Raw genomic sequence first — 55,311 nt, forward strand, 5'->3', positions numbered from 1 at the left:
CAGGCCCGCCGAGGGCAGGGTGGAGATGATGGTCAAAGGATGCACGAAGCTCTCGTACAACACCCCGAGGATGATGTAGACCGCCACCAGCGCCGCCAGGATCAGGTACGGCTGGCTGGCCAGGGAGCTCTGGAACGCCTGGGCCGCACCCTGGAAGTTGCCGCTGATGGCTGCCGGCATGCCGATCTCGCGCTTGGCCTGGTCGAGCAGGATCACCGCATCGCCCAAGGCCACGCCGGGAGCAAGGTTGAACGACAGGTTGGCCGCCGGGAACATGCCGTCGTGGGCGATCGACAGCGGGCCCACGGTGGGCGCATCGAAGCGCGCCAGGGCGGAAAGCGGGACCATCTGCCCGGTCAGGGGCGAGCGCAGGTAGAAGTAGTCGAGGCTCTCGGCCTTGCCGCGTTGTTGGGTATCGAGCTCCAGGATCACGTTGTACTGGTTGACCTGGGTCTGGAACTCATTGATCTGGCGCTGGCCGAAGGCGTCGTACAACGCCTCGTCGACATCGCTGGCGGTCAGGCCGAAGCGAGCGGCGGCGACCCGGTCGATATCGATGTGGGTAATGCTGCCGCCCAGTTGCAGGTCGTTGGAGATATCGCGGAACGCCGGGTTGCCGCGCAGTTTCTCGGTCAGGCGCTGGGTCCAGGTGGCCAGGGTCGCACCGTCGTTGCTCTTGAGCACGTACTGGTATTGGGCACGGCTGGGGCCCGAGCTGAGGTTGATGTCCTGGCCGGCCCGCAGGTAGAGGGTGATGCCCGGCACCTTCATCAATTGCGGGCGGATGCGATCGATGAAGGCGCTGGCGGAGACGTCCCGCTCGCCGCGTTTTTTCAGCGAGATCCAGAAGCGGCCGTTGGCGATGGTCTGGTTGCTGCCGGACACCCCCACCGAATGGGAGAACGCCTGCACCGCCGGGTCGGCGGCGACGATCTCGGCCAGGGCCTGGTGCTTCTTCACCATGTCCGGATAGGAGATATCCGCCGCGGCCTCGGTGGTGCCGAGGACGAAACCGGTGTCCTGCACCGGGAAGAAGCCCTTGGGAATCAGGATGTAGCCGGCGATGGCCATGCCCAGGGTCAGGGCGAAGATGCCCAGCATCAGCTTCTGGTGCGCCAGGGCCCGGCGCAGGCCGCGCTCGTACAGGGCCAGCAGGCGCTCGCCGAAACCCGGCTTGCCATGGGGCTGATGCACCGGGGCCCGCATGAACAGCGCGGCCAGGGTCGGCGCCAGGGTCAGCGAGACCACCACCGAGATCATGATGGTCGAGGTGGCGGTCAGGGCGAACTCCTTGAACAGCCGGCCTACCACGCCGCCCATGAACAGCAGCGGAATGAACGCCGCCACCAGGGAGAAGCTGATGGACACCACGGTGAAGCCGATTTCCCCGGCGCCCTTGATGGCCGCTTCGCGCATGCCATCGCCGGCCTCCAGGTGCCGGTGGATGTTCTCCACCACCACGATGGCATCGTCCACCACGAACCCCACGGCGATGACGATGGCCACCAGGGTCAGATTGTTCAGGCTGAAGCCCATCACGTACATCAGCGCGCAACTGGCGGTCAGCGACACCCCCAGCACCGCCGAGACGATCAGGGTCGCCGACCACTGGCGCAGGAACAGCGCCATCACCGCCACCACCAGCAGCACCGCGATCAGCAGGGTGATCTCCACTTCATGCAGCGAAGCGCGGATGGTCTGGGTGCGGTCCACCAGCACCTTGACCTGCACCGAGGCCGGCAGCATCGCCTCCAGGCCCGGCAGGGCGGCCTGGATCCGGTCCACGGTCTCGACGATGTTGGCGCCCGGCTGGCGCGAGATCACCAGGTTGACCCCGGGCTGGTCGCCGGACCAGGCCTGGACATAGGCGTCTTCCGGGCCATCCACCACCCGGGCCACGTCCTGCAGGCGCACTGGCGCGCCGTTCTTGTAGGACACGATCAACTGGCCGTACTCCTCGGGATGGAACAGCTGGTCGTTGGTGGACAGGGTGGAGATGCTCGAGGCGCCGTACAGTGCGCCCTTGGCCAGGTTGAGGCTGGTCTGCTGGATTGCCAGGCGGATGTCGGCCAGGGTCAGGCCGATGGCCGCCAGCTTGTCCGCCGAGGCCTGGACCCGGATGGCCGGGCGCTGCTGGCCGGTGATGTTGATCTGGCCGACCCCGTCGATCTGGCTGAGTTGCCGGGCCAGCAGGGTCTCGGCGTAGTCGCTCAGTTCGGTCCCGGGCATCTGCGTGGAGCTGATGCTGAGTATCAGCACCGGGCTGTCCGCCGGGTTGACCTTCTTCCAGGTAGGTAGCGTGGGCATGTCCTTGGGCAGCTTGCCGGCAGCGGTGTTGATCGCCGCCTGCACTTCCTGGGCGGCGGTGTCGATGCTCTTGTCCAGGGTGAATTGCAAGGTCAGCAGGCTGGTACCCAGGGCGCTGCTGGAGGTCATCTGGGTCATGCCGGGGATGGCGCTGAATTGCACTTCCAGGGGCGTGGCCACCGAGGAGGCCATGGTGTCCGGGCTGGCCCCGGGCAAGGCCGCCGAGACCTGGATGGTGGGGAACTCGGCCTCCGGCAGTGGTGCCACCGGCAGGCGCGGGAAGGCGATCAGCCCCAGCAGCACCAGGGCGAAGGTCAACAGGACGGTGGCCACTGGATGGTCGACGCACCAGGCGGAAATCGAGCCATGGCCTTTCATGGCCTGGACTCCTGGGCCTGGGCCACCTGCGGCGGATCGCCCACCACCTGGACCAGCGCGCCGGGCTTGAGCCGCGACTGGCCGTCGCTGACCAGCACATCGCCGGCCTGGACCCCGGAAATGATATTCAGGTTGCTGTCCTGATACAGCACCTGCACCGGCACCGCTTCCACCTTGTCGCCCTTGAGCCGGTACACGAAGCGCTGGTCCAGGCCGCGCTGGACCACGGTCGGCGGTACGGTCAGCGCGCCCTGGTCCAGGGCGGTCTGGATCTTCACCGTCACCAGTTGCCCGGGCCAGAGGGCCTGGCGAGCATTGGCGAACTCGGCCTTGGCGCGCAGGGTGCCGGTATCGCTGTTGATCTGGTTGTCGATCAGGGTCATGTGGCCGTTGCCCAGCAGCGCCCCGGGGTGGTCGCCGTCGGCCCCCAGGTAGGCCTCGACCGCCGCTGGATCCTGGGCCTGCACCAGGCCTTGCAGGGTGGGCAGCATCTGCTGGGGCAGGGAAAACTCCACGGCGATGGGGTCGATCTGGGTCACCGAGAACAGGCCCTGGCTGTCGGTCATGCGCAGGAAGTTGCCTTCATCCACGGTACGAATACCCACTCGCCCAGTAACTGGAGAGCGGATCTGGGTGTAGGAGAGCTGTACCAGGGCGGCATCGATGGCCGCCTGGTTGCCCTGGACCGTGGCGTTGAGTTGGTTGACCAGGGCCAGTTGCTGGTCGTAGGTCTGCTTGGAAACCCCGTCATCCACCGACAGCAGCTTGTAGCGCTTGAGGTTGACCTGGGCCACCTGGAGCTGCGCCTGGTTCTGCGCCAGTTGGGCCCGGGCCTGGTCCAGGGCGGCACGGATCGCCCGGTCGTCGATGGTGGCCAGCAGGTCGCCGGCCTTGACCAGTTGCCCCTCCTTGACCAGCAACCGGGTGAGGATGCCATCCACCTGGGGCCGGATGACCACGCTGTGCAGCGACAGCACCGTGCCGATGCCGCTGGTATAGCGCGGCAGGTCCTGGCGGAGCACTTCCACCACCCGCACCGGAATCGCCGTGGGGGTGGCCGACCTGGCGCTCGTCGGCCGGTACAGGAGCCACGCCCCAATGGCGACGAGGACCACGAGCAGGGCGGCGGTGACGGCGGTTTTCTTGGCGATGGACATGGAGAGAGGCGCCGGGGGGGCAGTGATGTCGGAAGGATGGCCAGGATCTGTGGACAGTTATATTCCGGCGAGCGGGTCAGCAGCGTGACGGCCAGCTGTCAGCGCTGTCAGAAAAGTCCTCGATGGGCGCTGTCGCCACGCTCAAAGTCCTGGGCCCTGCAGGTATACTGCCGCTCCCCGTGGTCCGTTCCTGGTCCCGGGTGTCCTATCTCCCCGGAGTTTCCATGACATCCCCCGTACAGCCCGATATCAATGCGGTTTCGCACACCGAGCCTGTGGCTGAGTCGGTCGCCAGCGACAGCGACGGCAAGGCCGCGATCCCGGCGTTCAAGTTTCCTTTCAAGCCTGCGCAATTCCTGGCGGCCAAAAACGCGAGCCAGCCCAGCTATCGCAACGGTGCCGGCGACTACCACGCCAAGACCCCCGGTGTAGCGCCTCCGGGCACTCGACGCTCCATGGGCAAACGCTGAGATCGCCGACATTCGCGGATAAAGCAGCCATTTACGCTTTTCAAGCACGATGATGGCTAATTGCTTTAAAACTGAGCTGGATCAGTGTTTGTGCTTTCAGTGCGCTTAGAGTCAGCAGCCCTGCTGACTCCACCCAACAATTACGAGCGCGCTATCCATGAAGATCAACCTTCCGGTTACTGGGCGAAACGTGGACTTTGCCCCTGATGCGAACATCCTCTCGACCACCGATCTGACCAGCGCGATCACCTACGCCAACCCTGATTTCATCAATATCAGTGGTTACAGCCGTGAGGAATTGTTGGGCTCTCCCCATAACCTGTTGCGTCATCCGGACATGCCGAAGGCGGCGTTCGCCCATATGTGGGGGACCCTCAAGCGCGGCCGTTCGTGGATGGGCATGGTGAAGAACCGCTGCAAGAATGGCGATCACTATTGGGTCAGCGCCTACGTCACCCCCGTGACCCGCGACGGCCAGGCGGTGGAATACCAATCGGTGCGGACCAAGCCCAGCCCGCAACAGGTGCAGGCCGCCGAGCGAGCCTATGGCCGCCTGAACGACCCGGGGCCGTCCTGGTGGAACCTGCTGCCGGTAATGAGCCTGCGCTTGCGCCTCTGGGCCTGGATCAGCGCCAGTTTCATCGGCACCTTCGGCATCTCGGTGTGGCTGTTGCCCCAGTCATGGATGTACCAGGGCGCGGCGGTGGCCCTGGGATGCTGCCTGGGTTCGTTGGGTGTCGGCTGGCAGTTGCGGCCACTGGGGCGCCTGAACCAACGGGCCCGGCAGATCGGCGACAACCCTTTGAGCCAGGGCATCTATACCGGGCGGATGGACGAGTTCGGGCGTATCGAGTTCGCCCTGCAGATGCTCGAGGCCCAGGTCGGCGCGGTGGTGGGGCGTATCGGCGACGCTTCCCAGCGCCTGGCCGGGCATGCGTCCGAGCTGGTGGAACACTTGCATTGCAGCCACAACAGCACCCTGGAGCAGCAGGCGGAAACCGATCAGGTAGCGGCGGCCATCAACCAGATGGCGGCCAGCGTGGCCGAGGTGGCCACCCATGCCCAGCAGGCTTCGGTGGCGGCCGACCAGGCGGAGAGCGAAACCCGCGAGGGCCACCTGTTGGTGGGGGAAAGCCGCAGCGCGGTGCTGCGCCTGGCCAACGAGCTGGAGCGAGCCACTGAAGTCATCCATCAGTTGGAAAGCCACAGCATCGACATTTCCGGGGTGCTGGAGGTGATCCGCAGCATCGCCGAGCAGACCAACCTGCTGGCCCTGAATGCAGCGATCGAGGCGGCGCGCGCCGGGGAGCAGGGCCGCGGTTTCGCCGTGGTGGCCGACGAGGTGCGCGGGTTGGCCCAGCGGACCCAGGATTCCACCAATGAGATCCAGCGCATGATCAGCACCCTGCAAAACGGTGCGCGCAATGCCGTCGAGGCCATGCAGCACAGCAGCCAGCATGTGGAAAGCAGCGTCGACCAGGCCCAGCGTGCGGCGGTGGCCCTGGACGGCATCAGCCAGCGGGTCAACCAGATCACCGAGATGAGCTTGCAGATCGCCGCGGCAGTGGAAGAGCAGAGCGCGGTGAGCGAGGACATCAACCGCAATATCATCGGCATTCGCAATGCCTGCGAGGCGACCGTCCATGCCGGCCAGCTCAGCCATGTGAACTCCGGCGACGTGGCCGGCCTGGCAGGGGATCTGCGCCAACTGGCCCTGGAGTTCTGGCACAAGCGCGCCTGAGCCGCGTCTCGCTGCCGCCAGGCGCGGGACTCAGGCGGCCCGCAGCGGGATGAAGGCGTAGTCCAGGGGCGTATCGCTTACCACCTGGGCGCCACTGGCCGCGACCTCGGCGGCGACTTGTTCGTTGGACAGGTGGAAGCGCCAGGCTTGTTCCGGCGCTGTGAGCGGGTTGGCCTGGAGCTGGTCGATGGCCTGGGCCAGGGTGCCCATGTCCGGCAGGTAGGCGGTAAAGCCGTCACCCTTGAGCGCCGTGGTGCGGATGCCCAGTCGGGCGCAGATGGCTTGCTTGGCCTGGATGTCATCCCGGTCGGCCTGGCGCGAGCGCTGGACCAGTTCGGCCAGTTGCTCATCCACCAATTGTCCGCCGAGGATCAATTGCGGGCCCTGTTCCCAGGATTCCGGCGGGCACTCCTTGGCCGTGGGAACCAGAGGAATGTGCGGATTGATCTCCATGGGGTAGATGCGGCACACCAACGGCCGGCGCTCATAGATGCGGCACAGCTGGTCTTCGTCAAGATTCCGGCAGGGGCCGACGTTATAGGCGGCGAAGGTGATCGCCACATAGGCATCGGTACTGCCGCTGGGCACCCGGCAGGAACGGCGCTGGGCATGTTCGCGTTGCTGTGTCGGCAAACCCAGGCCATTGCCGAGAAAGGCCTCCACCAGCACGATCACCTGGCCGCCATCGGCCGCCCAGGCCCGGGCTTCGGCGAGAGTCAGGGGTACATGGTGGTCGTGGCAGCACTTGCCACAGCCTACGCAGGAAAACCGAGTGTTCATGGCATGAGCAACCAAAGCGGATCGAAAGGGCGCGTCGTCTTTCTGTTGTTCGACGCTGCGAATGGCCCTGGCGAAGCAAGTTATGCGCCAGTCAACGGCTCTTGAGCGCTGGGCCAATGCTGTCCCACTCGCTGACCACCGCCTTGCGGCTTGGCCGGTGGTACAGGCACAGCTCGATGCCGTTGCGGCCCTGCATGTGCTTCTGTGGATACTGGCCCTGGAGCAACAGGGCGCTATAGCCGACCCGGTCGTCGAACTGGGTGGCGGGGCCCAGCGGTTTGGCGTCTTTCAGGCCGCTGGCCTGGACGCAGGCGCGCTGCATGGCCTGCTCCAGTTCGGCCCAGGCCTGGTCGCTGGAAGCGTGGGCCGGGCCAGAGACGGCGACGAGACAGAGCAGGACCAGGGTCTTGTGGTTCATGGAGCGCGATCTCAAGGCGTGATACCCAGATGGACCCTGGCGACGGCCTGTGGTTCGCTGCTGTCGCAGGCTGCGCTCGGCGACAGGAGGGAAGGGCGAAGGTCTTGCGGGTCTGGTCGCGGCTTCGCAGGCTCAGCAGTGGCTAGAGGCCGTGCGTGTCGGCGCAAGTTTGCCTATGGCTCCAGCTCGCGGCGGACCACTTGCATGCCGGCGCTGTCGTACAGGCGGCGGGCGCGCAGGTTGTCTTCCAGCACCTTGAGGTCGAGCCGCTCTTCCCGGCGTTCGGCGAACGTCACGAACACCTGTTGCAAAAGGGCCCGGCCCAGGCCTCGGCCGCGTGCGTCGGCATGCACCACCAGGTCCTTGAGGTAGGCGCTGGTCCAGCACTGGGCCACGCCTATGACCCGGCCGGCCTCCTGGAGCACCAGGCAGAGTTCAGGATCGTATTCGGCATCGGTCTCGAAAGCCTCGCGCCAGATATCGAGGTCCGGGACGCGGCCGCCGCCGTCCAGGTAACCCAGCTGCATCAAATGATGCACCTCTGGTGCGAGATCCGGGCTGTAGTGGCTCAGGCTGACCCCGGCCGGCCATCGAGGGGCGAGCTGCGGGCCGCTCAGGTCGCGGCGCATCAACAGGCAATAGCGTTCTTCCACGGTTCAGGCTCCGTGGGCGGCGATGGCCTTGGCCGCATCGATCAGGCAGCGAGTCAGCTCCGGCGAGGAGAACTTGGTCAGCACCGCATTGGCCCCGGCCTGGCGCGCCTTCTCGCTGTTCATCGCGCTGTCCAGGGAGGTATGCAGAAGCACATACAGGTGGGCGAAGTCCGGGGTCTCGCGCAGGGTCCGAGTCAGGGCATAGCCGTCCATCTCGGACATTTCGATGTCCGAGACGATCAGGTTGATTTCGTTGGCCGTGCCTTGCAGCTCCAGCAGGCAGTCGATGGCTTCCTTGGCGCTGCGGGCGGTGTGGCATTGCAGGCCGAGGTTGCGCAGGGTGTGCACCGATTGCTGCAGCGCCACCTGGCTGTCGTCCACCACCAGGATGCGCGCGTTGCCCAGGGCATCGGCGTCTTCCATGCTCAATTCGGTGGGGGCCATCTCGATCTGGGCCGGGGCGATGCCATGGATCACCTTCTCGATGTCCAGCACCTGCACCAGGGTCCCGTCCACCTGGGTCACCCCGGTGATGTAGGACTTGATGCCGCCTGAGCCGTAGGGCGGCGGACGGATATCGGTGGTCAGGCAGTGCACGATCTTGCTCACGGCCTGTACGTGCAGGCCCTGCTTGGAGCGGCTGACGTCGGTGACGATCAGGCAGCCGGCGTCCGGATCGGCCAGGGGACGCTCGCCGATGGCCCGGCTGAGATCGATCACCGACAGCGAGTTGCCGCGCAAAGTGGCGATGCCTTTCACATGGGGATGGGATTCAGGCAGCTTGGTCAGGGGCGGGCAGGGAATGATTTCGCTGACCTTGAGCAGGTTGATGGCCATCAGCTTGCCGCTGCGCAAGGTAAACAGCAGAAGCGAAAGCGAATCTGCGCGGGCTTTGTTGGAGGACATAAAAACCTTCTTCTTGAAGAATTGGCGCGTGGATCGAGCCACGGACAACCATGGATAACGGGTTATCGACGTTTTCAGGACGGGCTTTAGCCGGATTGGCCGATCCGGCTCGTCGCAAGCGCCGCCCCGAGTGCGCTCATTTGAGCCCCAGGCGCCTGGCCAGGCGACTCAGGTTGGCCCTGTCCAAGCCTAGCTCACGGGCGGCGGCGGCCCAGTTGTGCTGGTGCCGTTGCAGGCAGGCGTCGATCAACTGGCGCTGGTAGTGCTCGGTGGCCTGGCGCAGGTCCCCGGAAGCCGCCAGTGGCATGGCCGGCGGCGTTGCTTGGGCGGCCACGCCGGGTTTTTCGCCTGCATGGGGCAGGTCCAGGTCCGCGGCGTCGAGGCTGAGGATCTTCGGCCGCTGCCGGTGGTTGCCCAAGGCCTTGAGGGCGCTGCGGCCGATCAGGTGCTCCAGCTCGCGGACGTTGCCCGGCCAGTGGTAGGCCAGCAATGCGGCCTGGGCATCGGCGCTCAGGCGCAGGCTGCCCAGGCCCATGCGCGAACGGTTCTGCTCCAGGAAGTAGCCGCTGAGCAGCAGCACGTCGCGGCCACGGTCGCGCAACGCCGGGACGCGCAGTGGATAAACGCTCAGGCGATGGTAGAAGTCGGCACGATAGCGGCCGTTGCGCACCTCTTGGGCCAGGTCGCGATTGGTCGCGGCGATCAGGCGCACGTCCACCCGATGCTCCTTGTCCGAGCCCAGGCGCTGCAACTGGCCGCTTTGCAGCACGCGCAACAGCTTGGCCTGGACGAGCAACGGCAATTCGCCCACTTCGTCGAGGAACAGGGTGCCGCCGTTGGCCAGCTCGAACTTGCCCTGGCGGTCCTGGGTGGCGCCGGTGAAGGCGCCCCGGACATGGCCGAACAGTTCGCTTTCCACCAGGGTATCCGGCAGGGCCGCGCAGTTGAGGCTGACCAGCGGCTGGTCGGCGCGTAGCGAGGCGGCGTGGATGGCCTGGGCCACCAGTTCCTTGCCGACCCCGGTTTCTCCGGTGATCAGGACCGTCAGGTCGCTGCTGCCCACCAGGGCGATTTCTTCCATCAGGTGCTTGTGGGCCTTGCTCTGGCCGATCATTTCCCGATGCTGGCCGCTGGCCTGGCGATACACCTCGGCGCGCTGGTGCTCGTTCTCCGCTCGCTGGGCCAGGCGTTCGATGCGTTCGGCGGCGCTGACGGTGGCCGCGGCCAGGCTGGCGAAGGCCTGCAGGGCATCCAGCTCGATGGGTTCGAATCGTTGCGGATCCAGCGCGTCGAGGGTCAGCAGGCCCCATGGGCGTTCGTCGACGAACAGTGGGCAGCCCATGCAATCGTGGATCTCCAGGTGTTCGTCGAGCCCTTCCACCAAACCGTCGTAGGGGTCGGGTAGCTGGCTGTCGCTGGCGAAGCGGGTTGGTCCCGGGCTGGCCAGCAACGCGGCGAAACGCGGGTGTTCGCTGACCTTGAAGCGACGGCCCAGGGTGTCGGTGCTCAGGCCATCGACGGCTAGCGGCACCAGCCACTCGCCATCCAGGCGCAACAGCGCGGCGGCGTCGCAAGGCAGGAGCACGCGCAGGGCCTCCAGCAGGCGTCGATAGCGCTCGCCTTCCGGCAATTCCCGGGACAGGTCGGTGACCAGGGGCAGCAGCGTGGTGAGCAGGGCTTTTGCAGTCATAAAGACTCCTTGTAGTCCTTTCGACTATAAATTCATTGGGGTCTTTATGACTACGATGTTTTTAACTTGTTGAATTTAAATGATTTTTATCTTGGCACGAATACTGATTGGACAAGGGAAACCTGCAAGCAGTCATAAGTCCAGGAGTTGTCCCATGCTAAGCGTCCAAGATCGCGCCATCATCAAATCCACCGTGCCCCTGCTGGAAAGCGGTGGTGAGGCCCTGATCACCCACTTCTACCGGATGATGCTCTCGGAGTATCCAGAAGTCCGCCCACTGTTCAACCAGGCCCACCAGGCCAGCGGCGACCAGCCCCGGGCCCTGGCCAATGGCGTGCTGATGTACGCCCGGCACATCGACCAGCTCGACCAGCTGGGAGACCTGGTCGCCAAGATCATCAACAAGCACGTCGCCCTGCAGATCCTGCCGGAGCACTACCCCATCGTCGGCAGTTGCCTGTTGCGGGCCATTGCGCAAGTGCTGGGCAGCGAGATCGCCACCCAGCAGGTCATCGATGCCTGGGCCGCGGCCTACAACCAGCTGGCGAACATCCTGATCGGCGCCGAGGCGGCCATCTACGACGAGAAGGCCCAGGCCCCGGGCGGCTGGCGTGGTGCTCGGGAGTTCAAGTTGGTGCGCAAGGTGCAGGAAAGCGCGGAAATCACTTCCTTGTATTTCGAGCCGGCCGACCAGGGGCCGATCCTCGCCGCCGAACCGGGCCAGTACATCGGCCTGCAACTGTTCATCGATGGCCAGGAAATTCGCCGCAATTACTCGCTGTCGGCCTTGTCCGACCAGGGCCAGTACCGCATCAGCGTCAAGCGCGAGGCCGGTGGCTTGGCCTCCAACTACCTGCATGACCAATGCCCGGTGGGCAGCAGCATCATGCTGTTCCCGCCTGCCGGGGAATTCACCCTGCAGGCCAGCGACAAGCCGCTGGTGCTGATCAGTGGGGGCGTCGGCATTACCCCGACCTTGCCGATGCTGGAGGCAGCGTTGGCTACCGAGCGTCCGGTGCACTTCATTCATTGTGCGCGCAACGGCCAGGTGCATGCCTTCCGCCAGTGGGTCGACGCCCTGGCTGAACGTTATCCACAGCTCAAGCGTTTCTACTGCTATGCCGAGGATGATGGCGTCAGCCCGGCGGCCGACAACCTGGGCCTGTTGACCCAGGACCAGCTGGCGCAGTGGCTGCCCGAGCAGCGGGACCTGGATGCCTACTTCCTCGGGCCCAAGGGTTTCATGGCCGCGATCAAGCGCCACCTGAAGGCCCTGGGCATTCCTGAGCAGCAGAGCCGCTACGAGTTCTTCGGCCCGGCCGCAGCCCTGGAATAACCCTCCCGCCTGCCGGCTCCTGTCCTCCAGGGGCCGCTTGCCGGCGCCCACCATGTGCATTCCAGCCACCATGGGGCGCCGGCAATCTCCAGACCTATTGGCCGACCTTGGAAGGGCGGCTGCCGGGTTAATCCCGACTTAACCTGCCTGTCGTTAATTGCCTGCGATATCGTCCGGGGCGCGATTGCCCGGGCGAGCCGTTCGATTGCGTCGCTCGCCCGGCAGGCCTTGGCTTGCAGTCTGCAAGCCGTGCATTCAAAGGTCATGTTCAGCGTGTAGACTTCCGGGCACTGCGACGGCGAACCGGCCATTTGGCAATTTCACAGCGCGCCGCCGCGATAGAGGCGGGCGGGCCGCTGCAACACACAGAAAAAGGAATAGGGATGAGTGACGACAGACTGCGTTTGGGGCGTGAACGACGCTTCCTGGTACTGCTGGGGGTGATCTGCCTGGCACTGATCGGTGGTGCCTTGTACATGCAGGTGGTGCTGGGCGAGGCGCCTTGTCCGCTGTGCATCCTGCAACGCTACGCCTTGTTGCTGATCGCGCTCTTCGCCTTCATCGGTGCGGCCCTGGGCTCGCGCCGCGGCGTCACCATCATGGAGACCCTGGTGGTCATCTGCGCCATCGCCGGCGCGGGGGTGGCCGGGCACCATGTGTACACCCAGTTCTATCCGGCGGTGAGCTGTGGCATCGATGTACTGCAGCCGATCGTCGACAGCCTGCCGCTGGCGAGCATCTTTCCCCTGGGTTTCCAGGTCGATGGTTTCTGCTCCACGCCGTACCCGCCGATCCTTGGCCTGTCCCTGGCCCAGTGGGCGTTGCTGGCGTTCGTGCTGACAGTGATCCTGGTACCGCTGGGCGTGGTGCGCAATCGCAAGAAAACCTATTGATCGTCTTGCAAAAGCCCCGGTTCCTGTGGAGGAGCCGGGGCTTTTTCATGTCGCGCATGAGGTGCCTGAAAAGTCCGTGATTTGCGGCAAGCCAGGGGGCAACAAAAGTGCGACATGTTGTCACACTGTCGCAGCCGCAGAGAGGCAAGGGAATGGTTTCAAGAGACTGCAATTTCCGCAACTGGTTCAATTCGAGCCTGTCAGTTTGTGTATGCCGGCAATGTCGAGAAAAACCATAGCCTGCTATCTATACAATTCTTCACAGACCCCGTTTTACAAGGGCTGAGCCATACGGATGGCGGCTTGCAGCGACTTTTTCAGGCGCTTGCCGATACTGGCATGAGGGGCTTTTCTGGGGTTTTTGTTGCGAATGAAAATCGATATGATTGCGGTCCTTCGTAACAATCATGTGGGATTGTTGCGGTCAGCGATAAAAATTATTTCGGGATAAGACATGGTTTATAAAACGCGACATATCTACAATCGCCCGCACTGAATTTCCGACGCTGCTCACCCCTGAGCACACGAGGATGGTCGAGGAGTGGATTGAGCGCTCCATGCGACTGCAGGTGTCGGCGCCTTCCTAACTTCCGCACCAAATGGAATTGGTCTGTAACAAGGCCTTTGACCACGAGATCGAATAAGAACCACTGCTAGCCCGGGATGTGTCGTTGAGCGTTTCACCGCAACGGGCAGGCCCTTATTCAATTGAAGAAAAATGCCAACCCTTGGCAGGGTGAAGTGTTGGCGATCAAAACCCAACTGCATTGCGCAAGCTGCTTTAGAGGTCGTGAGATGAGTAAAAACAGGTACCCCAGATTACTAGGCTTATTGCCGCTGCTCAGCATGTTGATGCTGGGGGGCTGCAAATGGACCTTGCTTGATCCCAAGGGTCAGGTCGGTCTGGACGAACGAAACCTGATCATCACTGCAACCATCCTGATGCTGCTGGTGGTGGTGCCGGTCATTCTCATGACCTTCGCTTTCGCCTGGAAGTATCGTGCTTCCAACCAGAACGCGACCTACGCGCCGAAGTGGTCCCACTCCACCAAGATCGAAGTGGCCGTATGGGCCGTGCCGATCATGATCATCCTGGCCCTGGGCTATGTGACCTACAAGTCCACCCACGCCCTGGACCCTTATCGTCCGCTGGAGTCCGACGTCAAGCCGGTGACCATCGAAGTGGTCGCGATGGACTGGAAATGGCTGTTCATCTATCCGGAGCAGGGCATTGCCACGGTCAACAAGATCGTGTTCCCGGCCCATACCCCGGTCAACTTCCGCGTGACCTCCGACACCGTGATGAACTCGTTCTTCATCCCGGGCCTGGGCGGCCAGATCTACGCAATGGCGGGCATGACCACCAAGCTGCACCTGATTGCCAACCAGAACACCGAACTTGAAGGTATCTCCGCCAACTACAGCGGCGCGGGTTTCACCGGCATGAAGTTCAAAGCGATCGCAACCAGCCAGGAAGAGTTCGACGCCTGGGTAAACGAAGCCAAGAAGGCACCTAAACAGCTGGACACAGCTGAATACGCGGCCCTTTCCAAGCCAAGCCAGAACAACCCTGTGGAGCTCTACTCCTCGTACGCGCCAAACCTGTTTCAGACCATCGTCGACAAGTATGAAGGTATGACTCCAGGCAAGCCGCTCAAGCACGAGAAGAAAGAGAAAGAAGTGGCCACTTCGCAGGGAATGGACATGAGCTCGCATTCAGCTGCCGGGGCAGAGGAGTAAACGATGTTTGGTAAATTAAGTCTGGACGCGATACCGTTCCACGAGCCGATTGTCATGGTGACCATTGCCATGATCGCGCTGGGTGGTCTGGCGGTCGTCGCGGGTATCACCTATTTCAAGAAATGGACCTACCTGTGGTCCGAGTGGCTGACTTCGGTCGACCACAAGAAAATCGGCGTGATGTACATCATCGTTGCCATGGTCATGCTGCTGCGTGGCTTTGCCGACGCCATCATGATGCGTTCCCAGCTGGCCCTGGCCACCGAGGGTTCGCCTGGTTACCTGCCACCTGAACACTATGACCAGATCTTCACCGCCCACGGTGTGATCATGATCATCTTCATGGCGATGCCATTCTTCACCGGCCTGATGAACCTCGTCGTGCCGCTGCAGATCGGCGCTCGCGACGTGGCCTATCCATTCCTCAACTCCCTGAGCTTCTGGCTGCTGGTTTCCGGCGTCGTGCTGATCAACCTGTCCCTGGGCGTTGGCGAATTCGCCAAGACCGGCTGGGTTGCCTATCCGCCGCTGTCGGGCCTGCAATACAGTCCTGGCGTGGGTATGGACTACTACATCTGGGCGCTACAGCTTTCAGGTCTAGGGACGACGCTGACGGGGGTCAACTTCCTGGCCACCGTACTGAAGATGCGTACCCCGGGCATGAAGATCATGGACATGCCGATCTTCACCTGGACCTGCACCTGGGCCAACGTGCTGATCGTGGCTTCGTTCCCGATCCTGACCGCTACCCTGGCGCTGCTGACGCTTGACCGCTACATGGATTTCCACATTTTCACCAATGAACTTGGTGGCAATCCGATGATGTACGTGAACCTGTTCTGGGCCTGGGGTCACCCCGAGGTGTACATCCTGATCCTGCCGGCGTTCGGTATCTTCTCCGAAGTCATCTCGACCTTCTCCGGCAAGCGCCTGTTCGGCCACCATTCGATGATCTACGCTTCCGGCGCGATCTCGATCCTGGGCTTCATGGTCTGGCTGCACCACTTCTTCACCATGGGTTCGGGTGCCAGCGTCAACGCCTTCTTCGGCCTGGCGACCATGCTGATCTCCATCCCGACCGGGGTGAAGCTGTTCAACTGGCTGTTCACCATCTACCACGGCCGCTTGCGCATCACCAGCCAGGTTCTGTGGACCCTGGGCTTCATGGTGACCTTCGCCATCGGCGGCATGACCGGTGTACTGCTGGCCATCCCGGGTGCCGACTTCGTTCTGCACAACAGCCTGTTCGTGATCGCGCACTTCCACAACGTGATCATCGGCGGTGCGGTATTCGGTTACATCGCCGGCTTCGGCTTCTACTTCCCGAAAGCCTTCGGCTTCAAGCTGCATGAAGGCTGGGGCAAGGCTGCCTTCTGGTTCTGGATCTCGGGCTTCTTCGTCGCGTTCATGCCGCTCTATGCACTGGGCTTCATGGGCATGACCCGTCGCCTGAACGCCACCACCAACCCAGAGTGGGTGCCGTACCTGTACGTCGCCATGGTGGGTGCAGTCTTGATCGCCGTGGGTATCGCCTGCCAGTTGATCCAGCTGTACGTCAGCGTGCGTGATCGCAAGCAGAACATGTGTGTATCGGGCGACCCGTGGAATGCCCACACCCTGGAATGGTCGACCTCGTCGCCACCTCCGTTCTACAACTTCGCGGTACTGCCGAAAGCCGAAGGTATCGATCCGTTCACCGAAGCCAAGGAAAACGGCACTGCCTACGAGCAGCCTGGCCGCTACCAGCCGATCCACATGCCCAACAACACCGCTACCGGTTTGGTCATGGGGGCTCTGCTGACCGTGTTCGGTTTCGCCATGATCTGGCACATCTGGTGGATGGCCATCGCAAGCCTGGCCGGCACCGTGATCTATTTCGCGATCCACGCTGCCCGTGATGATCAAGGCTACATGGTGCCGGTCGAGACGATCGAGCGCATCGAAGCCGAGCAGCACAAGCGTCTGGTATCGGAGAAGAAGATCCCGGCTACCCGTGTTGAAACCTCGTTGGAACAGGCTTAATCCATGTCGAACTTAGTGACCAATGCTGGACACGCCCATGGTCATGACCATGGGCACGATGACCATCACCACGACTCGGGCGAGATGACCGTATTCGGTTTCTGGCTCTACTTGATGACCGACTGCATTCTGTTTGCGTCGATCTTCGCGGTATACGCGGTACTGGTTAACAACGTAGCGGGTGGCCCGTCGGGCCACGACATCTTCGAACTGCCTTATGTACTGGGCGAAACCGCTCTGCTGCTGTTCAGTTCGATCACCTACGGCTTCGCCATGCTGGCGTTCTTCCGGGGCAACAAGAAGCAGGTTCTGGGCTGGCTGGCCATGACGTTCCTGTTCGGCCTGGGCTTCATCGGCATGGAGATCAACGAGTTCCACCTGCTGATCTCCGAAGGCTACGGCCCTAGCCGTTCCGGCTTCCTGTCCGGGTTCTTCACCCTGGTCGGTACCCACGGTCTGCACGTGACCAGCGGTCTGATCTGGATGGCAATCATGATGTACCAGGTGCAGAAAAAAGGCCTGACGGCGACCAACAAGACCCGTCTGAGCTGCCTGAGCCTGTTCTGGCACTTCCTGGACGTGGTGTGGATCTGCGTATTCACCGTTGTTTACCTGATGGGGACTATGTAAATGGCTAACGCATCACATTCCCACAATGGCCACGACGAAGCCGGCCACGGCAGCGTCAAGTCCTACGCCATTGGCTTCATCCTGTCGGTCATCCTGACCCTGATCCCGTTCGGCCTGGTGATGTACCCATCGCTGCCTAAAGACGTGACCCTGTGGATCGTCCTGGCGTTCGCGGTGATCCAGGTGCTGGTGCACCTGGTGTACTTCCTGCACCTGGACCGTTCCGCGGCACAGCGCAACAACGTGGTGGCGTTCATCTTCGCCGCGTTGGTCATTGTCCTGCTGGTTGGTCTGTCGTTGTGGATCATGTTCAGCATCCACACCGTCATGATGGCGAAGTGAGGTAGACCCGATGTCGCTCAAGCACTTTATCCAAATCACCAAACCGGGGATCATTTTCGGTAACGTGCTTTCGGTGGCAGGCGGGTTCTTCCTGGCCTCGAAGGGGCATGTCGATCTGGCCATTTTCCTGGCCGCCATGATCGGCACCTCGCTGGTGGTAGCGTCCGGTTGCGTGTTCAACAACTGCATCGACCGTGACATCGACCTGAAGATGGAGCGCACCAAGAACCGCGTGCTGGTCCAGGGCCTGATCTCCCTGGAAGTGGCCCTGGTCTATGCCTCCCTCCTCGGTGTCGCCGGCGTCGCCCTGCTGTACTACGTGGCCAACCCGTTGGCCGCATTGTTCGCGGTAATCGGCTTTGTCATCTACGTTGGCCTCTACAGCCTGTACCTCAAGCGCAAGTCGGTTCATGGCACGCTGGTGGGCAGCCTGTCCGGGGCCATGCCGCCGGTGATCGGTTACGTGGCCGTGAGCAACAGCTTCGACATGGCCGCGTTGACCCTGCTGGTGATGTTCAGCCTGTGGCAGATGCCGCATTCCTACGCCATCGCGATCTTCCGCTTCAACGACTACCTGGCCGCATCGATCCCGGTGCTGCCGGTCAAGCGCGGTATTCGCGTGGCCAAGAAGCACATCCTGCTCTACATCCTGGCGTTCCTGGTGGCGACCCTGATGCTGACTTTCAGCGGGTATGCCGGCATGGGCTACATGGCGGTAGCGGCGGCGATGGGCATGTACTGGCTGTACATGGCCTGGACCGGCTACAAGGCGGTGGATGACACCGTATGGGCCCGCAAGCTCTTCGTGTTCTCGATCTTCACCATCACCGCGCTGAGCGTGATGATGTCGGTGGATTTCAAGGCCCCGACCGAGTTGCTGCTGACCTACGCCCACTAAGCCCGGGCCACGAAAAAGCCCCGCCTTCGCAAGAAGCGCGGGGCTTTTTCATTTCATGGCGGTCACATCATTTAAAGCTTTAGGCCCGAAGCTTTTGCCTGGGCGGGTAAAATGCGCCGCTCGTGATGAACCTGAGTGGATGGAATGGAACGCGGTATCGAACTATACGACTCGAAGGAGCGCTACGGCGCCGTCAGTCGCGGATTGCACTGGGCCATGGCATTGGCCTTCGCCTGGATCTACAGCACTGCCGGTGCGCATTACCTGCTGGCTGATTCGGCCCTGGACGAGTTCCTATGGCCGACCCACAAACAGGTGGGCCTGCTGCTGATGGCCCTGTTGCTGGCGAGGGTGCTGTGGAGCCTGTTGAATCGCCGTCGGCGGCCACCGAGCCTCAACCTCGCGGCAACGCTGGGGCATGGGCTGCTATATGTGGGAATGTTCGCCATTCCGTTTCTCGGCCTGCTGCGCCAGTACGGCTCGGGGCGCGCTTTCTCCGCCTTCGGCCTGCCGGTAATGAGTGGCTTCGAAGGGCCGAAGATCCAGTGGATGACCGACCTGGGCAACAACTTCCACAGCCTCCTGGGCTGGATCTTGCTGGTGTTGATCCTTGGCCATGTCGCGGCGTTGATCTTGCACTGTGCCAAGGGCCAGGGGCATATCCTGCGTCGTATGCTGGGCAATGCCTCTGCGGTTTGAGTATTTTAACCTGCAGCAAGAAAACCCCGCCTTCGAGAGAAGTGCGGGGTTTTTTACTGGCCGTCATTGTTGGGCATTCAGGGCACTGTTCAAGCGTTCTTATCTTGCCTGGCTGCTGGTCATGTACTTACTGAGCAATGACCTTGCGCCATAAGCGGGCAAGATATTGAAGAGTGCAAAAAACACCTTGATCGCGATCTGCAAGAGAACCATGTTGAGGATGTCAGCGTTGCGCATCAGCCCATAAAAGACGATGTAGCAGAATAGAAAACTATCGATGATCACTGCAAAGAAGGTACTCAAGAATATTCGCAGGAACAGGAATCTGGAGTTCGTCAGTTCTTTTATTTTGCACAGTAAATAGGAGTTTATATTTTCCGAAACAAGGAATGAGATGGATGACGCCACCAATACGGACGATACCTGGGTGATCACATCATTATAAGGCGAGTCGAATTTCCAGCCGGGCAGACCAGGGAGGAAGGTCGAGCCATAGAGGAGAATGAATACGGTGGAGGTACTGGCGAACGCGAAGAAAATGGCTTTTCTTGCCAGGCGGAGCCCAAAGTTTTCGTTTAGCAGGTCAACGATCAAAAAGGTCAGGGAGTAAAGAAAGGTTCCTGGAGTGATGACGATGCCCAGCGATTCCAGGTAGATCGGCTTGGTTGCGGCGATGCTGGTGAAGATATAGAAGGTAACGAGCAGCAGATTCAGGGTTATATAGATCATCCATGAGGTTTCATGGCGGTCATTCAAGTCATAGGCAGTGAGACTATCTCCTTGGGAGTAGAATTTTCGATAAAGATTCTTGATTTCTATCTTGTTCAGGTTGTCTATTATTTCGCTGTTCAAGACTTCGCTTAGTTTGATTTTGATAACCTTGCCGGTTGCGATGATCATGATTATCGCAAGCTTCTTGTTGTTATCGAATCCCAGGAGCTTGTATTTGCTGTTGTCAATTTCAAAGGCCGACATGGAACCGCTCCTCGATGATATCGCCGACTACGATCATGCGGTCCGAGTCGGAGCGAGCATCATTCGATATCAGAAGCTTTGTTGTCAGTTTGTCGTAGATCAGCTTTTCCTTGTCGTCACTCGATGAACCTTTTTGCACGATCAACAGGTCGCCGGCTTCATTCACGCCTGGAATTTCATTCTCCAGCAACACGGCTATCAGATTAGCGGAAGTGCCGAAGTAGTAGGTCAATGGGTAAAGCGTGACCAGCTCGCCAATTCGCTTTCCCATGCTGGCCATCAGCAGCCTCTCCTTGATGATCGGAACGGCTGCCGGGTTCATGTTTCCTTGAGGGGAGATACTGCTCTCGATGATCTCCTTTTCCTCGAAGTCGACAGTTTCTATCTCTTCATAGGAAACGCCGAAGAAGTCGGAGATTTTCCGGATGGTGGACTGCTGTACGTTGCTGACCTTGCCTTCCAGGATGTTGTAGATGGTCGTTCTGGTCAGGCCGCTGGCGTTGCACAAGGACAGTTGTGTCTCACCACGACTTTTTATCAGGTACTTGATGTTGCTCTTTAAATGCTCTGTTCTTTCTCTTTTGTGCATCAGTTGCTCACCACTTCCTTTTGGTCCTGATCCCTCGAGTCCTGCATAGCGATCGTGCAGTGCCTGGGGACAACTGCCTGACGCTGGCACGAGTCCTGCCAGGGCAATTTTGGCAATTTCTGTCAGCTCGCTAGTGCTCCCTTGCGTGCCGCGTTCCTCCTGGAATCCTTGATGGTCGATATCCAGGACGATCAAATCCCTTGGAAACGGCCGGATTGCTGGTTCAGGGGAGAAAGGCGGCGTGGGAGCCGGCCGTGACCATACAGCTCTCGAGGCGCGGCGTCATGACCCTGATGACAAACCTGAACACAAGGCAAGGTCGATGTCATTTCGACCTCTCAAGAAAAGCCTCATTTAATTTAGCTTATGTTCATTTTTTTGATTAATTTTGTTACATCTCGTACAGTCATCGCCAGGGATGGATAGCCCGTTGTGCCCAAACGAACGTAAAACCCAGGAAGCGTGCCTTCGTTCGTGGCATGCGACACACAAGGAAGGGACAGAGAATCATGGCAGCCGATACTGAACCACTCAGGACCCAGGCAGACCTGTTGCGACGTGGCCTGGCCGAATTACGAACTGAAGACGCCGAGTTGGCAAGCATCCTGGATGCGGAAATCACACGCCAACACCGCACGTTGTCCTTGGTTTCATCCTCTTGCGCGGCGGGCCCCCGGACCTTGGCGGCATCTGCCTCGGCCTTGCTCAACGTCACCGTCGAGGGCACTCCCGGTCGACGCCATCATGCCGGTTGCGAAAACGCCGACCTGGTGGAATCCCTGGCGATCCGCCGAGCCAAGGAACTGTTCGCTGCCCAGTATGCCGGCGTGCAATCGCACTCGGCCTCCAATGCCAATTACCAGGTCCTGTCGGCCCTGGCCGAGCCCGGCGACACCATCCTCGGCATGGCCCTGGACCATGGTGGCGACCTGACCCATGGCAGTTCCCTGGCGTTCAGCGGCGTCCACTACAAGGCGATCCGCTATGGCACCACGGCCCAGGGCGCCATCGACTACCAGCAAGTACGGCAACTGGCCCTGGCCCATCGTCCGCGCATCATCATCTGTGGGGCGACGGCCTATTCACGGATCGTCGACTTCCAGCGCTTTCGTGCCATCGCCGATGAGGCCGGAGCCATTCTCCTGGCCGACATTTCCCATATCGCCGGGCTGGTGGCCACCGGGCGTCATCCGAGCCCGATCGATGCGGCTCACGTCACTACTTGCTGTACCCACAGGCAGCTCGGCGGGCCTCGCGGCGGATTGATTCTCTCGGGACGCGATGCCGACACCAAGGTGCCGGGCCTCAGGTCGAGCTTTCGTCGAGTGCTCGACCAGGCCGTGTTTCCCGGGATGCAGGGGGCGCCGGCGGTCAACATGATCGCCGCCAAGGCGGCCGCGCTGGGTTATGCCAAGTCGGTGCAGTTCGATGCCTACATGGGGCGGGTACGCACCATCGCCGATGAAATGGCCGATGCATTCATGGAGCGGGACTATGAAGTCGTGGGCGGCGGCACGGAGAATCACACCATCCTGCTGCGCTTGCATGGAGGCATCAGCGGCTCCATCGCCGAATCGGCGCTCGAGAAGTGCGCAATCATCGTCAGCAAGAAACGTGGGCCGGGAGAGATCCGTTCGGCATTCGCCGCCAATGGCCTGTGCATTGGCACCGGCTCCATTGCCCAGCGCTACCTGGACTCCCAGGGATGTCGCGAGCTCGTCGACCTGATGTGTCGGATACTGGATCAGGTCAAGCCCCACGGTGGGCAGCAATACATCCTGGAGCCTGCCTTGCAGCAGCAGTTCCGGCGGCAGACCGAGGCGCTGTGCGCGATGTACCCGATTGTCGAGTATGGGGATCGTTGAGAGGGGCAAGCCCCGCCTTCGTCGTGAATACGGGGCTGCCAGCCGGCCGGTCGGCCGGGCATCGGCTTACTGCTGGATGGCGCTGTAGCCGGCGAACGCGGTCTGCTGCTGGATCGCGGTGACGATGTTCTTGCGGGTGGCCGGTTGTTCGTTGCCCAGGTTGTCGACGAACACCTCGCTTTCCAGCTCGGCCTCTTCGCCTTCGCCGATGAAGCTGAAGCCCAGGAACTCGAAGGCTTCGCGGTCGGCATTGGCCTTGGAGCGCGGGCGCATCGGCAGGGTGACGCTGATGCCGTCCTTGCTGATGGCGAACACTTCCATTTCCTTCTTGGGCCGCGATGCCTTGCTCTTGCCGCTCGGGTTGCTGATGGCCTGGTGGGTCTGGTTCAGCACCTTGAGGGCCAGGCCATAGACCAGTTCCTGGAAGTCCGGGTCGTCCTTGTAGCTGGAGAGAATCCGGCTGATGGGGAATTTCTTGCTCAGGTCCTCCAGGGCGGCCAGGTCCGCCGCTTCGGCGTCCTTGAGTTGCTTGAGCTGGCCCATGAGTTCATAGGCGGTATCGTCGTCAAAGCGGTCGTGGGCCTGGCGGATGGCGGCGCGCAGCTCGCGAATCTGGTCACTTTCTTTCGAGGTGTGGAAGGCGTCGAGCACCATCTCGCTGATGGTCTTGGCCTGGGAGACATGCTGGGAAAGATGCATGGCGTTTTCGTACTCGGTCTTGTTCGACAAGGCGATTACGGATTCTTCGGTGTTGGAATCAGGCATTGAACATCCACTACTTGGTTTGACAGGTTTGAGGCGCGAAAACCCCGGGGGGATTTTCGGGGGCGCCTAATCTATTGGAGCGCACGGCCATTGTCACGGACCAAGCGCCCGGAGGTGCTGGCCGTCCCTACAGACCGGTCTGGCCGGGGAAGATTCCCCGGCCCCTGTCTCCCGCTGGATTCAGTGCCTGGCCTGCAGGATTCGCAAGTGGCGGTACAACTTGAGTGCCCGGCCCCAGAACAGCCCTACGGTGAAGCCTGCAGCCGCGCGGCCCGAATCCAGTACCGCGCCGAACGTGGAGAACAGCAGCATGGCCACCAGGCTGCCCAGCACCGCACCAGCGGTCCAGGCTCCCAGGGCCAACAGGGGATGCCCACCCAGGCTCATCGACCACAACGACCATACCAGCAGGATCAAGGGCGCAATCAATAGCGAGCCCAGGCTTTCACGGCTGCCGAAGCGAGCGCGCAAGCCGTAGTAGAGGATCATGGCGAAGACCGGATACACCCAGAGAGGCGTGTCCTGGAGAATGTTGATCATTTTCAGCGTCCTTGCTTCTTGGCGGGGAGGTGCGGCCAAATTGCGCCTTGCCGACCAGGCCGTGAAGCCACCCAGGATCAGGCCACCTGGGTGGCGCTGATCCCGGCTTCCAGCTCCTGGCGCAGGTCGCTGCCGCGGCGGGCGATGAACACCAGTTGCGCGGCATGTTCGCTGGGTTGCCCGGTGGCCAGGGTGAACTGGCTGCGGCTGCCCACATGCTGCAACCAGTAGGGCTGCTCGCTGCCGTCCAGGCGTACCAGCCCCTTGAGGCGCAGCAGGTCGGCGGGTAACTGCGCCAGCCAGTCACGCAAGGCCTTGGCCTGCAAGGGCCGGGGGCTGTTCCATACCCAGCTTTCGAACAACTGGTCGTGGGCCTGGGGCAAAGCCTTGAACAGCACCTCGCTGGAGCGTACCGTCGGGGCCAGCAACAGTTCGTCCGGCAGTTCGGCCTGTACGGTTTCGAACACCGGGGCGCGGCAGGTGAGGCTGCTACGGATCGCCTGCAACTGCTCGGGCGTGACCAGGTCGACCTTGTTCAGCAGCACCCAGTCGGCGCAGGCCACCTGGGCCCGGGACAGGCGCGCCATGTCGCCCTCCAGGGCCTGGAAACCGCTGGCATCCACCAGGGTCACCACCGCATCCAGGTGCAGGCGGTCGCGCAGTTGCGGGTAGCCGATGGTCTGCACGATGCGTTGCGGGTCGGAGACGCCGCTGCACTCGATGACGATCCGCTCCAGGGCCGGGCGCAGCTTGGACAGGCTCACCAGTTGCGCCAGCAGGTCTTCCTGCACGGTGCAGCAGATACAGCCGTTCTGCAGGCTGTACACCGCGTCGGTGACCTCGGCGATGATCGCCGCATCGATGTTCAGCTCGCCGAAATCGTTGACGATCACCGCCAGCCGGCCGCTGTCGGCGCGTTGCACCAGGCGGTTGAGCAGGGTGGTCTTGCCGGCCCCGAGAAAACCCGAGACCACCGTGACCGGAATGCTCTGCAGCTTGTTCATGGCTCCTGGCCCTCGATCAACGGTGGCAGGCCTTCCCATACCGCCTGCAGCGGCGTGTCGCTGAAGGTGCCCTGGCGGTCGTAGACCAACTGGCCCTCGACGAAGGTCAGTTGCACCTGGGTGTGGTGGATGTAGTTGCGGGCCGGTTGGGCGAACAGGTTGCGGTCGAGCACGATCAGGTCCGCCGACTTGCCGACCTGCAGGCTGCCGGTCAGGTGTTCCAGGCCCATGGCATGGGCGCCGTTGAGGGTCGCCACTTGCAGCGCCTGCTCCAGGCTGATGGGGTCGCCGAAGGTGTCGGGCTCCTGGTTCCAGGGGTTCTGCCGGGTGACCATGGTTTCCAGCGCCAGCCACGGGTCGATGGATGCCACCGGCCAGTCGGTGCCGAACACCGCGATGCCACCGGCGGCCAGCACGCCCTTGAAGTCGTAGATGCGCTTGAGGCGTTCCTGGCCATAGCCTGAGCGCGCGCCGCTGGCGAACGGGGTCGGGTACCAGGCCGCCGGGGAGAACTCGGCGATCGCGTCCAGGCTCTGGAAGCGCTTGAGATTGCCCGGGTGCAGCAAGGTGCTGTGGGCACACTGGTGGCGTACGCCGCTGTGGCCGTTGCGGCGCCGGGCCTCGGCCACGGCATCGAGGAACACGTCGGAGGCGCCGTCGCCGGTGCAGTGAGCGATCACCCGCAAGCCACGGCGGTCCATGTCCACCACCATGTCGGTGATGTGTTCCGGGGTCAGGTTGAGCTTGCCGCGCCAGCTCGATTCCTCGGGCCAGGGGGTCAGCAGGTACGAGGACTTGGGCTCCACGGTGCCGTCGAAATGGAACTTCACCGCATTGGCGCTCAACCGCGAGCTGCGATAGAAGTGCCGCTCGCCGCTGAGCAGCTCCCAGCGCCGGCGTACCGGGAAGATATCGTCCTGCCAGCTGATGGCGGCTTCCACCCGCAGGGTCAGCTCGCCAGCGTCGTCCAGTTCCTTGAGTGCCTGCAAGCGGTTCTCGCAGACGTGCACGTACTTGGTGGCGGTGACCCCGCGAGAGGTCTGGAAGTGCACGCCATCGCGATAGGCCCGGCGCAGTACCGAGACCGGCGTCGCCGGCATGGCCGCGTGGATCAGCGCGTAGGCGCCGTCGATCAAAAGCCCGTTGGGCTCGCCGGTGAGCGAGTCGCGCTCCAGGTAGCCGTTGCGCGGGTCGCTGGTATGGCGATCGATACCGGCCAGTTCCAGGGCCTTGGAGTTGACCATCATGGTGCCCCACATGCGGTCCAGCAGGGCCACCGGGCGGTCCGGCATGATGCTGTCCAGCCACTCGCGGCCCGGCGTCAGGCCGGCCTCGCGAAAGGTGTAGCGCACCCAGTATTGGCCGTAGATCCAGCCGTCGCCCGGATGGCTGTCGGCATAGGCGTGGATCGCCGCCGCCAGTTGCTCCGGGGTCGGGTCCTCGATGCCCACGTCCAGGTCGTCGGCGTAGCGGGGTGCCAGGGCCAGGTCGGGGTGGGTGTGCATGTCGTGCAGGCCGGGCATGCAGAACGCCCCGTCCAGGTCGTGCTGGCGGGTATTGGGGCCGACCAGCGAGCTCAAGGAGGCGAGGCTGCCCACCGCGATCAGCTTGCCTTGGCGAATGGCCACGGCATCGGCCCAGGGCTGCGCCGGGTCGAGGGTGTAGATCCGGCCGTTGTGCAGCACCAGTTCGGCGTGCTGGTCGACGGCGCTATGGGTGGAGTTGAATTGGTCGGAAGCGGTCACGGGTCAACCTCTCAAGCAGGGCCCTTCAACAGTGGGCAAAAAATGGGCGACAGGCGCAGTGGCAAAGCAGTGGTTCATGGGCGCCGCTATGGCGAGGGAGCAAGCCGCCTCGCCAGCGTCGGTCCCTGGGTCAGCGTTGTGCGCCCAGGGCCTCGACGAACCCGGCGATGCGTTGGCATGCGTCCTTGAGCACCTCGTCGGCCACGGTGAAGGAAATGCGCACGAAACCCTCGGCGCTGGCGCCAAAGGCCTGGGCATCGAGGACCGAGACCCCGGTGGCGCGAAACAGCTGCCAGGCGAAGTCCATGCTCGACAGGCCGGTACGGCGCACGTCCACCAGCATGAACATCCCGGCCTCTGGCTCGCGGCAGTCCAGCAGCGGCACCTGGCGCAGGCCTGCCATCACCAGGTCGCGACGGCGGCGGTAGACCTCGCGAGCGCTGTCGACCACCTCGTCATCCAGTTCCAGGGCCTTGAGCGCAGCTTCCTGGATGAATCCCGGCAGGCCGTAGAGCATGCACAGCAGCAGGTTGTCCAGGTGCCCCACCAGCTCCTCGGGGCCCACCACCCAGCCCACGCGCCAGCCGGTCATGGCGTGGGTCTTGGACAGGCTGTTGAGGATCACCGTGCGCCCGGCCATGCCCGGCAGGGCCGCGATGCTCAGGTGCTGGCGGTCGTAGGTCAGTTGCCCGTAGACCTCATCGGAAATCACCCACAGGTCGTGCTTGCGTGCGACCTCGGCCACCGCTTCCAGCTCTTCGCGGCTGTAGACGTTGCCGGTGGGGTTGCACGGCGTGGCCAGGGCGATGCCCCGGGTCTTGTCGGTCAGGGCCGCTTCCAGGGCCGCGGCGGTCAGGCGAAAACCGTTGGCCGCCGGTTGCTCCACCGCCACCAGGCTGGCGCCCGAGGCATGGATGCAAGCCTCGTAGGTCAGGTACATGGGTTCGGGCACCAGCACTTCATCGCCACTGCCGAACAGGCACAGCGATGCGGCGAACAGGCCGTTCTGCGCCCCGGCCACCAGGGCCACGTTGGCCGCCTCGACCTCGATGCCCAGCAGGCGCCGCTGCTTGGCGGCAATCGCCTCGCGCAGGGCCGGGCGCCCAAGCACATGTGTGTAGTGGGTATCGCCTTGTTCCAGCGCGGCGCCGGCGGCGGCGCCGATGCGCGGGTCGGTGGCGAAGTCCGGATCACCGACGCTGAGCACGATCACGTCCTCACCACGGCCACGGGCCTCGATGGCGGCGTAGTGGATGTCCCAGGCACTGACGGATTCGCCGCTGATGCGCTGGACGAAAGGGGAATAACGCATGTGGTGCTCCTCACGGGCGCGTTGCCCGCGTAATGAATGGGTTCAGGCCTGGCGCTGGGGCGCCTGCTTGTTGGGGGTGGCGCCCAGGCGGCCGCACAGGTGTTCGATGACGAAGGCCAGCACGATGTAGATCAGCGCCACCGCCAGCAGCGGCTCGTAGACCTTCAGGGTCTGGGCCCGCACCAGGTTGGCGGCGCCCAGCAGGTCGGTGACCGCCACCGTGGAAGCCAGGGCCGTGGCCTTGAGCAGCAGCACGCATTCGCCCACCAGGGTCGGGCGTACCAGCTCCAGGGCCCGGGGCAGCCAGACCCGGCGCAAGGTCAGCCAGTAGCCCATGCCATAGGCACGGGCCGCTTCCAGTTCGCCCCGGGGCACTGCCCGCAGGCCGCCGCGCAGAACCTCGCCGACATAGGCGCCGACACTCAGGGTCAGCGCCAGGGCCACGTACCAGAAGCCTTCGCGCAGGTAGGGCCAGAGGAAGCTGCCGCGGATCGGCGGGTAGGCGGCGAACAGGCTGCCGACGCCGTAGTAGAGGATGTAGATCTGCACCAGCAGCGGCGTACCGCGGAACACGCTGATGTAGAAGCGCATGGGCGCGCTGACCAGGGGGTTGCGCGACACTCGGCCCAGGCCCACCAGCACCGCCAGGACGAAACCGCAAGCTGCGCTCAGGGCCAGCAGCTTGAGGGTGATGCCCAGGCCACGTACCAGCTCGGTGGAAAAACCATTGATCCAGGAAAAATCCATCACAGCCTCCTAGTGCTGGGGCAGCCAGCGGTGGGTGCGTCGTTCGAGCACGCGGAACACGCTGCCGGACACCAGGGTGATGACGAAGTAGAACGCCGCGACGGCGAGGTAGAACACCAGGTAGTGCTTGGTGGAACCGGCGGCCTGCTTGCCCACCGAGAGCAGCTCGCTGTAGCCGACGATGCTGATCAGCGCGCTGTCCTTGACCAGCACCAGCCACAGGTTCGACAACCCGGCCATGGCGAAGGGCAGCATGCTCGGCAGCAGGATGCGTCGCACCAGCAGCCAGCGTTCGATGCCGTAGGCCCGCGCCGCCTCGATCTGGCCATGGGGAATGGCCAGGATCGCGCCGCGGATGATCTCCGCCGAATAAGCCCCCTGGACGATGCCCAGCACCAGCACGGCGGCGATGAAACCGTTGACCGTGACGCTTGGGCGGTCCATGGCCGCCATGGCCATGTTCAGCAGGTCGGTGCCGGCGTAGTACAGCAGCAGGATCAGCAGCAGCTCGGGCATGGCCCGGTACAGGGTGGTGTAGAGGTTGGCCAGCTTCACCAGCCAGCGCGGCCCGCGCAGCTTGATCATCGCCACCAGCAGGCCGATGCCCAGGCCGAGGACGAAGGCCCCGGCGGAAATCTGCAGGGACACCAGTGCGCCCTGGGCCAGGGCGCCGAGCCAGCCGTCGGCGACGAACAGTTGGGAAAGGTCGGACAGAGAAATCATGGCGTATCCAGTCAACGCCGGCGGCCTGCCGCAGCAGGCCGCCGGGCGGCTTAGTTGGCAGAGATGTCGACGCTGAAGTAGCGGCTGCGGATCTTGTCGTAGGTGCCGTCGGCCTTGAGTGCCGCCAGGGCCTTGTCGATCCGCTGCTGCAGGGCGCTGTCGCCCTTGCGCAGGCCGACGCCGATGCCGGAGCCGAACAGCGGGTCCCGGGGCGCCAGGCCCTTGTTGGCCAGGCCCGCGCCAGCCGCCGATTGCAGGACCGGCTCGATGGTCAGGGCGTCGGCCAGCATCACATCGATGCGCCCGCTCTGCAGGTCGGAGAGCATGTCGTCCTGGGTGGTGTAGTAGCGCAAGGTCGAGGTCTTGCCGTAGTAGGCCTTGGCGAAGGTGGCGTTGGAGGTCGAGCCCTGCACGCCGATCAGCTTGCCCTTGAGCCCTTCGGGGGTGGGGGTGAGTTCCAGGGACTGGTCGGCGACCCACATGGCCGGGGTCTGGTAGTAGGGCGCGGAGAAATCGATGACCTGCTGGCGTTCCTCGGTGATGCTCAGGGAGTTGAGGATGGCGTCGATCTGGCTCGATTGCAGGGCCGGGATCAGCCCGTCCCAGGCCACTTCCTTGAGCGGGCACTGGGCCTGCATGCGTTCGCACAGGGCCTTGATCAGCTCCGGTTCGAAACCGCTCCAGTCGCCGGCGCCGCTTTTCATCGAGAACGGCGGGTAGGGTTCCAGGGCGATGCCGAAGACGATCTTGTCGGCGGCCAGGGCATGGCTGGACAGGGCACTGAACAGGCAACCGGTGGCGAGCACCTTGAGCAGGTTTTTCATGGCTTGACCCTTTATCTAAGTTGTTGTTTTCAAGGATTGCAGCGGGACGTCAGACGCGGTTTTCCTGGGCCATGACGAATTGCCGGCAGCGCTCGCTGGCCGGGTTGAAGAATATTTGCTGCGGCGCACCTTCCTCCTCCACCAGGCCCTGGTGGAGGAACATCACCTTGCTCGACACATCGCGGGCGAAGGCCATCTCGTGGGTCACCAGGATCATCGTCCGGCCTTCCTCGGCGATGCCCTGGATGACCTTGAGCACCTCGCCCACCAGTTCCGGGTCCAGGGCCGAGGTCGGCTCGTCCATCAGCAGTACCTTGGGGCGCATGGCCAGGGCCCGGGCGATGGCCACCCGTTGTTGCTGGCCACCGGAGAGAAAGGACGGGAAGGTGTCGCGCTTGTGGGCCAGGCCGACTTTCTCCAGCAGGTGCTCGGCGTGGGCGATGGCCTCCTTGCGGTCTTCGCCCAGGACATACACCGGTGCCTCGATGACGTTCTCCAGCACGGTGCGGTGGGGCCACAGGTTGAAGCCCTGGAACACCATGCTCAGCTGGGTGCGCAGGCGTGCCACCTGGGCCGGGTCGGCGACCTGGGGATTGCCGGCGCGGTCGGTCTTCAGGCGCACCTGTTCGCCATTGATGCGCAGGCTGCCGCTGCAGGGAATCTCCAGCAGGTTGATGCAGCGCAGCAGGGTGCTTTTGCCCGAACCGCTGGAGCCGATCAGCGATACCACTTCGCCTTCGTTGGCGCGCAGGGCGATGCCCTTGAGAACGTGGTGATCGGCGTAGCTCTTGTGCAGATCGTCGATCGCCACCACGGGCTGGGTGGAGTTGGGCTGCGATTGCAAGGGTCGACCCTCTTGTTATTGTGCGATGGCCGGGCATTCCCCGGCACAGGGTAGGACCTGAGAATTAGCCATCGGCGGCATAGGGTCAATCGAGCTTTTTTAGCCGGACACGGAAATTTTTTTCAGTAATTGGTGATTTTTTTGGCGACGGACAAGGCTATTGCCGCACGCCGATTATCGCTATGGTGCAGCCACTCGTTTTCTTGCAGTCGAGGCACGATCGGTATGCGTTATCCCTCCATGACGGCGCTGCGGGCCCTGGATGCGGTGGCCCGCCTGGGCAGTGTCGCCGAAGCCGCCAGCGAGCTGAACCTGACCCCCAGCGCCATCAGCCACCAGATCAAGAGCCTGGAGCAGACCCTGGGGTTCGCCCTGACCGAGCGCCAGGGCCGCAGCATCCGCATCACCTACCAGGGCGAGCGCTACGCCCGGGACATCCACCTGCTGCTGGCCAATATCCTCGAGGCCGGGCAGCGTTCGGACGGCCAGCAAGTCAGCGGGCGCCTGTGCATCAGCAGCCCGCCAGGGTTCGCCACCTACTGGCTGTGCACCCATATCGCCGAGTTCCAGGCGCTGTATCCCCAGATCGAGCTGCACCTGGTATCGCCGCGTACCCCGGGCGATACCAGCGACAGCAACGTCGACCTGTTCGTCGCCTACGGCATGGGCGACTGGCCCAACCAGCATGTGCAGAAGATCGTCTCTTTGCGCTATTTCCCGGTGTGCAGCCCGAGCCTGGTGAACGCCATGGGCGGGCTCAAGAGCCTGGATGCGCTGGACCACGCCCTGTTGCTGCACATGATCGACTACTCCGACTGGCGGATCTGGCTGGCGGCGGCCGGGGCGCCGAACGTCGACGTGCGCCGGGGCATAGTGTTCGCCGATGCGCACTTCGTGCAGTCGGCCTGCATCGCCGGCCAGGGCATCGCCATGGGCGACAACCTGCTCAGCGGCGAGGCCCTGGCCAAGGGCCTGCTGGTGCAGCCGTTCGACACCGAGATCGAATCCAACCGCGGCTACTACCTGGTGGCCGACCAGCTCAAGGCCGAGCGCCCGGTGGTGCTGGCCTTCAGTGAGTGGGTCAAGTCGCAGTTGCACGGCATCACCCGCCTGCATCCGGAACCGCGACGCGCTGGCAAAGCGTGAATTTTATTGATCAATAGCGAGGATTTTTTTCGATTGTTGCGCCTCGGTGGCTGCGACTAATGTCCCTCGACATCAGCCGGGCGCAGGGTGTCGCCCGCCATAAGAACAAGAGGAGTAGTCGATGACCACCTGTGCGCAGTCGCTGGTTCGTTTGCTGGAAGGTTATGGCGTGGACACGGTGTTCGGGATTCCCGGGGTGCACACGGTGGAGCTGTATCGCGGCCTGCACGGCAGCCGCCTGCGCCACGTCAGCCCGCGCCACGAACAGGGCGCGGGGTTCATGGCCGACGGCTACGCCCGGGCCAGCGGCAAGCCCGGGGTGTGCTTCATCATCACCGGCCCGGGCATGACCAACATCCTCACCGCCATGGGCCAGGCCTACGCCGACTCGGTGCCCATGCTGGTGATCTCCACGGTCAACCGGCGTGAGCACCTGCGCCTGGGCCATGGCCACCTGCATGAACTGCCGGACCAGCGGGCGATGGTGGCCGGGGTCTGCGCCTTCAGCCATACCTTGCAGTCGCCGGCGGAGTTGCCGGAGATCCTGGCCCGGGCCTTTGCCCTGTTCAAATGCGCGCGCCCACGGCCGGTGCACATCGAGATTCCCCTGGACGTGCTGGAGATGCCGGCCGTCGACCTCAACCTGATGCCGCGCAGCCTGCCCGGCGCACCGGCTCCGGCCGGGGATTCGCTGGCCGCGGCGCTGGCCCTGCTCGATGCCGCCCACCGGCCGCTGATCCTCGCCGGTGGCGGGGCCCGGGGTTGCGCCCAGGTGCTGCAGCAACTGGCCGAGCGCCTGCAAGCCCCGGTGGCGCTGACCACCAACGCCCGGGGCCTGCTGCCCCAGGCCCACCCGTTGTTGCTCGATGGGGTGCAGTCGGCGGCCCATGGCCGGGCATTGATCGACGAAGCCGACGTGGTGCTGGCGGTGGGTACCGAACTGGGCGAGACCGACTACGACTTCTTTGGCCTGGGGCCGTTGCGCTTCAAGGGTTCGCTGATCCGCCTGGACATCGATCCGCTGCAGGTCATGGGCGTGCAACGGGCCCATGTCGCCCTGTTGGGCGATGCCCGGCAAGGCTTGCAGGCGCTGCTGGACCAGGTCGCCCCGCAGGGCGCTCGCGGGCGCTGGGCGGTGGACAGCGTGCAACGGGTGAACCAGGCCGAACGCGCCAGCTGGACGCCCCGGCAGCGAGGGCTGCAAGGCTTGCTGGACCTGCTGCGCGACAACCTCGACGCACCGATCCTGGTGGGCGACTCGACCCAGCCGGTGTACCAGGGCGCGTGCGGCTACCAGGCCCCGGCCCCGGCCAGCTGGTTCAACGCCGGCAGTGGCTACGGCACCCTGGGCTACGGCTTGCCGGCGGCCATGGGTGCCAAGCTGGCGCAGCCCGGGCGAACGGTGGTGGCGCTGGTGGGCGACGGCGGCCTGCAGTTCACCAGCGGCGAGCTGATCGCGGCCTGTGAAGCGCAGATCGGCGTGATCCTGCTGGTCTGGAACAACCAGTGTTATGGCGAGATCCGCGACTACATGCATGCCCGGGACATCCAGCCGCTGGGGGTGGACATCCTCACTCCGGATTTCCAGGCCCTGGCCGCCAGTTGCCATGTGGCCTACCACCAGGCGGCCAGCCCGGCGCAGTTGCAGGAACTGTTGGCGAATCATGCGAGCACTCGCCAACCGGTGATGATCGAGGTCGATGCCGGCGCCTACCTGGCCCTGGACTGATTTTCCGGCGCCCCGGCAAGGCGCCGCAAGAAACGCGCAGGCAGGGACAAGCTGGGTTACATTCAGGTTTTCGCCGGGACGCACCTTGTCACTCGAGGACTCATGGATGAACTGCATTTTCTGCCAGATTATCGCTGGCGCCTTGCCTGCCGCCGTGATCTACCGCGATGAACATTGCATGGCCTTCATGGACGTGCACCCCCTGGGGCAGGGGCATGTACTGCTGATTCCCCGGTCCCATGTGGAAAAGCTCGACCAGTTGCCCGGTTTCGTCCGCCAGCACCTGTACCAGGTATTCGATGGCCTGGTGGCCGCGCAGCGTCGTGCCGGATTCGGCGTGGAGGGCACGCACCTGTTGGTCAACGATGGCCGGGCCACCAACCAGCATATTCCCCATGCCCACATGCACCTGATCCCCCGGCGCAGCGGCGATGGCCTGGGTTTCGCCGCTCGCCTGCTGCTGCACTTCACCGGGCTGTTCGGCCCCAAGGCGAAGGTCGACACCCTGCAACGCCAGGCCGCGCTCATCGCTGGCGAGGTACGGGTGCCCTGGGTCAGCGAGACGCCGGCCGGGGGAGGCCGCTGATATGGATCGCTCACAGGCGTTGGCCGTTGAACATGCGGAAAACCAATACTTGCGCACCCGGGTCGAGGGCCTGGCGAGCATCTCGGGCAACCCCTATCGGGCAAGCGTGCAGGGCGATTCGAGCTGCGGTGCGTTCCTTGTGGCCGACTATCCCAGCCCGATGCTGAATCGGGTGCACGGTGACCAGGAGCGAGACGCCGGGAAGCTGGCCAGCCTGCTGCAGGCTTGCAACGCCTGCAACCCGGCGATCGCACTGATCGCCGCATCGGCCAGGATCGCACCCACCCTGGAGCTGCAAGGGCAACTGCTGCAACGCCTGAAGGGCTGGACCCATGGGCAATTCCTTGCGCCCGTGGAGGCGATCCCGTCCCCGCCGGCGTGTTCGGATATCGAGTCAGTGGACCTGTCGACCCTGGAAAGCTTCTGTGTGCTGCATCGCGAGGCATTCAACACACCCGCGGCTGCCCGGCCGGTTACCCAAGCGGCTTTCGGCGCCTTGCTCGACGATGCTCGCGGGCACTTGTACCTGATACGCGAACAGGGTGTCGCGGTGGCCGGTGCGGCGTTGTTCATCGCCGACAACGGCGTGGCCTACCTGGGCACCGCCTTTACCACCAAGGCTGCGCGCGGCCAGGGTCATCACCGGGCCCTGATCGCCCACAGGTTGCACCAGGCCGTCGCCCTCGGCGCTCGGAGTGTGGCGGCCACGGCGTTGGTGAACTCGCAAAGCCGGCGCAACCTGGAACACTGCGGCTTGCGCCTTTCCCACCTGCAAACCCTGTATCGGGCCGCGCCTTAGCAGCGCTGAAGCCCTGGCCCTGAACGGGTGGCGAGCCCTTGGGCAAGACGGGCAGCCCGGCTGCTTTGCGACAGGCAGGCAGCGGGCGAGGCTTGGCCTTGTGCAACCGGTCGAAGCGATGAGTTTCGGAATCAGCGCTATTGGCTTGTCCGCGATTGCCTGGCCCACTCCTCGGCCGTTTTCGCCTCCACCGGCAGGGCAAAGCAGAAGGTCGCACCGCGCCCGGGTTCGTCCACCAGGCGGATGCTCACCCCGTGCAATTGCAGGATGCGATGGACGATGCGCAAGCCCAGGCCGCCGTCACGGCGGGCGCCACCGATGGTGAAGGGGCGCAGGAACAGGCCTTCGCGCAGGTGCTCGGCAATGCCGGGACCACTGTCGCTGACTCGTACCTGCACCTGTGGCCCCTCGGCCTGCAGGCTGATTTCGATCTCGCCGCCGGCCGGGGTATGGCGCAGGGCGTTGTCGAACAGGTTGGTCAGTACCCGCTCGATCAGCCCGAGGTCGGCGCAGACCACCCAGGTGTCCGGCTTGAAACGTGCTTCGAAGCGCACCTGGCGCGCCTCGGCGGTGAGTTCGAATTTCTGGAACAGGTCCTGCAACAGGTCGGTCAGGGAGAAGGGTTCGAGAATCGGCTGGACGAAACCATGTTCCAGCCGCACCAGTTCCAGCAGTGCCTGGGCCAGGCCGCCCACTTTGCGGCTCTGGTCCAGGGCGATGCCCAGGTAGCGCCGACGTTCCTCGGGGCTCAGGCTGGCGTCCTTGAGCGACAGGGTTTCCAGGTAGCCATGCAGGGACGACAGTGGCGTGCGCAGGTCGTGGGAAATGTTCGCCACCAGCTCGCGGCGCTCCTGATCCTGGCGGGTCAGGGTGCGCCACTGTTCGTTGAGCCGGGTTTGCATCTGGCGGAACGTGGCATCGAGTACGGCGATTTCATCCAGGCTACCGTTCTTGGGGTGAGCTGGTGGCGTGGGCTCCAGTGGCGGCGAAGCACCCTCGATGTCGAAGTGGCCAACCCGCTCGGTGAGGGTGCGCAATGGCCGGGTGATCAGGGCGAAAGCCGTGAGGCCGGCGATCAGGCACAGCAGCGCCACCAGGGCGATCGACCACAGGGCGATATTCAGCGCCGCGCCATTGGCGCCGCGTTCGGCGATGCGGTCGTGTTCCTCGCTGAGCAGCACCACGTACAGATAACCCGCCTGCTTGCCGGCAACCATCAACGGCGCTGCGCTGAACACCTTGCGCCCATCCTGGCTGCGCGGGTCGTCGCCAAGGATCGGCAGCGGGTCGCCAGCCAGCAGGCGACGGATTGGCGCCAGGTCCACCTGTTCGCGGCGCAGGCGGCCGGCGGGAGCGGCATTGCCGACTATCCGTCCCTGGCTGTCCAGCAGGTACAGCTCGACACTGGGGTTGACCAGCATCAGCTGGCCGAACAGCGCACGCAGGGCGTTGGGCATCAGACCGTTGGCATCCATCAGTTGGGTGTCCCGGGCGATATGCCCGGCCAGATCCCGGGACAACCCCTGCACCACTTCCAGCTCATGCATGCGATTGGAGCGCACCTGCAGCCAGGCCGAGGTGGAGCAGCACACTAGCAGCAACAGGGCGAACACCACGGACAGGCGTTGGCTCAGGGTCAGCCTCATGTCGGCTCCTGGGCGGCGAACTTGTAGCCGCGGCCCCAGACCGTGAGGATCCGCGCGGGCTGTGCCGGGTCGCTTTCGATCTTGGCCCGCAAGCGATTGATATGGGTGTTGACGGTGTGCTCGTAGCCTTCGTGGTTGTAGCCCCAGACGGCATTGAGCAGGTCCATGCGCGAGAACACCTTGCCCGGCTGGCGGGCGAAGAAATACAGGAGGTCGAACTCCCGCGGCGTGAGGTCCAGGCGCCGCCCGTCCAGGCTGGCGTCGCGGGTCAGCGGATCGATGGCCAGGCCGTCGAGGGCGAGGCTGCCGCTGTCCAGCTTGAGGTTGCGTGCCAGCGCATCGACCCGGCGCAGCAGCGCCTTGACCCGGGCCACCAGCTCGAGCACCGAGAACGGCTTGGCCAGGTAGTCGTCGGCGCCCAGTTCCAGGCCAAGGATGCGGTGCATCTCGCTGGAGCGGGCACTGGTGATGATGATCGGGGTGTAGCGGGTCATGGCCCGGGCCTGGCGGCAGATTTCCAGGCCGTCGACCCCGGGCAGCATCAGGTCCAGGATCAGCGCGTCCCAGCCGCCCTGTTGCAGCAGGCGCAGGCCCTCGGTGCCGTCGGCACTGTGCACCACCTCCAGCTGCTCGTCGCGCAAGTGCAGCGCAATCAGCTCGGCAATGTGCTGGTCGTCCTCGACCACCAGCACGCGTTTGGCTTGTTCCATCGACACAGGGTCCTTTAGGCAATGGGCGCATTGTGCGGTGTTTCGCCGAGGCCAGTTATCACGAATTGTTTAACTGTGCGTGAGGATTTGGCGATCAGCCCAAGCTTAGGCTCAACCCACTACCAGAGCGGATGATTGTGGGAGGCAGCCATGTTTTCACGGCGACAGTTCTTATTGGCCAGTGGCGGCCTGGGTGTGGCGGCCCTGGCCTTGGAGGTCCTGCCACGCTTGGGCGGCGTTGACGCGCTGGTCGCACCGGCGCTGGCCGACGAGGTTTTCGAGGTCAGTCACAGCGACGCTGAATGGCGCACCTTGCTCAGCCCCGAGCAGTACCGGGTATTGCGCCAGGAGGGCACCGAGCGCGCCTACAGCAGCCCGCTGAACGAGGAGCACCGCGCCGGCACCTTTGCCTGCGCCGGTTGTGCGCTGGCGCTGTTTTCCTCGGCCACCAAGTTCGACAGCCACACCGGCTGGCCAAGCTTCTGGGCCCCGCTGGAACAGGCAGTGGCGCAGCGCAGCGATCGTTCTTTGGGCATGCAGCGCACCGAAGTGCACTGCCGGCGCTGCGGCGGCCACCTGGGGCATGTATTCGATGATGGCCCGGCGCCTACCGGCCTGCGCTACTGCATGAACGGGCTGGCCATGAACTTCACCGTACAAGCGGCCTGATGCTGTTTCTCACCGATAGAAGGATGACCTCATGTGGCTACTGCTTCTCGCTTATCTCGGTGGTGTGCTGACCATTGTCAGCCCCTGCATTCTGCCGGTATTGCCCTTTGTCTTCGCTCGCACCGGCCAGCCGTTCTTGCGCAGTGGCTTGCCGCTGTTGCTGGGCATGGCCCTGACCTTCGCCGTGGTCGCGAGCCTGGCGGCGGTGGGCGGCGCCTGGGTGGTGCAAGCCAATCAGTACGGTCGCTGGCTCGCGTTGCTGTGCATAGCACTGTTCGGGCTGACGTTGCTGCTGCCGCGGTTGGCCGAGCGCCTGACCCGGCCGCTGGTGGCGGTGGGCGGGCGGCTCTCGGAGGCTGCCGGCCACGACCCACGGCCGCGGCCCGGCGCTTCATTGTTGATCGGCGTTGCCACCGGCCTGCTCTGGGCGCCGTGCGCCGGGCCGATTCTCGGGCTGTTGCTGACCGGAGCGGCATTGCAGGGCGCCAACCTCGCGACCAGCCTGCTGTTGCTGGCCTACGCGGGCGGCGCTGCGACCTCGCTGGCCGTGGCGCTGTTGCTCGGTGGCAAGGTGTTCGCCGCCATGAAGCGCTCCCTGGGCGCCGGTGAATGGCTGCGCAAGGGCCTGGGGGCAGCGATGCTCGCCGGGGTCGCGGCCATTGCCATGGGCTGGGACACCGGGATTCTCGCGCGTCTTTCCACGGCCTCCACCGCCGGCCTGGAGCAGGCCCTGGTGGGACGGTTGGCGGGTGGGGCGGCTGCACCGGAGGGGGCGATGCAGGCGCAAGATCACCTCGGCGGCGCAATGATGGCTGCCGCTGGCGCCATGTCCGCGCCGGCCCTGCCGGTGCAGGGCCAGTTGCCGCCGCTGAGTGGCGCCGTGCAGTGGCTCAACTCGGCCCCCCTGAATGCCGAGGCGCTGAAGGGCAAGGTGGTACTGGTGGATTTCTGGACCTACTCCTGCATCAACTGCCTGCGCAGCCTGCCCTATGTCAAAGCCTGGGCCGAGAAGTACCGCGACCAGGGGCTGGTGGTGATCGGTGTACACGCCCCGGAGTTCGCCTTCGAACGGGACGTGGGCAATGTCACCAAGGCCGTGAAGGACTTGGGCATCGACTACCCCGTGGCCATCGACAACGACTACCGGATCTGGCGTGCCTTCGACAACCAGTACTGGCCGGCGCACTACTTCGCCGATGCCCAGGGGCGCATTCGCTACCAGCACTTCGGCGAGGGTGAGTACGCCGAGTCTGAGCGAGTGATCCAGCAACTGCTGCGCGAGGCCGGCAATGCCCAAGTCGCCGGTGGCTTGATCCAGGCCGAGGCCAAGGGGGTGCAGCAAGCGGCGGACATGAACGAGGTGCGCTCGCCGGAAACCTACGTCGGCTACCAGCGCTCGGAGAACTTCGTGCCCCAGGCCAGCCTGGCGCCGGACACCGTCGCGGCCTATGAGGTGCCAGCGCAGTTGGCGCTGAACGACTGGGGCCTGCGCGGGCAGTGGAAGGTCGGGGCCGAAAGTGCTCGATCCACTGCGCCAGGCGGGGCGCTGGTGTACCGCTTTCACGCCCGTGACCTGCACCTGGTACTGGGTCCGGGTGTGGATGGCAAGCCGGTGCGCTTCAAGGTGCTGATCGACGGCCAGGCACCGGGGGCGGACCACGGCGTGGATGTGGCGCCCGACGGCAGCGGCCAGGTGACCGAGCAGCGCCTGTACCAGTTGGTGCGTCAGGCCGGCGATGTGGCGGAGCACACCTTCAGCATCGAGTTTCTCGAACCAGGGGTGCAGGCCTATGCCTTCACTTTTGGTTGAAAGGTGGGGACACGACAGTCGGTTGGCCAGGATCGTGGAAAGGCCGGGCGCGGACCTGCAGGTTCACTCATGGCAAGAGAGGCAGGTATGAAGAACATTCTGGGTGCAGTGCTGGCAATGACCGTGCTGGGGCTGGCGGGGCAGTGCTCGGCCTTTTCCCTTGGTGGTACCGGTGACGCGGTGGTGATCGCACCGCCAGCGCTGGATGAACGCAATCCGGCCCCTAGCGAGACGGCGGTATTTGCCGGTGGTTGCTTCTGGGGTGTGCAGGGCGTGTTCGCCCATGTCAAAGGCGTGCAGCGCGCGGTGTCCGGTTATGCCGGGGGCGCGGCGCAGACGGCGGACTACCAGCGGGTCAGCGAAGGTGACACCGGGCATGCCGAGTCGGTGCAGGTGACCTTCGACCCGGCCCAGGTCAGCTATGGCAGCTTGCTGCAGATCTACTTCTCGGTGGCCCACGACCCTACCGAACTCAATCGCCAGGGGCCGGACAGCGGCCCCCAGTACCGCTCGGCGCTGTTCCCGCAGACGCCCGAGCAACAACGGGTGGCCCAGGCCTACATCGCCCAGCTCGATGCAGGACGGGCGTTCGCCAAGCCCATTGCCACCCGCCTGGAACCGGACCAGACTTTTTACCCGGCGGAGGCCTATCACCAGGATTTTCTTGCCGAGCACCCTGGCTATCCCTACATCGTGATCAATGACCTGCCCAAGGTGGCGCACCTCAAGCAGCTGTTTCCCGAGCGTTACCAGGAACAGCCGATACGGGTGAAGACTGGCGGTTGATGACCGATCTTGAGGGCGGGGAGGTCAGTAGCGCCACTTGCGTAGCAGATCCTCGCCATAGCGCTGGCTGATCAGCGCTTCGACGCCGTCATCGTCGTCATGTACCTCGGCCAGGCACAGCAGCATCAGCGCGTCCAGGTAGTCCTGCGGCGAATCGAAGAAAGGCGTCAAGGCCATGCCGCTATCGTGGTCGAAATAGTAGACCGCGCCGGTGTCGCGCTCGAAGCAGAACAGGTTGCCGTTGCCCAGGTAGTCGCCGAAGGCCACCAGCCTTTGCGCCAGTGCCAGGTCCAGGTATTGCTCGTCGATCTCGACGATGCCGGGGTAGGCCTCCAGCAGAGGCTGGATCGAGATGTCGCCGGGCTCGACGCTGCACAGGGTCTCGGCCAGGGACAGCACCCCCAGCTGGCGGTGGTAGTCGCGCAGCGCCAGTGGCAGCGGGCAGCCCAGGCGCTGTTCCAGGGCCTGCAAGGCGTCTTCGCTGACGGGTGTCAGCTCGGGTTCGTTGATGTGTCCTTCCCATAGCGCGCCGTAGGCGCCAATCGCCGCCCGGTACCAGGCCAGGCGCGTGGCCTGATCGGGCAGGTCCGGCCAGGCCAGGGGCGGGCAGCCGGCCGGTGGCCAGTCGGCGTTGGTGTCGTGTTGTTCTGACATGAGGGCTCCTTGGGTGAGCGGCAGGTGAAGGGCGATCAGGCGCTATGGCGCTTGCGCTCCATGGCGATGTCCGAGGGCTCGAAGCCCATCGAGCGGAAGAACTGCGCCGCTCCAGGACGACCGGCGCGCAGGACCCAGGTGATCTGCGGGTTGTCGCCCATCACCCAGTGCACCAGGGCCCGGCCTGTACCTTGCCGCCGATGTTGCTGGGCAACCACCACCATGGACAGGTAGCCGTTGGAGAGCCCATCGCTGAGGCCGCGGGCAAAACCGATGATGCTGTTGTCGTGCAGGGCCACTGCCGTGCGCTGGGAGTTGGCCAGCAACTGGCTGAAGTACTCGCGGGTACCAATGCGATGGCCCCAGCCGTTGTCCGCGAGAAATTGCCACAGGGCTTCGCAGTCCTCGGCCCGGGCGTCGCGGATCAGCATGGGCATGTCTCCAATGGGTAGCGATCGCGGATTGCATCCCGCCGGCGGGTTATTCGTCAAGCGCGGCTGAACGCTTCGGTCAAGCCGGGCGAGCATTGCGAACATTGTTGCCGGCTGGCGCCAGGCGTAGCGTGGTGCCTGGACTTGGATCTGCCTGGAGGGACGCAAGCATGACCGTGAAACTGGGAGCCATCGATGCCTGGGCGCAGCCGGCCAATGGCCGCGCGCGGGCGCTGTTGCCGGAAGTCGCCCGGCTGTTCGAGAAGTCCGGCTCGGCGCACCTGCTCGACCAGCCGGTGAGCATCGAGCAGACCGTGGCGCTGATGGATCAGGCCGGAGTGGAAAAGCTCATGCTCAGCGCCTGGTGCCGGCCCGAGGGCTGGGTGTTCAGCAACGATGAAGTGGCGGCCTATACCCGGGCCTTTCCCGAGCGTTTCGTCGGCGTGGCCACGGTGGACCTGAGCCGGCCCATGGCCGCCCTGGCCGAACTCGATCGGGCGGTGGGCGAGCTGGGTTGCAAGGCCCTGCGCATCGTGCCCTGGCTATGGAAGCTGCCGCCCAACCACCGCTTGTACTACCCGCTGTACGCCAAGTGCATCGAGCTGGGGATTCCCTTCTGTACCCAGGTCGGTCATACCGGCCCGCTGATGCCCTCGGAGACCGGGCGGCCGGTGCCCTACCTGGACGAGGTGGCCCTGGACTTTCCCGAGCTGGTGATCATCGGCGGGCACATCGGCCATCCCTGGACCGACGAGATGATCGGCCTGGCCTGGAAGCACGACAATATCCACATCGATACCTCGGCCTACCTGCCGGCCTACTACCCGCCGCAGCTACTGCATTTCATCCGCACCTACGGCCAGGACAAGGTCTTGTTCGGCAGCAACTTCCCCCAGCTGTCGCTGAAAAAATGCCTGGAGCAGGTCCAGGCCCTGGAACTTCCGCCGCCAATCGCGGACAAATTCCTCCAGGACAATGCCCGCCGGGTTTTCGGTTTGTAGTCGCCTCCCGCAGGCGCACATGGCCGTGACCCTGGGCGGCCCGGGTCCGCTGGCGAACGGTGCGCGCACCTTGGCAGCGGTTTTTCTGGCTCGAGGTTTCTTGTAATCTTGGCCTCCCCATTCACGGACGAATATCGAGACAGCCCATGGCTAACTCCACCCCGTCACGCCTCGGCAAGATCCTCCAGGGTCTGCTGTTCGCCCTGATCGGCATCGGCCTGCTGGTCATCGCCGGCAACCTTGCCCTCGACCGCCGCGAATTCCTCGCCAGCGCCCAGACCGCCGACGGCATCGTCAGCGACCTGAATGCCGGCGGCTCGCACCCCGAGATCGCCTTCACCACGGCCAGTGGGGAGAAGATCTCCTATCCCCAGGGCGGCTTCATCTTCGGCTACCAGAAAGACCAGCCGGTCCGGGTCTACTACCAGCCCGACCGCGCGGCCAACAGTGCGGTCATCGACGATCCGGCCGCTCTCTGGGCCACCCCGGGCGTGCTGGGCCTGATCGGCCTGGTGTTCGTCATTGCCGGCCTCATCGGCATCGCCAGCCAGCGCGGGCGTCGCGCCGCACAACCATTAAAAGGACTTTGAACCCATGAGCTATGACATCCCGATCCCGGTCAACGAGAGTCGCTGGCAGTACCAGACCGCCAGTGGCGGCGGCCTGACCGTGGCCCTGCTGGCTGGCAGCGGCGCTTCCCTGGTACTGCGCTCGCCCCAGGGCGAGGATGTGCACTACCACTATGGCGGCCTTGGGGTGGGGGTAGGGTTCGGCGCTCGCCTGCCGCGCTTCGGCAAGGTCAATATCCGGATCAAGGGCAAGACCGTCGGTGGCGCCGGTGCTGCCGAAGCCTTTCCCAGCACCGGCAAGGTGTTCGTTTCCGACGCCCTGGCCAGCCGCGACCTGACCAGCGACGACATCACCGGCCCTTGCCTGTACACCGAAGTCGGTGCCGGGCTGGGGGTGGGTGGTTCGGCCACGGCCTTGCTGTTCGGCCTGGACCCCAAGCTGCTGGCCCTGGCGGTAGCGGTGAATTCCACTGCGGCCTCGATTTTCGCGGCTACCACGGTCAACCGCCAACTGCTGCAGTCGGCCAAGGGTGCGGTAGTCATGGCCGGGATGAACGCCGGCCTGCAAGCCGGCGGCGGTGCGGCGATCTACATGGGCTACCTGTTCTAGCCCTTTCTGTCCGGGGCGCCTGGAGTCACAGGCGCGCCAGGCATTGCTGGAGAATATCCAGCCCCTCTTCGAAGACTTCCGCTTCCGTGGTCAGGGGCGCCAACAGGCGCACGATATGCCGTGACTTGCCGCTGGGCATCAGCAGCAGGCCGGCTTCCCGGGCGCTGGCCAGCAGATTGTTCAACGGCTCCGACGCTGGCGCGCCCTGCTCATCCAGCAGCTCGATTCCGCGCATGGCGCCGACCCCGGTCAAGCGCCCCAGGTAGCGGCACAGGCCACTGGACTTCCAGTGCCGGTAACGCTCGACAATCGCTCGTTCCTGGACCTCGCCCCAGGCTTGCAGATGCTCGTCGGTCATTTCCTCCAGGGTCGCCAGGGCCGCGGCGCAAGCGATCGGGTTGCCCGAATAGGTGCCCCCCAGGCCGCCTCGGGGCAGGCTGTCCAGCAGCTCCTGGCGACCCACCACCGCGCCCAGGGGCAGCCCGCCGCCGATGCTCTTGCCCAAGAGGATCAGGTCCGGTTCGATACCCAGCCGGGAAAAGCCGAAACGCTGGCCGGTGCGGCCAAAGCCGGACTGGATCTCGTCGGCCACCAGGAGGATCCGCTGCTCGTCGCACAAGCGACGCAGGGCCTGGGCGAACCCCGGGTCCAGAGCCAGGAAGCCGCCTTCGCCCTGTACTGGCTCGAAGATGAAGCAGGCCACCTCGCCGACATCGATCTCCACGCTGAACAACCGTTGCATGGCCTTCAAGGCTTCTTCGGCACTCACGCCGTTGTCGGCGCTGGGGTAGGGCAGGTGGTACACGGGCCCCGGTAGCACGCCGACCTTCTGCTTGTAGGGGGCGACCTTGCCGTTGAGGTTGAGGGTGGCCAGGGTACGGCCATGGAAGCCACCATCGAAGGCGATCACGGCGCTGCGCCCGGTCGCGGCGCGGACGATCTTCAAGGCGTTTTCCGCTGCTTCGGCGCCACTGTTGGTGAGCATGCCGCTGACTGGATAGTTCACCGGGATGAAGCTGGCCAGGCGCTCCATGAACTCAAGGTAGGGCGCGTGGGCAGCGGCGTTGAAGGCGTAGTGGGTGAGGCGGCTGGCCTGGGCCTGGATGGCCGCGACGATACGCGGATGGCAGTGCCCGAGGTTGAGTACGCCAATGCCGCCGACGAAGTCGATGTAGCGCTTGCCCTGGGTGTCCCAGACTTCGGCGTTGCGCCCGTGGCTGAGCTGGATCGGATGGACGGTGGCGATCGAACGGCTGATGTTCTGGTGGCTCATGGGATGGGCTCTGGATGCCGGGAACGAGCCGTTATCTAAGCCGGCCTCGGCCGCCTGGGACAAACGAAATAAAGTCGCCGGGTCAGTATGAAATTTCCCGATCTGGTCTTTGCCTCCTGCTCAGGACCTTTGCGCCTTGTGGCGGTTACGCAGGTGGCGCACCAGGGCGGCGAGCGCCAGCAGGGCCACCACGCCGAGGAAGATCGGCAGGCGATAGGGCTTCAGGTCGCCGAAAAAATGCTGCAAGGCCTCGCCGGCCCAATAGCCAGCCCCGACGAACAACATGGCCCAGACTGCGGCCCCGAGCACATTGAGCAAAGCAAAGCGCCAGGGTGCCAGGCCGCTGGCGCCGATGACCATCGGTCCTACCAGGCGCATGCCATAAAGAAAGCGCACGGCGAACACCGAGGTCAGGGGATAGCGCTCGATCAGGCCCTTGACCCGCTCGATGGCGGCCTGGTGGCGCTTGAGCCTGGGCAGTATCCGGGCACCGGAGTAGCGACCGGTCCAGAACAGCAGTTGGTCGCCGAGGATGCCGCCGAGGGTGGCCAGGCCGAGCACCTGGGGCCACTCCAGGTTGCCCTGGTGCGCCGCCATGCCACCGAGGATCAACACAGTCTCGCCCTCCAGCAGGCAACCGACGAAGATCACCCAGTAGCCGTAGGTGGCGATCAAGGCGTTGAGGTCCAGGTGTTCGAGCATGGCTATCCCTTGTGTACGTTCGAGGTGGGTCATGGCTTCGATCCGCCATCCTGCTTCGAGTGCTACCGGATTGAAGCGTTCGGTCGGCGATGGCTGAGCGTAAGGGATATACCTTTGACATATCCCTTTGCTTCACTAGACTTGAGGGCACCTTTGGCTCATGCAGCAGGTGATTCGATGGAAACCGGTTCCGTATTCAAAAGCAATCGCAGCCAGGCTATTCGCATGCCCAAGGCCGTGGCGTTGCCGGACGATGTCACACGGGTGGACATCGTCGCGATCGGCCGCACCCGCATCATCACTCCGGCGGGCGAGTCCTGGGACAGCTGGTTTGATGAGCAGGACAGCGTGAGCGCTGACTTCATGACTGAACGGGAGCAGCCAGCCGAGCAGATACGTGAGGAGTTCTGATGTTCAAGTACATGCTCGATACCAATATCTGCATCTTTACCATCAAGAACAAACCCCAGCAGGTTCGCGAAGCGTTCAGCCGTAATCAGGGACGTTTGTGCATCAGTTCCATCACGTTGATGGAATTGATCTATGGTGCGGAAAAATCTGCCGTGCCGGAGAAAAACCTGGGGCGTGTCGAAAGCTTCGTGGCACGCCTGCAAGTGCTGGATTATGACGATAACGCTGCGATCCATAGTGGCCAGCTACAGGCCGAACTCGCCCAGAAGGGCAAACGGATAGGTCCCTACGATCAGCTGATAGCGGGACATGCCAGGTCATTGGGGCTGACCCTGGTCACCAACAATCTTCGTGAGTTCGAGCGTGTGCCCGGGTTGCGCGTCGAGGATTGGGTCTAGGGTCTGTTGCCGTTTCGGCGCAAACCGCGTTGCCGCGTCAAATGGCGCCAGGCTAGGCGTAGGACGCAGGCAATGGTCGTTCCCTTGTCAAGTCCTGCAACGACGCATGGCGCCATTTGTGGACGGGCCGGTTTTAGCGCGGCGCGTCGTTACTCGACGGCTCATTTGGACGGCCAAACTTCGCGTCTCGTGCCTAGCTCCGCGCTAAAACTGGCTCCGGCGCGGTCGCGGCGAAATGGCAACAGACCCTAGATAAGTCCGACACCCCTTACTGTCCTATCACCCAGGCCCAGGCCATGGCCGAACCATACAGGCCCAGGCCGAACACCGAGTGGCCGACCAGGCTGCGCAGCCGGGCCACGTTCGGCTTGGGCGTCTTGCTGGCCGCGACTCCGGCACCCATGCACGGTTGCATGAGGAAGAATGGCGCTGCCACCGTCAGCACGCCGACGATCAGCGCCGGGGCCAGGGTCGGCTGCAACGGCCATTGCGGGTCCTGGGTCAGCAGCAACAGTACCGCGAAAGCGATCCCGATCAGGTAGTGGGCCAGCCAGCCCAGCGTTTGTTCTGCGGCTATTGGCGCCGCCTGGGCGATGTTCTGGTGCACGAACCGGCCCTTGGGGAAGTGGCCGACCCAGCGCCCGACCATGGCCCAGTTGGGGCCGGGCATGTTCAGGAACCGGGCCAGGAACAGGTTCCAGAGATCCAGGACCACGGTTGCGCCGACACCGATCGCCAGTGCCGGTAAGATCAACGCCATGAGTGCATGCATAAGGACTCCTTCGGATACGGGAGCCTGGCAGTACAGTGCCAGGTATTCCCATGATAAGATTTCATTCAATTTAATGATTGAATGATCAATAAAGCAGCAGGAACTGTCAATGACCGATTCGTTTTCCCCACAGCAGCCCCTGGCCGACATGGCCGAGCTGGCGCGCATCCTCGGGCATCACCATCGCTTGATCCTGCTGGAGCACATCGCTCGCGGCGAGCAACCGGTGGAGCGCCTGGTGGAGGCCTCGGGCCTTTCGGTAGCCAACACTTCCCAGCATCTGCAGCAGTTGCGTCGCGGCGGTTTCGTGCAGTCCCGGCGCGATGGCAAGCGCGTGCTCTACAGCCTGGCCCAGGGGCCGGTGGTGAACCTGCTCGATGCCCTGCGCCAGTACGTCGACTACAACCATGGACAGATTCGCGACCTGCTCAGCGACAGCGTGCAACAGCCGGCGCGGCTTGAGGGCATCTCCCGGGGCGAGTTGCAGCAGCGCTTGCAGGAAGGCGGCATGACCTTGCTGGATGTGCGTTCGCCGGAGGAATTTGCCCAGGGGCACCTGCCGGGGGCGATCAACATCCCGCTGGATGAGCTGGAACTGCGCCTGGCGGAGCTACCGTCGGAGCAGGAGTTGGTGGCCTACTGCCGCGGCCCTTACTGCGTGCTTTCGCACAACGCTGCGGCGTTGTTGCGGGCCAAGGGCTTCAAGGTGCGGCGCCTGGACGAGGGGTTCACCGACTGGCAGGCCGCAGGGCTGGGTGTCGAAGCTAGCGAGTGAAAACGCCGAGAAACAGGGCGAATAAGCCATTGCCTACAGGTGCATGATCCATATCAACAGGATTTTCAGAGAAATCCGCTACAAGGGACCCAGGCTCGGACCCACAAGGTACCGGGCCCCGGGCCTACCTCCCAAGGGCCCGAGATAACCAATAAAAACCTTTGCGGATATCGGCCGAGGGGATCACCCCAGGCGGGTTTTAAAGGAATAACCTGATGGCTTTTTCTCTGTCACGTTTGTGCCTCCTGGGCGCTGCGTTGCTCTGCGTACATTCTGCCCACGGTAGCGAGCCTGCTCCGGCAGCTACCCCCACCCCCGATGCCGAAACGATCCAGCGTGGCCAGTATGTGGCCCAGCTTGGCGACTGCATCGCCTGCCATACCGCTCGTGGCGGCGCGGTCATGGCCGGCGGCCTGGAGCTGAAGACGCCCATGGGCACCATCTACTCCAGCAACATCACCCCGGACAAGACCACCGGCATCGGCAACTACAGCTTCGAAGAGTTCGACCGCGTGATGCGCGAAGGCGTGACCCCTGATGGCAGCCATTTGTACCCGGCCATGCCGTACCCGTCCTACGCGAAGATGACCGAAGAGGACATGCGAGCGCTCTTTGCCTACCTGATCAATGGCGTGGAGCCGGTGGCCCAGGGCAACCTGGAAGCCGACATGGGCTTCCCCTTCAACCAGCGCTGGGGCCTGTGGTTCTGGAACTTCGCCTTCGTCGACAAACAGCCCTTCAAGCCCGATCCCCAGCGTGACGAACAGCTCAACCGTGGCGCCTACCTGGTCCAGGGCCTGGGCCATTGCGGTTCCTGCCACACCCCACGGGGCATCGCCTTCCAGGAGAAGGCCATGAGCGACACCGAATCCGGTGGCCAGCATTACCTGGCCGGGGAGACGGTAGAAGAGTGGCGTGCCCTGAGCCTGCGCAACCTGTGGACCGTGGAAGACACCGTGCAACTGCTCAAGACCGGGCAGAACCGCTTCGCCACGGTCTCGGGCAACATGGCCGATGTGATCCACCACAGTACCCAGCACTTCACCGATGCCGACCTGACCGCCATCGCGGCCTATCTCAAGTCGTTGCCGGCAGGCAAGGACGACCTGCCGATGCCGTCCGAGGTCCAGGCCCCGGCAGCACCGCCGAGCAACCTGTTCACCTCTCGTGGTGGCCTGGGTTATGCGCAGTTCTGCTCCGACTGCCACCGCCAGGATGGTGCCGGCGTACCGCAGATGTTCCCGTCCCTGGCGGGCAACCCCAGCGTGGCGTCGAGCAACCCGACTTCCCTGCTGCACATCACCCTGACCGGCTGGAAGACCGCCCAGACCGCGGCCCATCCACGGGTCTACACCATGCCGGGTTTCGCCCAGCTGGCCGATGAGGAAATCGCCGAGATCCTGACCTTCGTCCGCAGCAGCTGGGGCAACCAGGGCTCGGCCATCGACGCCAACCAGGTCAAGAAAATGCGTGCCCAACTGAGCCCGCAAGTGGAGAGTACGCCGTTCGAAACCCCACGCCTGGCCAACTTGCTGGCCGCGCCGAACGCCGAGCAACTGGTGCGCGGCATGCGCCTGCACCTGGAGACCAAGGCCCTGCTGCCGGACAACGTCGGCAACTCGCTGAATTGCACCAGCTGCCACCTCAACGCCGGTACCGTGGCCGATGGTTCGCCTTTTGTCGGTGTCTCGGCATTCTTCCCCGGCTACGCGCCACGGGCAGGCAAGACCATTACCCTGGAAGAGCGCATCAACGGTTGCTTCCGCCGCTCCATGCACGGCAAGCCGCTGCCGGTGGCTGGCCCGGACATGCAAGCCATGGTGGCCTACTTCGAGTGGATGAAGATGAATACCCGTCCCGAGGACAAGGTGGCCGGGCGTGGCGTGGGCAAGATCGATCCCGCCCTCAAGCCCAACGCCGAGAACGGCAAGCAGGTATACGCCAAGCAGTGCGCGGTGTGCCATGGCGCTGATGGCGAAGGCCTGAAGCGTGCCGACGGCAGCCTGATCTTCCCGCCGCTGTGGGGCGACGAGTCGTTCAACATCGGCGCCGGCATGGCCCGTACCTACACCGCCGCGGCCTTCGTCAAGCGCAACATGCCGATCGGCTTCCACGAGAAATTCCCCCTGGGCCAGGGTGGCCTCTCGGATCAGGAAGCCCTGGACGTGGCCGAGTACTTCTCCCATCAACCGCGTCCGGACTTCCCGGACAAGGTCAAGGATTGGCCCAATGGTGGCCGGCCGGCGGACGCTCGCTACTGACCCTGACCATGGCGGCTGCTTCGGTAGCCGCCATGCTCGGTTTGAGCAGCCCGTAGCCGCTGTTTTCGAGCGGCGAAAAACCTGTGGCAGGCCAATCGCGCCGAGTTAAGATCGCCATCCTTTCGCGGCCACCGTTGGCTGCTCCTGCCAAGGATGAAGCATGCGATTTCCTTCTGTGGTGTTGCTCGGCCTGACCCTGGGCCTGGGCGGTTGCACTTTCGTCTCGACCCTCAAGGCCACTACCGTCAGTTATCGCGTTCCGGCGGATGCCGGTGACACTGCATTGATCCGCATCGTTTCCCAGGGCTCGGTCCGTGGCGTGCCATACAGCGATTGCATCGACTGGCGCAAACCGGGCTCGGGCGTGATGGTCAAGCCGCATCGGGGCATTGCCCATCCCAAGTTCCGCAGCCTGGGCATTCCCATGAGCGCCGAGACCGACCGTATGCGGCGCCAGGAAGGGTTTGGCGCCAACGAGCTCAAGCTCCCGGCCAATCGTCCCTTCGCCCTGATGTTCTACAACAGCGAACCCGGGCAGCTGGAGAATTTCCGCGCCGTCTGTGAGCAGAGCGTGAGCTTCGTGCCTGAGGCTGGCGCGACCTACCAGCTGGTGTTCCTCCAGGACCAGCAATGCACCGCGCTGCTGCGCAAGATCGATGAGCACGGGCAGATGCAAGCCGAGCCTGTGGGGCTGCACTCCAGCGACTACTGCAGCCCCGATGCTCGGATCAGAGATCGCTGACAGGGGGTTTAGCCAGGGTAGTGCTGGCAGATTTCCTTCCAGATATAGCCACCGCTGTAGCGGATCCAGCGGATATACAGATGGTCGACAAAGGCTTGCCAGCGGCTGTTGCGGCGTCGCTGCAGGCTTTCTTCGATATCCGCCAGCAGCGAGGTGCGCTCGAAACCCGTCCAGATTTCCGGGATCACCGCCATCAGGTTGACGTAGCACACCGGCGCCACCTCGCAGTAGAGGATGCGCTCGATCTCGGCCCGCTCGTAGGCCTGGGTCTGCCGGGCGATGTAGGCATAGTCCACCTGGTTGTCGACGAAGGCATCCGACAGCACATAGCGGATCTCGTCCAACTGTTCCCGGGTGATGGGGTTGCTAGGCATGGTCGAATGAACTCAGGAGCGCTGGTAGGGCAAGCCGAACGGTACCCCGTTCAGGGTGTGGGTACAGCAAGGGCAGTCGGGGCTCATGTGCGCTGCGCGCAGTTGCGGATCGACCATTTGCAACAACCCCTGGGCATCGACGTACAAGCCGCTGAAGAAACTGAAGTGGCCGATGCGCACGTAGTCCTCGCGTTCATGCTCATGCCGGGCTACCAGCCAGAACACCGGCTCCTCACGATCCAGGCGGCTCTTGGCCTCACTGAACACCGAATCCCAGGGTTCGCCCACCCGGCTGAGCAGGAAGCGGAACAGCGGCGTGTAGTCCAGTCCCAGGCGCAGCCCGGAATGCATGCTGCCGCGCTGCTGCTCTTCGTTGGCGGCCAGGGCCTTGCTGTGGCGCTGCCGGGCATAGGCCGGATGGATCTTGTGGTGCACGCCGTGGGTCCGCGTGTTGACCTTGCGATACAGCGGTTGTTTTTCCATCGGGCGGGTCCTTCCTGGTTGCCGGCGAATGGCGATTCTATCTTGGTGCGATCATCCGCGTCGGCTCGCGGCCGTTGGCATTGTGCTGGTAGATGGCCGCTGGCTGGCCCTGGTCGTCGAAGAACACCTGGCCCAGCCCGGAAGAGTTCCACAGCCGTTCACCGGCCTTGGCATGCTCGGGCACATGGGGGATGACCTTCATGCGCCGGCGCCTGGTGAACCAGTTCAACGGCGAGCGGGGCGAGTAGAGCCAGCGGTTGAGGCGGTCGAACCAGTCCAGCAGGGTTGCGGGAAATTCATTTTTGATGCCGCTGCTGGTGACCTGCCAGATTCGCGGGCCGCCCTGGCGGTGGCGGATCAGCACTTCGTAGACGAAGGAGTAGTGCACGTCGCCGGAGAGGATCACGTAGCTGCCCGGGGTGCGTGAGTGGCGGAAGATATTGAGGATCACCTGCGCCGAACCGCGATGGGCCATCCAGTTTTCCGCGTCCACCAGCAGCGGGTAGCCACACCAGCTGAAGACCTTCTGCACGGTTTCGATCAGCTTGACGCCGAAGATCGGCGCCGGCGAGACGATGATCGCCGAAGGGTGGTCCAGCAGTTCGTGCTGCAGTTCGCTCAAGGCTTCCCAGTCCAGCAGGCCCGAAGGCTGGCCCAGGCTGAACTCGCTGCGCCAGCGCCGGGTGCGCGTGTCCAGCACCACCAGGGCCGGGGTGCTGGGCAGTACGTATTGCCACTGGGCAAAGCGCAGCAGTTGCTCGAGCAACGAGTCGTGCAGTCGTCGGTCCAGTCGCCGGTTGCCTCGCGCGCTGGCGCTCAGGGCCTGGGTCTGCTCCAGCAATGCCGGAAAGGCGTCGGGGTCGTTGCCCCAGCCCTGGCACAGCATGTAGGCCAGCAGGGCATTGCCGATGATGCGTTTGGAGAAGGGATGGCCGTAGGCGGTTTCTTCCCATTGGGCGCTGAGGTTCCAGTCGTCGGTGATGTCGTGGTCGTCGAAGATCATCAGGCACGACAGGTGGGCGAAGACCCGCGCCGCGCCGTCCAGGCCAGCGACGAAGGCCTCGATATGCCGTTGCTCCCTGGCATAGCGCGCCTGGTGCTGCGGGCTCAGTTGCGGCATCTGGGGCGCGATCAGGCTCCAGGGCACCGGCGACCAGGCCAGCAGGTACATGGCCAGCACCTCGGCGAAGGTCACCAGGTGATTGTCGGCGCTGCTGCTGGTGAAGATCGGCTTCTTCACTCCGCCGAAGAACCGCTCGCGCAGGGTCTCGTTGCTCTTGAGCGCGGGGAGCAACTCGGCTCGCTGGTAGTAGCTGGCGTGGTGGCAGTAGAGCGCCTGGCTGTCGTCCACCACGGCGCCTTCGAGCTGTTCGTCGAACAGGCCCAGGCGTTCGATCAGGGCATGGATGGCCCGCAGCATGGGGCCAGCCACATCGTCGGCGTAGATCTGGTCGCCGCTCATCAGCAGCAATGCGGGGCGGTCTTGGGTCGCCGGTTTTTGCGCCAGCAGGCGGTCGGCGCATAGCAGGCCGTCGGGGGCCGGGTGATGGGGTTTGCGGCAGGAACCGTGGAGCAGGTTGTCGATGCGGCTATGCAGTACGAATTCGGCCCGCTGCGCATCGCCATAGAGCAAGTGGGGCGCCCAAGCGGCCATGCCCAGGAGGCCGTGCTGTGCATCGCTGATCAGCAGGTCATAGGCGATCGGCAGATCCTCGGACAGGGTCGCGTCCAGGCTCACGTCGATCAGGTGGATGTAGGCATCGCGGCCCACGGCGATGACCTGGCACTGGTGTTCATCCAGGGCCAGTTCCTGCATGGCCGCACCTTCGGCCTGCAGTTGCAGGGTCAGGGACAAAGGCTGCGAGCCCACCAGCCACAACACCAGCCGGCTCGGTTCCAGGCGGCGCAACAGCGGGCCGGCGAGTACGGGAGGGAGAGCACCAGAGTCGGAAGAGGGCATGTGCCAGAAGTAGCCTTGTCAAAAAAGTGCTCGGGATACTACCGTAGTCTTTGTCAATAAAGCGTAATGTGAACTCCTGCGGCGAGTCACTGCTGGCAGCAGGGAAGGTACTTCAGAGTTTGTAGAGTTTTTTATCGGATTTTTTATAGGGAATTTATGGGCTTCAATATTCTTCTGCGAAATTCTAAACGTCTTAGCTACTTCAAAAGATATCTGCTCAGGATGCTCAAGTTTGAGGCTGTGAATGAAGTTGTTTTGTGTTCAGGTTATTTTCAGGAGGATTTATGGGGCTATTCGGTTCTTGATGATGATGTTTTGCAAGCCCTGAAGTCCAAGGCTGATAATGAAAAGTTTAAATTAAATTTTATTGCTGGGAAGTTTAAGGTCGATAAAAAAACTCAACAGGTTGATTCTGAAGATGTATGGTTTCCCTCTTATAAAAACTTTTTGAAGCGCTTGAATGCAGAAGGGGTGGGGTTTGAGGCCTATATTGCCAAAGACAAGAATTGGCATGCCAAGGTGGCCCTGTTTCTCATCAATGGTGTTCCCATTGCAGGCATCGTTGGTAGTTCGAATATGACCAGGCCGGCAGTGAGTGAAACAGGTGATTTGTTCAACTTTGAGTGTGATGTTGTTATCTGGGTGGGCAAGTACCAGTTGAATAAGGTTTTTGGTGGGCTGGCTGATCCTGTTCCAGATGATCCCTTTTCGCCAATTATTGCGCAGGTCAATCCTCGCTATCCCCAGCCCAAGGAAGATGAGCGGCTAATGGCAATTTATAATGAAGTCATGAAACTGGAAGATCTTGAAAGCTTCGATCAGTGGAAAGACTAAGTAATCCTCCTCTTGGGACCGGCCGCTTATGAAACGGGACGCCAACAAGTAGCCGGTACTCAAGAGCGAAACATGCCGCTCATTGACTGGCCGTGGCCATCATCACCCCGAAGCCCAGGAAGGTGATCCCCGACAGTCTGCCGGCGATCCGTGCCCCGCGCCGGCTGGACAGCCAGCCCCGGGCACT

Annotated in this window: 56 protein-coding genes and 1 pseudogene (2 of these 57 running past the window's edge); 28 read left to right on the plus strand and 29 right to left on the minus strand. The window is 63.6% G+C overall.

The features are described from left to right. Together CAG11_RS04045 and CAG11_RS04050 are read right to left on the minus strand one after the other, a co-directional pair. Positions 1-2,685 carry the 5' portion of a multidrug efflux RND transporter permease subunit gene (locus CAG11_RS04045; RefSeq protein WP_085594874.1) on the minus strand. The gene continues 411 nt to the left of window position 1, outside the view, so only the first 2,685 of its 3,096 coding nucleotides appear in the window; its start codon is at positions 2,683-2,685; its stop codon lies off the left edge, out of view. Further along, complete coding sequence (locus CAG11_RS04050; protein ID WP_085594876.1) at positions 2,682-3,842, minus strand: efflux RND transporter periplasmic adaptor subunit; 1,161 nt, start codon at positions 3,840-3,842, stop codon at positions 2,682-2,684. The genes CAG11_RS04045 and CAG11_RS04050 overlap by 4 nt, the downstream gene beginning before the upstream one ends. A gap of 224 nt (positions 3,843-4,066) precedes the next feature. Between CAG11_RS04050 and CAG11_RS04055 the strand changes: the two genes are divergently transcribed. From CAG11_RS04055 to CAG11_RS04060, 3 genes and pseudogenes are all read left to right on the plus strand, one after another. Then, positions 4,067-4,312 carry a hypothetical protein gene (locus CAG11_RS04055; protein ID WP_085594878.1) on the plus strand — a complete coding sequence of 82 codons (246 nt, stop codon included), beginning with the start codon at positions 4,067-4,069 and terminating at the stop codon, positions 4,310-4,312. Between the two features lie 157 nt (positions 4,313-4,469). Next, a pseudogene (locus CAG11_RS34420) lies at positions 4,470-4,751 on the plus strand (PAS domain-containing protein); the annotation flags it as partial. Positions 4,752-4,997: 246 nt separating this feature from the next. After that, positions 4,998-6,053 carry a methyl-accepting chemotaxis protein gene (locus CAG11_RS04060; protein WP_371263436.1) on the plus strand — a complete coding sequence of 352 codons (1,056 nt, stop codon included), beginning with the start codon at positions 4,998-5,000 and terminating at the stop codon, positions 6,051-6,053. Between the two features lie 30 nt (positions 6,054-6,083). On the opposite strand, the gene CAG11_RS04065 is transcribed toward CAG11_RS04060, so the two are convergent. From CAG11_RS04065 to norR, 5 genes are all read right to left on the minus strand, one after another. Continuing rightward, a complete protein-coding gene (locus CAG11_RS04065) occupies positions 6,084-6,833 on the minus strand; it encodes a YkgJ family cysteine cluster protein (protein WP_085594882.1) in 750 nt (249 codons plus the stop codon). Between the two features lie 91 nt (positions 6,834-6,924). Further along, positions 6,925-7,251 (minus strand): hypothetical protein, encoded by a 327-nt coding sequence (locus CAG11_RS04070; protein ID WP_085594884.1) that lies wholly within the window; start codon positions 7,249-7,251, stop codon positions 6,925-6,927. Positions 7,252-7,424: 173 nt separating this feature from the next. Continuing rightward, entirely contained in the window at positions 7,425-7,904 is a 480-nt protein-coding gene (locus tag CAG11_RS04075; RefSeq protein ID WP_085594886.1) for a GNAT family N-acetyltransferase, read from the minus strand. Between the two features lie 3 nt (positions 7,905-7,907). After that, positions 7,908-8,810, minus strand: a complete 903-nt coding sequence (locus CAG11_RS04080; protein ID WP_022640779.1) for a chemotaxis protein CheV — start codon at positions 8,808-8,810, stop codon at positions 7,908-7,910. A gap of 136 nt (positions 8,811-8,946) precedes the next feature. Then, positions 8,947-10,500, minus strand: coding sequence for a nitric oxide reductase transcriptional regulator NorR (gene norR / locus CAG11_RS04085; protein WP_085594888.1), 1,554 nt, complete (start codon positions 10,498-10,500; stop codon positions 8,947-8,949). 154 nt (positions 10,501-10,654) lie between these two features. On the opposite strand from norR, the gene hmpA reads away from it, so the two are divergent. From hmpA to CAG11_RS04130, 8 genes are all read left to right on the plus strand, one after another. Further along, positions 10,655-11,836 (plus strand): NO-inducible flavohemoprotein, encoded by a 1,182-nt coding sequence (gene hmpA, locus CAG11_RS04090; protein ID WP_085594890.1) that lies wholly within the window; start codon positions 10,655-10,657, stop codon positions 11,834-11,836. Between the two features lie 383 nt (positions 11,837-12,219). After that, entirely contained in the window at positions 12,220-12,729 is a 510-nt protein-coding gene (locus CAG11_RS04095) for a disulfide bond formation protein B (RefSeq protein WP_085594892.1), read from the plus strand. A 795-nt stretch (positions 12,730-13,524) separates the two neighbouring features. Continuing rightward, positions 13,525-14,469, plus strand: a complete 945-nt coding sequence (gene cyoA / locus CAG11_RS04105; protein WP_031320464.1) for a ubiquinol oxidase subunit II — start codon at positions 13,525-13,527, stop codon at positions 14,467-14,469. A gap of 3 nt (positions 14,470-14,472) precedes the next feature. Next, positions 14,473-16,491, plus strand: coding sequence for a cytochrome o ubiquinol oxidase subunit I (cyoB, locus tag CAG11_RS04110; RefSeq protein WP_068588657.1), 2,019 nt, complete (start codon positions 14,473-14,475; stop codon positions 16,489-16,491). Positions 16,492-16,494: 3 nt separating this feature from the next. Further along, positions 16,495-17,121, plus strand: a complete 627-nt coding sequence (locus tag CAG11_RS04115) for a cytochrome o ubiquinol oxidase subunit III (RefSeq protein WP_031320461.1) — start codon at positions 16,495-16,497, stop codon at positions 17,119-17,121. Next, positions 17,122-17,463, plus strand: a complete 342-nt coding sequence (cyoD, locus tag CAG11_RS04120) for a cytochrome o ubiquinol oxidase subunit IV (RefSeq protein WP_022640772.1) — start codon at positions 17,122-17,124, stop codon at positions 17,461-17,463. A 10-nt stretch (positions 17,464-17,473) separates the two neighbouring features. Continuing rightward, entirely contained in the window at positions 17,474-18,361 is an 888-nt protein-coding gene (cyoE, locus tag CAG11_RS04125) for a heme o synthase (RefSeq protein WP_085594894.1), read from the plus strand. A gap of 144 nt (positions 18,362-18,505) precedes the next feature. Further along, positions 18,506-19,060, plus strand: a complete 555-nt coding sequence (locus tag CAG11_RS04130) for a cytochrome b (protein WP_085594897.1) — start codon at positions 18,506-18,508, stop codon at positions 19,058-19,060. Positions 19,061-19,159: 99 nt separating this feature from the next. Here CAG11_RS04130 and CAG11_RS04135 read toward each other — a convergent pair whose 3' ends face one another. Beyond that, positions 19,160-20,035, minus strand: a complete 876-nt coding sequence (locus CAG11_RS04135; RefSeq protein WP_085594899.1) for a queuosine precursor transporter — start codon at positions 20,033-20,035, stop codon at positions 19,160-19,162. Further along, the gene (locus CAG11_RS04140) at positions 20,022-20,624 is read right to left on the minus strand and encodes a helix-turn-helix transcriptional regulator (protein WP_085594901.1); all 603 of its coding nucleotides are present in this window, start codon (positions 20,622-20,624) and stop codon (positions 20,022-20,024) included. Before CAG11_RS04140 ends, CAG11_RS04135 begins: the two co-directional genes overlap by 14 nt. Positions 20,625-21,133: 509 nt before the next feature. On the opposite strand from CAG11_RS04140, the gene glyA reads away from it, so the two are divergent. After that, positions 21,134-22,489: a serine hydroxymethyltransferase gene (gene glyA / locus CAG11_RS04145; protein WP_085594903.1), complete on the plus strand. Its 1,356-nt coding sequence runs from the start codon at positions 21,134-21,136 to the stop codon at positions 22,487-22,489. A 66-nt stretch (positions 22,490-22,555) separates the two neighbouring features. On the opposite strand, the gene CAG11_RS04150 is transcribed toward glyA, so the two are convergent. The 9 genes from CAG11_RS04150 to CAG11_RS04190 form a co-directional block, all read right to left on the minus strand. Continuing rightward, positions 22,556-23,254 (minus strand): hypothetical protein, encoded by a 699-nt coding sequence (locus CAG11_RS04150; protein WP_085594905.1) that lies wholly within the window; start codon positions 23,252-23,254, stop codon positions 22,556-22,558. 180 nt (positions 23,255-23,434) lie between these two features. Then, positions 23,435-23,794 carry a hypothetical protein gene (locus CAG11_RS04155; RefSeq protein ID WP_085594907.1) on the minus strand — a complete coding sequence of 120 codons (360 nt, stop codon included), beginning with the start codon at positions 23,792-23,794 and terminating at the stop codon, positions 23,435-23,437. Positions 23,795-23,871: 77 nt separating this feature from the next. Next, positions 23,872-24,798 carry a GTP-binding protein gene (locus tag CAG11_RS04160; protein WP_085594909.1) on the minus strand — a complete coding sequence of 309 codons (927 nt, stop codon included), beginning with the start codon at positions 24,796-24,798 and terminating at the stop codon, positions 23,872-23,874. Then, a complete protein-coding gene (locus CAG11_RS04165; RefSeq protein WP_085594911.1) occupies positions 24,795-26,543 on the minus strand; it encodes an amidohydrolase in 1,749 nt (582 codons plus the stop codon). The genes CAG11_RS04160 and CAG11_RS04165 overlap by 4 nt, the downstream gene beginning before the upstream one ends. 130 nt (positions 26,544-26,673) lie before the next feature. Beyond that, entirely contained in the window at positions 26,674-27,855 is a 1,182-nt protein-coding gene (locus CAG11_RS04170) for a pyridoxal phosphate-dependent aminotransferase (protein WP_085594913.1), read from the minus strand. 42 nt (positions 27,856-27,897) lie between these two features. Beyond that, complete coding sequence (locus CAG11_RS04175) at positions 27,898-28,602, minus strand: ABC transporter permease (protein ID WP_085594915.1); 705 nt, start codon at positions 28,600-28,602, stop codon at positions 27,898-27,900. Positions 28,603-28,611: 9 nt separating this feature from the next. Continuing rightward, positions 28,612-29,325, minus strand: coding sequence for an ABC transporter permease (locus tag CAG11_RS04180; protein WP_022640758.1), 714 nt, complete (start codon positions 29,323-29,325; stop codon positions 28,612-28,614). A gap of 50 nt (positions 29,326-29,375) precedes the next feature. Beyond that, positions 29,376-30,149, minus strand: a complete 774-nt coding sequence (locus tag CAG11_RS04185) for a transporter substrate-binding domain-containing protein (RefSeq protein WP_053131879.1) — start codon at positions 30,147-30,149, stop codon at positions 29,376-29,378. A gap of 49 nt (positions 30,150-30,198) precedes the next feature. Further along, positions 30,199-30,993 carry an ABC transporter ATP-binding protein gene (locus CAG11_RS04190; protein ID WP_068588693.1) on the minus strand — a complete coding sequence of 265 codons (795 nt, stop codon included), beginning with the start codon at positions 30,991-30,993 and terminating at the stop codon, positions 30,199-30,201. Positions 30,994-31,218: 225 nt separating this feature from the next. Here CAG11_RS04190 and CAG11_RS04195 point away from each other — a divergent pair, with 225 nt between their 5' ends. From CAG11_RS04195 to CAG11_RS04210, 4 genes are all read left to right on the plus strand, one after another. Further along, complete coding sequence (locus tag CAG11_RS04195; RefSeq protein WP_085594917.1) at positions 31,219-32,139, plus strand: LysR substrate-binding domain-containing protein; 921 nt, start codon at positions 31,219-31,221, stop codon at positions 32,137-32,139. Between the two features lie 121 nt (positions 32,140-32,260). After that, entirely contained in the window at positions 32,261-33,868 is a 1,608-nt protein-coding gene (locus CAG11_RS04200) for a 5-guanidino-2-oxopentanoate decarboxylase (RefSeq protein WP_085594919.1), read from the plus strand. Positions 33,869-33,974: 106 nt separating this feature from the next. After that, positions 33,975-34,454: an HIT family protein gene (locus CAG11_RS04205; protein WP_085594921.1), complete on the plus strand. Its 480-nt coding sequence runs from the start codon at positions 33,975-33,977 to the stop codon at positions 34,452-34,454. Between the two features lies 1 nt (position 34,455). Next, positions 34,456-35,253 carry a GNAT family N-acetyltransferase gene (locus tag CAG11_RS04210; RefSeq protein WP_085594923.1) on the plus strand — a complete coding sequence of 266 codons (798 nt, stop codon included), beginning with the start codon at positions 34,456-34,458 and terminating at the stop codon, positions 35,251-35,253. Positions 35,254-35,390: 137 nt separating this feature from the next. Here CAG11_RS04210 and CAG11_RS04215 read toward each other — a convergent pair whose 3' ends face one another. Further along, complete coding sequence (locus CAG11_RS04215; protein ID WP_085594925.1) at positions 35,391-36,899, minus strand: HAMP domain-containing sensor histidine kinase; 1,509 nt, start codon at positions 36,897-36,899, stop codon at positions 35,391-35,393. Next, positions 36,896-37,609 (minus strand): response regulator transcription factor, encoded by a 714-nt coding sequence (locus CAG11_RS04220; RefSeq protein ID WP_085594927.1) that lies wholly within the window; start codon positions 37,607-37,609, stop codon positions 36,896-36,898. The genes CAG11_RS04215 and CAG11_RS04220 overlap by 4 nt, the downstream gene beginning before the upstream one ends. A 150-nt stretch (positions 37,610-37,759) precedes the next feature. Here CAG11_RS04220 and msrB point away from each other — a divergent pair, with 150 nt between their 5' ends. The 3 genes from msrB (at position 37,760) to msrA (ending at position 40,874) form a co-directional block, all read left to right on the plus strand. Beyond that, positions 37,760-38,278: a peptide-methionine (R)-S-oxide reductase MsrB gene (gene msrB, locus CAG11_RS04225; RefSeq protein WP_085594929.1), complete on the plus strand. Its 519-nt coding sequence runs from the start codon at positions 37,760-37,762 to the stop codon at positions 38,276-38,278. 31 nt (positions 38,279-38,309) lie between these two features. Further along, positions 38,310-40,088: a cytochrome c biogenesis protein DipZ gene (locus CAG11_RS04230; protein WP_085594931.1), complete on the plus strand. Its 1,779-nt coding sequence runs from the start codon at positions 38,310-38,312 to the stop codon at positions 40,086-40,088. 87 nt (positions 40,089-40,175) lie between these two features. Next, positions 40,176-40,874: a peptide-methionine (S)-S-oxide reductase MsrA gene (msrA, locus tag CAG11_RS04235; protein WP_085594933.1), complete on the plus strand. Its 699-nt coding sequence runs from the start codon at positions 40,176-40,178 to the stop codon at positions 40,872-40,874. A 24-nt stretch (positions 40,875-40,898) separates the two neighbouring features. Here msrA and CAG11_RS04240 read toward each other — a convergent pair whose 3' ends face one another. Together CAG11_RS04240 and CAG11_RS04245 are read right to left on the minus strand one after the other, a co-directional pair. Beyond that, positions 40,899-41,528 (minus strand): SMI1/KNR4 family protein, encoded by a 630-nt coding sequence (locus CAG11_RS04240; RefSeq protein ID WP_085594935.1) that lies wholly within the window; start codon positions 41,526-41,528, stop codon positions 40,899-40,901. A gap of 35 nt (positions 41,529-41,563) precedes the next feature. Continuing rightward, entirely contained in the window at positions 41,564-41,959 is a 396-nt protein-coding gene (locus CAG11_RS04245; RefSeq protein WP_085594937.1) for a GNAT family N-acetyltransferase, read from the minus strand. 170 nt (positions 41,960-42,129) lie between these two features. Between CAG11_RS04245 and CAG11_RS04250 the strand changes: the two genes are divergently transcribed. From CAG11_RS04250 to CAG11_RS04260, 3 genes are all read left to right on the plus strand, one after another. Continuing rightward, entirely contained in the window at positions 42,130-42,960 is an 831-nt protein-coding gene (locus tag CAG11_RS04250) for an amidohydrolase family protein (protein ID WP_085594939.1), read from the plus strand. 146 nt (positions 42,961-43,106) lie between these two features. Then, positions 43,107-43,550: a DUF3592 domain-containing protein gene (locus CAG11_RS04255; RefSeq protein ID WP_022640741.1), complete on the plus strand. Its 444-nt coding sequence runs from the start codon at positions 43,107-43,109 to the stop codon at positions 43,548-43,550. Between the two features lie 4 nt (positions 43,551-43,554). Then, positions 43,555-44,139, plus strand: coding sequence for a hypothetical protein (locus CAG11_RS04260; RefSeq protein ID WP_022640740.1), 585 nt, complete (start codon positions 43,555-43,557; stop codon positions 44,137-44,139). A gap of 25 nt (positions 44,140-44,164) precedes the next feature. On the opposite strand, the gene CAG11_RS04265 is transcribed toward CAG11_RS04260, so the two are convergent. Together CAG11_RS04265 and CAG11_RS04270 are read right to left on the minus strand one after the other, a co-directional pair. After that, positions 44,165-45,412 carry an aspartate aminotransferase family protein gene (locus tag CAG11_RS04265; protein WP_085594941.1) on the minus strand — a complete coding sequence of 416 codons (1,248 nt, stop codon included), beginning with the start codon at positions 45,410-45,412 and terminating at the stop codon, positions 44,165-44,167. A 120-nt stretch (positions 45,413-45,532) separates the two neighbouring features. Continuing rightward, entirely contained in the window at positions 45,533-46,114 is a 582-nt protein-coding gene (locus CAG11_RS04270) for a DedA family protein (protein ID WP_085594943.1), read from the minus strand. Positions 46,115-46,291: 177 nt separating this feature from the next. On the opposite strand from CAG11_RS04270, the gene vapB reads away from it, so the two are divergent. Further along, positions 46,292-46,525 (plus strand): type II toxin-antitoxin system VapB family antitoxin, encoded by a 234-nt coding sequence (gene vapB / locus CAG11_RS04275; protein ID WP_085594945.1) that lies wholly within the window; start codon positions 46,292-46,294, stop codon positions 46,523-46,525. Continuing rightward, the gene (gene vapC, locus CAG11_RS04280) at positions 46,525-46,923 is read left to right on the plus strand and encodes a tRNA(fMet)-specific endonuclease VapC (RefSeq protein ID WP_085594947.1); all 399 of its coding nucleotides are present in this window, start codon (positions 46,525-46,527) and stop codon (positions 46,921-46,923) included. Before vapB ends, vapC begins: the two co-directional genes overlap by 1 nt. Positions 46,924-47,191: 268 nt before the next feature. Here vapC and CAG11_RS04285 read toward each other — a convergent pair whose 3' ends face one another. Then, positions 47,192-47,695 carry a DUF2938 domain-containing protein gene (locus CAG11_RS04285; protein ID WP_085594949.1) on the minus strand — a complete coding sequence of 168 codons (504 nt, stop codon included), beginning with the start codon at positions 47,693-47,695 and terminating at the stop codon, positions 47,192-47,194. Between the two features lie 109 nt (positions 47,696-47,804). Between CAG11_RS04285 and CAG11_RS04290 the strand changes: the two genes are divergently transcribed. From CAG11_RS04290 to CAG11_RS04300, 3 genes are all read left to right on the plus strand, one after another. Then, entirely contained in the window at positions 47,805-48,470 is a 666-nt protein-coding gene (locus tag CAG11_RS04290) for a metalloregulator ArsR/SmtB family transcription factor (RefSeq protein WP_085594951.1), read from the plus strand. A 215-nt stretch (positions 48,471-48,685) separates the two neighbouring features. Then, a complete protein-coding gene (locus tag CAG11_RS04295) occupies positions 48,686-50,731 on the plus strand; it encodes a c-type cytochrome (protein ID WP_085594953.1) in 2,046 nt (681 codons plus the stop codon). A 160-nt stretch (positions 50,732-50,891) separates the two neighbouring features. Then, positions 50,892-51,473, plus strand: a complete 582-nt coding sequence (locus tag CAG11_RS04300; RefSeq protein ID WP_085594955.1) for a hypothetical protein — start codon at positions 50,892-50,894, stop codon at positions 51,471-51,473. 8 nt (positions 51,474-51,481) lie between these two features. Here CAG11_RS04300 and CAG11_RS04305 read toward each other — a convergent pair whose 3' ends face one another. From CAG11_RS04305 to CAG11_RS04315, 3 genes are read right to left on the minus strand one after another with little or no spacing between them, the layout of a single operon-like run. Then, positions 51,482-51,847, minus strand: coding sequence for a hypothetical protein (locus CAG11_RS04305; protein ID WP_085594957.1), 366 nt, complete (start codon positions 51,845-51,847; stop codon positions 51,482-51,484). Positions 51,848-51,859: 12 nt separating this feature from the next. Continuing rightward, positions 51,860-52,330 (minus strand): hypothetical protein, encoded by a 471-nt coding sequence (locus CAG11_RS04310; protein WP_085594959.1) that lies wholly within the window; start codon positions 52,328-52,330, stop codon positions 51,860-51,862. 37 nt (positions 52,331-52,367) lie between these two features. Then, on the minus strand, positions 52,368-54,290 hold the full coding sequence (locus CAG11_RS04315) for an alkaline phosphatase D family protein (RefSeq protein WP_085594961.1): 1,923 nt from the start codon (positions 54,288-54,290) through the stop codon (positions 52,368-52,370). 222 nt (positions 54,291-54,512) lie between these two features. Here CAG11_RS04315 and CAG11_RS04320 point away from each other — a divergent pair, with 222 nt between their 5' ends. After that, the gene (locus tag CAG11_RS04320; RefSeq protein ID WP_085594963.1) at positions 54,513-55,124 is read left to right on the plus strand and encodes a phospholipase D-like domain-containing protein; all 612 of its coding nucleotides are present in this window, start codon (positions 54,513-54,515) and stop codon (positions 55,122-55,124) included. Between the two features lie 79 nt (positions 55,125-55,203). Here CAG11_RS04320 and CAG11_RS04325 read toward each other — a convergent pair whose 3' ends face one another. Beyond that, positions 55,204-55,311 carry the 3' portion of a LysE family translocator gene (locus CAG11_RS04325; RefSeq protein WP_085594965.1) on the minus strand. 501 nt of this gene lie beyond the right edge of the window, so 108 of the gene's 609 nt are visible here — the last part of the coding sequence; its start codon lies beyond the right edge, outside the window — the gene reads right to left on this strand; the stop codon is at positions 55,204-55,206.

Origin of the sequence: Pseudomonas sp. B6(2017) (assembly GCF_002112765.1) — a bacterium.
Taxonomy (GTDB): Bacteria; Pseudomonadota; Gammaproteobacteria; order Pseudomonadales; family Pseudomonadaceae; genus Aquipseudomonas; species Aquipseudomonas piscis.

Bases quoted from the DNA above. Each gene is read 5' to 3' on its own strand.
- CAG11_RS04050 (WP_085594876.1), bottom strand. From the start codon at position 3,842: ATGTCCATCGCCAAGAAAACCGCCGTCACCGCCGCCCTGCTCGTGGTC.
- CAG11_RS04055 (WP_085594878.1), top strand. From the start codon at position 4,067: ATGACATCCCCCGTACAGCCCGATATCAATGCGGTTTCGCACACCGAG.
- CAG11_RS04060 (WP_371263436.1), top strand. From the start codon at position 4,998: ATGTACCAGGGCGCGGCGGTGGCCCTGGGATGCTGCCTGGGTTCGTTG.
- CAG11_RS04065 (WP_085594882.1), bottom strand. From the start codon at position 6,833: ATGAACACTCGGTTTTCCTGCGTAGGCTGTGGCAAGTGCTGCCACGAC.
- CAG11_RS04070 (WP_085594884.1), bottom strand. From the start codon at position 7,251: ATGAACCACAAGACCCTGGTCCTGCTCTGTCTCGTCGCCGTCTCTGGC.
- CAG11_RS04080 (WP_022640779.1), bottom strand. From the start codon at position 8,810: ATGTCCTCCAACAAAGCCCGCGCAGATTCGCTTTCGCTTCTGCTGTTT.
- norR (WP_085594888.1), bottom strand. From the start codon at position 10,500: ATGACTGCAAAAGCCCTGCTCACCACGCTGCTGCCCCTGGTCACCGAC.
- hmpA (WP_085594890.1), top strand. From the start codon at position 10,655: ATGCTAAGCGTCCAAGATCGCGCCATCATCAAATCCACCGTGCCCCTG.
- CAG11_RS04095 (WP_085594892.1), top strand. From the start codon at position 12,220: ATGAGTGACGACAGACTGCGTTTGGGGCGTGAACGACGCTTCCTGGTA.
- cyoA (WP_031320464.1), top strand. From the start codon at position 13,525: ATGAGTAAAAACAGGTACCCCAGATTACTAGGCTTATTGCCGCTGCTC.
- cyoB (WP_068588657.1), top strand. From the start codon at position 14,473: ATGTTTGGTAAATTAAGTCTGGACGCGATACCGTTCCACGAGCCGATT.
- CAG11_RS04115 (WP_031320461.1), top strand. From the start codon at position 16,495: ATGTCGAACTTAGTGACCAATGCTGGACACGCCCATGGTCATGACCAT.
- cyoD (WP_022640772.1), top strand. From the start codon at position 17,122: ATGGCTAACGCATCACATTCCCACAATGGCCACGACGAAGCCGGCCAC.
- cyoE (WP_085594894.1), top strand. From the start codon at position 17,474: ATGTCGCTCAAGCACTTTATCCAAATCACCAAACCGGGGATCATTTTC.
- CAG11_RS04130 (WP_085594897.1), top strand. From the start codon at position 18,506: ATGGAACGCGGTATCGAACTATACGACTCGAAGGAGCGCTACGGCGCC.
- CAG11_RS04135 (WP_085594899.1), bottom strand. From the start codon at position 20,035: ATGTCGGCCTTTGAAATTGACAACAGCAAATACAAGCTCCTGGGATTC.
- CAG11_RS04140 (WP_085594901.1), bottom strand. From the start codon at position 20,624: ATGCACAAAAGAGAAAGAACAGAGCATTTAAAGAGCAACATCAAGTAC.
- glyA (WP_085594903.1), top strand. From the start codon at position 21,134: ATGGCAGCCGATACTGAACCACTCAGGACCCAGGCAGACCTGTTGCGA.
- CAG11_RS04150 (WP_085594905.1), bottom strand. From the start codon at position 23,254: ATGCCTGATTCCAACACCGAAGAATCCGTAATCGCCTTGTCGAACAAG.
- CAG11_RS04155 (WP_085594907.1), bottom strand. From the start codon at position 23,794: ATGATCAACATTCTCCAGGACACGCCTCTCTGGGTGTATCCGGTCTTC.
- CAG11_RS04160 (WP_085594909.1), bottom strand. From the start codon at position 24,798: ATGAACAAGCTGCAGAGCATTCCGGTCACGGTGGTCTCGGGTTTTCTC.
- CAG11_RS04170 (WP_085594913.1), bottom strand. From the start codon at position 27,855: ATGCGTTATTCCCCTTTCGTCCAGCGCATCAGCGGCGAATCCGTCAGT.
- CAG11_RS04175 (WP_085594915.1), bottom strand. From the start codon at position 28,602: ATGGATTTTTCCTGGATCAATGGTTTTTCCACCGAGCTGGTACGTGGC.
- CAG11_RS04180 (WP_022640758.1), bottom strand. From the start codon at position 29,325: ATGATTTCTCTGTCCGACCTTTCCCAACTGTTCGTCGCCGACGGCTGG.
- CAG11_RS04185 (WP_053131879.1), bottom strand. From the start codon at position 30,149: ATGAAAAACCTGCTCAAGGTGCTCGCCACCGGTTGCCTGTTCAGTGCC.
- CAG11_RS04195 (WP_085594917.1), top strand. From the start codon at position 31,219: ATGCGTTATCCCTCCATGACGGCGCTGCGGGCCCTGGATGCGGTGGCC.
- CAG11_RS04200 (WP_085594919.1), top strand. From the start codon at position 32,261: ATGACCACCTGTGCGCAGTCGCTGGTTCGTTTGCTGGAAGGTTATGGC.
- CAG11_RS04205 (WP_085594921.1), top strand. From the start codon at position 33,975: ATGAACTGCATTTTCTGCCAGATTATCGCTGGCGCCTTGCCTGCCGCC.
- CAG11_RS04210 (WP_085594923.1), top strand. From the start codon at position 34,456: ATGGATCGCTCACAGGCGTTGGCCGTTGAACATGCGGAAAACCAATAC.
- CAG11_RS04215 (WP_085594925.1), bottom strand. From the start codon at position 36,899: ATGAGGCTGACCCTGAGCCAACGCCTGTCCGTGGTGTTCGCCCTGTTG.
- CAG11_RS04220 (WP_085594927.1), bottom strand. From the start codon at position 37,609: ATGGAACAAGCCAAACGCGTGCTGGTGGTCGAGGACGACCAGCACATT.
- msrB (WP_085594929.1), top strand. From the start codon at position 37,760: ATGTTTTCACGGCGACAGTTCTTATTGGCCAGTGGCGGCCTGGGTGTG.
- CAG11_RS04230 (WP_085594931.1), top strand. From the start codon at position 38,310: ATGTGGCTACTGCTTCTCGCTTATCTCGGTGGTGTGCTGACCATTGTC.
- msrA (WP_085594933.1), top strand. From the start codon at position 40,176: ATGAAGAACATTCTGGGTGCAGTGCTGGCAATGACCGTGCTGGGGCTG.
- CAG11_RS04240 (WP_085594935.1), bottom strand. From the start codon at position 41,528: ATGTCAGAACAACACGACACCAACGCCGACTGGCCACCGGCCGGCTGC.
- CAG11_RS04245 (WP_085594937.1), bottom strand. From the start codon at position 41,959: ATGCTGATCCGCGACGCCCGGGCCGAGGACTGCGAAGCCCTGTGGCAA.
- CAG11_RS04250 (WP_085594939.1), top strand. From the start codon at position 42,130: ATGACCGTGAAACTGGGAGCCATCGATGCCTGGGCGCAGCCGGCCAAT.
- CAG11_RS04255 (WP_022640741.1), top strand. From the start codon at position 43,107: ATGGCTAACTCCACCCCGTCACGCCTCGGCAAGATCCTCCAGGGTCTG.
- CAG11_RS04260 (WP_022640740.1), top strand. From the start codon at position 43,555: ATGAGCTATGACATCCCGATCCCGGTCAACGAGAGTCGCTGGCAGTAC.
- CAG11_RS04265 (WP_085594941.1), bottom strand. From the start codon at position 45,412: ATGAGCCACCAGAACATCAGCCGTTCGATCGCCACCGTCCATCCGATC.
- CAG11_RS04270 (WP_085594943.1), bottom strand. From the start codon at position 46,114: ATGCTCGAACACCTGGACCTCAACGCCTTGATCGCCACCTACGGCTAC.
- vapB (WP_085594945.1), top strand. From the start codon at position 46,292: ATGGAAACCGGTTCCGTATTCAAAAGCAATCGCAGCCAGGCTATTCGC.
- vapC (WP_085594947.1), top strand. From the start codon at position 46,525: ATGTTCAAGTACATGCTCGATACCAATATCTGCATCTTTACCATCAAG.
- CAG11_RS04285 (WP_085594949.1), bottom strand. From the start codon at position 47,695: ATGCATGCACTCATGGCGTTGATCTTACCGGCACTGGCGATCGGTGTC.
- CAG11_RS04290 (WP_085594951.1), top strand. From the start codon at position 47,805: ATGACCGATTCGTTTTCCCCACAGCAGCCCCTGGCCGACATGGCCGAG.
- CAG11_RS04295 (WP_085594953.1), top strand. From the start codon at position 48,686: ATGGCTTTTTCTCTGTCACGTTTGTGCCTCCTGGGCGCTGCGTTGCTC.
- CAG11_RS04300 (WP_085594955.1), top strand. From the start codon at position 50,892: ATGCGATTTCCTTCTGTGGTGTTGCTCGGCCTGACCCTGGGCCTGGGC.
- CAG11_RS04305 (WP_085594957.1), bottom strand. From the start codon at position 51,847: ATGCCTAGCAACCCCATCACCCGGGAACAGTTGGACGAGATCCGCTAT.
- CAG11_RS04310 (WP_085594959.1), bottom strand. From the start codon at position 52,330: ATGGAAAAACAACCGCTGTATCGCAAGGTCAACACGCGGACCCACGGC.
- CAG11_RS04315 (WP_085594961.1), bottom strand. From the start codon at position 54,290: ATGCCCTCTTCCGACTCTGGTGCTCTCCCTCCCGTACTCGCCGGCCCG.
- CAG11_RS04320 (WP_085594963.1), top strand. From the start codon at position 54,513: ATGCTCAAGTTTGAGGCTGTGAATGAAGTTGTTTTGTGTTCAGGTTAT.